The organism is Erysipelatoclostridium sp. MSK.23.31, assembly GCF_019125875.1.
GTDB lineage: Bacteria > Bacillota_I > Bacilli_A > Erysipelotrichales > Coprobacillaceae > Thomasclavelia > Thomasclavelia ramosa.
In genome coordinates, this window is the sequence record NZ_JAHOCB010000006.1 from 57,672 (window position 1) to 105,555 (window position 47,884).

41 protein-coding genes (1 of these 41 running past the window's edge) are annotated in these 47,884 nt (G+C 31.5%); all 41 read left to right on the top strand.

Going from position 1 to position 47,884, the window contains the following annotated elements; all coding sequences use genetic code 11:
* A protein-coding gene (locus tag KSU54_RS04665) for an aminotransferase-like domain-containing protein (protein ID WP_003536105.1) crosses the window boundary here: on the top strand, positions 1-380 show its final stretch. The gene continues 802 nt to the left of window position 1, outside the view; only the last 380 of its 1,182 coding nucleotides appear in the window; its start codon lies off the left edge, out of view; it ends in the stop codon at positions 378-380.
* Entirely contained in the window at positions 373-978 is a 606-nt protein-coding gene (locus KSU54_RS04670) for an HAD family hydrolase (protein ID WP_003536106.1), read from the top strand. The genes KSU54_RS04665 and KSU54_RS04670 overlap by 8 nt, the downstream gene beginning before the upstream one ends.
* Before the next feature lie 105 nt (positions 979-1,083).
* On the top strand, positions 1,084-2,589 hold the full coding sequence (locus KSU54_RS04675) for a L,D-transpeptidase family protein (protein WP_117792104.1): 1,506 nt from the start codon (positions 1,084-1,086) through the stop codon (positions 2,587-2,589).
* A 166-nt stretch (positions 2,590-2,755) separates the two neighbouring features.
* On the top strand, positions 2,756-3,775 hold the full coding sequence (locus KSU54_RS04680) for a M42 family metallopeptidase (RefSeq protein WP_008791300.1): 1,020 nt from the start codon (positions 2,756-2,758) through the stop codon (positions 3,773-3,775).
* An 85-nt stretch (positions 3,776-3,860) separates the two neighbouring features.
* Complete coding sequence (locus tag KSU54_RS04685; RefSeq protein WP_008791301.1) at positions 3,861-4,619, top strand: HAD-IIB family hydrolase; 759 nt, start codon at positions 3,861-3,863, stop codon at positions 4,617-4,619.
* A gap of 34 nt (positions 4,620-4,653) precedes the next feature.
* A complete protein-coding gene (gene treR / locus KSU54_RS04690) occupies positions 4,654-5,367 on the top strand; it encodes a trehalose operon repressor (protein WP_003536110.1) in 714 nt (237 codons plus the stop codon).
* Between the two features lie 23 nt (positions 5,368-5,390).
* Complete coding sequence (locus tag KSU54_RS04695) at positions 5,391-7,175, top strand: MutS-related protein (RefSeq protein ID WP_226814537.1); 1,785 nt, start codon at positions 5,391-5,393, stop codon at positions 7,173-7,175.
* Between the two features lie 101 nt (positions 7,176-7,276).
* Positions 7,277-9,169, top strand: coding sequence for a PTS system trehalose-specific EIIBC component (treP, locus tag KSU54_RS04700; RefSeq protein WP_003536112.1), 1,893 nt, complete (start codon positions 7,277-7,279; stop codon positions 9,167-9,169).
* A gap of 16 nt (positions 9,170-9,185) precedes the next feature.
* Positions 9,186-10,823, top strand: a complete 1,638-nt coding sequence (treC, locus tag KSU54_RS04705; RefSeq protein ID WP_008791305.1) for an alpha,alpha-phosphotrehalase — start codon at positions 9,186-9,188, stop codon at positions 10,821-10,823.
* 182 nt (positions 10,824-11,005) lie between these two features.
* The gene (locus KSU54_RS04710) at positions 11,006-12,466 is read left to right on the top strand and encodes a DUF1846 domain-containing protein (RefSeq protein WP_003536114.1); all 1,461 of its coding nucleotides are present in this window, start codon (positions 11,006-11,008) and stop codon (positions 12,464-12,466) included.
* Between the two features lie 419 nt (positions 12,467-12,885).
* A complete protein-coding gene (locus KSU54_RS04715; RefSeq protein WP_008791306.1) occupies positions 12,886-13,713 on the top strand; it encodes a helix-turn-helix transcriptional regulator in 828 nt (275 codons plus the stop codon).
* A gap of 240 nt (positions 13,714-13,953) precedes the next feature.
* The gene (locus KSU54_RS04720; RefSeq protein ID WP_040434194.1) at positions 13,954-14,388 is read left to right on the top strand and encodes a prepilin-type N-terminal cleavage/methylation domain-containing protein; all 435 of its coding nucleotides are present in this window, start codon (positions 13,954-13,956) and stop codon (positions 14,386-14,388) included.
* Positions 14,389-14,614: 226 nt separating this feature from the next.
* Positions 14,615-15,379, top strand: coding sequence for a prepilin peptidase (locus KSU54_RS04725; protein ID WP_009299990.1), 765 nt, complete (start codon positions 14,615-14,617; stop codon positions 15,377-15,379).
* 13 nt (positions 15,380-15,392) lie between these two features.
* Positions 15,393-16,586 (top strand): type II secretion system F family protein, encoded by a 1,194-nt coding sequence (locus tag KSU54_RS04730; RefSeq protein ID WP_003536118.1) that lies wholly within the window; start codon positions 15,393-15,395, stop codon positions 16,584-16,586.
* A 10-nt stretch (positions 16,587-16,596) separates the two neighbouring features.
* Positions 16,597-17,493: a type IV pilus biogenesis protein PilM gene (gene pilM / locus KSU54_RS04735; RefSeq protein ID WP_008791309.1), complete on the top strand. Its 897-nt coding sequence runs from the start codon at positions 16,597-16,599 to the stop codon at positions 17,491-17,493.
* Positions 17,494-17,501: 8 nt separating this feature from the next.
* Positions 17,502-18,146, top strand: coding sequence for a hypothetical protein (locus KSU54_RS04740; RefSeq protein ID WP_117792422.1), 645 nt, complete (start codon positions 17,502-17,504; stop codon positions 18,144-18,146).
* Entirely contained in the window at positions 18,139-18,771 is a 633-nt protein-coding gene (locus KSU54_RS04745; RefSeq protein ID WP_003536121.1) for a type II secretion system protein M, read from the top strand. Before KSU54_RS04740 ends, KSU54_RS04745 begins: the two co-directional genes overlap by 8 nt.
* Before the next feature lie 17 nt (positions 18,772-18,788).
* Positions 18,789-19,253 carry a hypothetical protein gene (locus KSU54_RS04750; RefSeq protein ID WP_003536122.1) on the top strand — a complete coding sequence of 155 codons (465 nt, stop codon included), beginning with the start codon at positions 18,789-18,791 and terminating at the stop codon, positions 19,251-19,253.
* A complete protein-coding gene (locus KSU54_RS04755; protein WP_003536123.1) occupies positions 19,250-20,182 on the top strand; it encodes a type II secretion system protein in 933 nt (310 codons plus the stop codon). Before KSU54_RS04750 ends, KSU54_RS04755 begins: the two co-directional genes overlap by 4 nt.
* 37 nt (positions 20,183-20,219) lie before the next feature.
* Complete coding sequence (locus KSU54_RS04760) at positions 20,220-21,644, top strand: type II secretion system protein (RefSeq protein WP_003536124.1); 1,425 nt, start codon at positions 20,220-20,222, stop codon at positions 21,642-21,644.
* A gap of 17 nt (positions 21,645-21,661) precedes the next feature.
* The gene (locus KSU54_RS04765; protein ID WP_003536125.1) at positions 21,662-23,332 is read left to right on the top strand and encodes a GspE/PulE family protein; all 1,671 of its coding nucleotides are present in this window, start codon (positions 21,662-21,664) and stop codon (positions 23,330-23,332) included.
* A 9-nt stretch (positions 23,333-23,341) separates the two neighbouring features.
* Positions 23,342-24,385, top strand: coding sequence for a type IV pilus twitching motility protein PilT (locus KSU54_RS04770; RefSeq protein ID WP_008791315.1), 1,044 nt, complete (start codon positions 23,342-23,344; stop codon positions 24,383-24,385).
* 20 nt (positions 24,386-24,405) lie between these two features.
* Positions 24,406-25,263 (top strand): type II secretion system protein, encoded by an 858-nt coding sequence (locus tag KSU54_RS04775; RefSeq protein ID WP_003536127.1) that lies wholly within the window; start codon positions 24,406-24,408, stop codon positions 25,261-25,263.
* A gap of 139 nt (positions 25,264-25,402) precedes the next feature.
* Complete coding sequence (locus KSU54_RS04780) at positions 25,403-26,593, top strand: ATP-grasp domain-containing protein (RefSeq protein ID WP_003536128.1); 1,191 nt, start codon at positions 25,403-25,405, stop codon at positions 26,591-26,593.
* On the top strand, positions 26,593-27,330 hold the full coding sequence (locus KSU54_RS04785) for an esterase family protein (protein WP_003536129.1): 738 nt from the start codon (positions 26,593-26,595) through the stop codon (positions 27,328-27,330). The genes KSU54_RS04780 and KSU54_RS04785 overlap by 1 nt, the downstream gene beginning before the upstream one ends.
* A gap of 12 nt (positions 27,331-27,342) precedes the next feature.
* A complete protein-coding gene (locus KSU54_RS04790; RefSeq protein ID WP_003536130.1) occupies positions 27,343-28,548 on the top strand; it encodes an ATP-grasp domain-containing protein in 1,206 nt (401 codons plus the stop codon).
* 405 nt (positions 28,549-28,953) lie between these two features.
* On the top strand, positions 28,954-30,339 hold the full coding sequence (locus KSU54_RS04795) for a glycoside hydrolase family 1 protein (protein WP_003536131.1): 1,386 nt from the start codon (positions 28,954-28,956) through the stop codon (positions 30,337-30,339).
* Between the two features lie 73 nt (positions 30,340-30,412).
* Positions 30,413-31,075 (top strand): HAD family hydrolase, encoded by a 663-nt coding sequence (locus KSU54_RS04800; protein ID WP_022008080.1) that lies wholly within the window; start codon positions 30,413-30,415, stop codon positions 31,073-31,075.
* Between the two features lie 4 nt (positions 31,076-31,079).
* Positions 31,080-31,763, top strand: a complete 684-nt coding sequence (locus KSU54_RS04805; RefSeq protein WP_003536133.1) for an HAD family hydrolase — start codon at positions 31,080-31,082, stop codon at positions 31,761-31,763.
* Between the two features lie 269 nt (positions 31,764-32,032).
* Positions 32,033-34,546: an FN3 domain-containing metallophosphoesterase family protein gene (locus tag KSU54_RS04810; RefSeq protein ID WP_003536134.1), complete on the top strand. Its 2,514-nt coding sequence runs from the start codon at positions 32,033-32,035 to the stop codon at positions 34,544-34,546.
* A gap of 46 nt (positions 34,547-34,592) precedes the next feature.
* Positions 34,593-35,756 carry a YibE/F family protein gene (locus KSU54_RS04815; RefSeq protein WP_003536135.1) on the top strand — a complete coding sequence of 388 codons (1,164 nt, stop codon included), beginning with the start codon at positions 34,593-34,595 and terminating at the stop codon, positions 35,754-35,756.
* 64 nt (positions 35,757-35,820) lie between these two features.
* Complete coding sequence (locus KSU54_RS04820) at positions 35,821-37,263, top strand: glycoside hydrolase family 1 protein (protein WP_003536136.1); 1,443 nt, start codon at positions 35,821-35,823, stop codon at positions 37,261-37,263.
* 40 nt (positions 37,264-37,303) lie between these two features.
* Positions 37,304-38,173, top strand: a complete 870-nt coding sequence (locus KSU54_RS04825) for a DMT family transporter (RefSeq protein ID WP_003536137.1) — start codon at positions 37,304-37,306, stop codon at positions 38,171-38,173.
* A gap of 169 nt (positions 38,174-38,342) precedes the next feature.
* Positions 38,343-39,782, top strand: a complete 1,440-nt coding sequence (locus KSU54_RS04830) for an NAD(P)/FAD-dependent oxidoreductase (protein WP_003536138.1) — start codon at positions 38,343-38,345, stop codon at positions 39,780-39,782.
* A complete protein-coding gene (locus tag KSU54_RS04835; RefSeq protein ID WP_003536139.1) occupies positions 39,775-41,019 on the top strand; it encodes an NAD(P)/FAD-dependent oxidoreductase in 1,245 nt (414 codons plus the stop codon). The genes KSU54_RS04830 and KSU54_RS04835 overlap by 8 nt, the downstream gene beginning before the upstream one ends.
* 1 nt (position 41,020) lies before the next feature.
* Positions 41,021-41,392 carry a DUF1667 domain-containing protein gene (locus tag KSU54_RS04840; protein ID WP_008791325.1) on the top strand — a complete coding sequence of 124 codons (372 nt, stop codon included), beginning with the start codon at positions 41,021-41,023 and terminating at the stop codon, positions 41,390-41,392.
* On the top strand, positions 41,385-42,878 hold the full coding sequence (gene glpK, locus KSU54_RS04845) for a glycerol kinase GlpK (RefSeq protein ID WP_003536141.1): 1,494 nt from the start codon (positions 41,385-41,387) through the stop codon (positions 42,876-42,878). Before KSU54_RS04840 ends, glpK begins: the two co-directional genes overlap by 8 nt.
* Positions 42,879-43,001: 123 nt before the next feature.
* Positions 43,002-44,330: a H2O-forming NADH oxidase gene (nox, locus tag KSU54_RS04850; RefSeq protein ID WP_003536142.1), complete on the top strand. Its 1,329-nt coding sequence runs from the start codon at positions 43,002-43,004 to the stop codon at positions 44,328-44,330.
* Between the two features lie 245 nt (positions 44,331-44,575).
* Positions 44,576-45,181 (top strand): recombinase family protein, encoded by a 606-nt coding sequence (locus KSU54_RS04855; protein WP_003536161.1) that lies wholly within the window; start codon positions 44,576-44,578, stop codon positions 45,179-45,181.
* 258 nt (positions 45,182-45,439) lie between these two features.
* Entirely contained in the window at positions 45,440-45,835 is a 396-nt protein-coding gene (locus KSU54_RS04860; protein ID WP_008791326.1) for an RrF2 family transcriptional regulator, read from the top strand.
* Positions 45,836-45,851: 16 nt separating this feature from the next.
* Positions 45,852-47,624: an immunoglobulin-like domain-containing protein gene (locus KSU54_RS04865; RefSeq protein WP_003536164.1), complete on the top strand. Its 1,773-nt coding sequence runs from the start codon at positions 45,852-45,854 to the stop codon at positions 47,622-47,624.
* The last annotated feature ends 260 nt before the right edge of the window (positions 47,625-47,884 follow it).

Genomic DNA, 47,884 nt, shown 5'->3' on the forward strand with positions numbered 1-47,884 from the left:
ATACAAATGCTTGGGCGCAAAGTGTAATGGCTCGTTTCTTAAATGAAACGGATATGGAGGTACACCTAAAAAAATTACAGGCAGTATATGAGCAAAAATGTAATTTGATGTTGGAAGAAATGAAAAAACAATTCAGCCCAGATTGTAAATGGACAATTCCTGATGGGGGAATGTTTATTTGGGTGACTCTACCAGAACGAATTGATATGCCGGAGTTTGTTAAAAGAGCTGTTGAACATAAAGTAGCAGTAGTTCCAGGAAATGCTTTCTATGATGATGATAATAAACCATGCCAATCGTTTCGGATGAATTTTTCAACTCCAACTAATGAACAGATTATTAAAGGGGTCGCTATTTTAGGAGCGTTAATGCATGATTAAAAATATTGTTTTTGATATGGGAAATGTTATTTTGCGTTGGGATCCGCACTATATTGCTAGTAAATTATCAAATGATAGTTTAGAACAAGAAGTGATTGAAAGAGAGTTATTTGCTTCAAAACAGTGGCAAAAGCTAGATCAAGGATTACTCACCGTGGAAGAAGCTCTTAAGGAATTAAAAACCGACAATCCGCAGTTGATTAGACATGCATTATTGCATTGGTATGATTATTTTGAGCCTTTTGCTGAAATGGTAGCATTAGTTAAAGAACTAAAAGAGCAAGGTTATCATATTTATCTATTATCTAATTGCAGTCTCCAATTTGATGATTATTACCAAAATATCGAAGCTTTTAAATATTTTGATGATTTTTATATTTCTGCACGCTACCAATTATTAAAACCTGATCTTGAAATCTTCAAACATTTTCTTTCAAAATTTAATTTAAAGGCTGAGGAATGTATTTTTATTGACGATATAAAAGCTAATGTTGAAGGTGCAAAGATTGCTAAAATGCATGGTTATCAGCATAATGGAGATATCAAAAAGTTACGATTATATCTAAAAAAACAACATGATTTACCAATAAATTATTAATAATTCTTAAAAATACCATACTTTTCAACTGTTTTGGTTGACAATTAAGGGGAAAATGCTAGAATGCTAATAGACAAAATAATCGCTTATATTGGGAGAATTTAGATGGATAAACAAGAGGAAAATATGAGTAACACAAACGATACGATTGAATCAAAGCAAAAGTCAGAAATGACTAAAAAAGTAAGATCAGGGAAAAAAACAGGGGTACAAAAAAAGATTATTATTATTGGAATCTTAGTATCATTATTAGTCATTATTTATTTAATTGGAAGTTTTTATTTCAATAAGAAGTTTTTAAGTGGTACATACATTAATGATATCAATGTCAGTGGTTTAACATTAACTGAAGCGAATGAAAAGTTAGCGGAACAAATAGATGCTCGTTCTTTAAAATTGATTTTTAATGATGAAGCAACTGAAACAGTTTCAGGAAGCGAATGTGGAGTTCGCTATAATAGTAATAATAATGTTAAGAATATTTTGAAAAAGCAAAATTCTTTTGGGTGGATTGGAGCTTATTTTAATAAATCGAAAAATGTAGTTAATGATCTAGCTGAAGTTGATGAAACAGTTTTAAGAGCTAAGGTGGCTTCTTTGAGACATCTTCAAGAAGAGGTGCAAGTGGCACCGGTCGATGCTAAAGTGGAATATCTAAATAATGAGTTTACCATCACCAACGAGGTCAATGGTTCAACGATTGATCAAGAAAAACTAATTAGTGAAATAAAGTTAGCCTTTAGTGAAGGTAAAGAAAGTTTAAATTTAACGGAGAAAAAATGTTATGTAGAACCCGCTGTAAAAGCTAATGATGCGAAATTACAAAATTTATTAGATGCAGCTAGAAAGTATGCATCTGCGGCGATAACCTATAAAACACGTTCTGGAGATGTAGTGTTAGATGGTAGTACTTTGGTTACTTGGTTATCAATAGATGAAAGTGGTAATTATTATCGTGATGATGCTGTATTTAAAGAAAAAGTAACTGACTTTGTTGGAAGTTTAGCGAAGAAAATTGACAGTGTTGGTGGAAGCCGAACTTTTGTTGGGGCTAATAATCGGACGATTACAGTTAGCGGTGGTAATTATGGTTTAAGACTCCAAAATAGTAAGGAAATAAGCGGTTTATTAGAAGATATTTATGCCAATAAAGTGGGTGTCAGAACACCTGTTACAACTGGTCGTGAAGCTTCTTCGGATAATGGTGGATTAGGTGATACTTTTGTTGAAATTGATTTATCAGGGCAACATATGTGGTATCATAAAAATGGTCAGATCGTATTAGAGTCAGATATTGTTTCTGGTACATACAATATTGCTGATCGCCGTACACCAGCGGGTGCCTATTATTTATATAATAAGGAAAGAAATCGTGTTCTTCGGGGAACAAAATTACCTGATGGAACATGGCCATATGAAACTCCAGTTTCTTATTGGATGCCTTTTAATAAAGGAATCGGGTTACATGATTCTTCAAGCTGGCGTTCTAAGTGGGGTGGAACTATTTATATGAACAATGGTTCTCATGGTTGTATTAATTTACCTACGGGAATTGCTTCACAATTATATAATAGTATTGAAGTTAATTGTCCTGTAGTTTGTTATTATTAATAATGTAAAACAGTCTTAAAATTGCTGCGATCTCAAAGAAAGTTTAAAAGAGTAGCCCTAATCCTTTTAAATTATTCAAAACGTATCAGTAAATAAGGCTGTTTTTATTGTTTAAATTATTAGTAATTAGTTATATACTTGAAGAAGAGAATAAAGGAGTTAAATGATGGAAAATTATGTAATAGATTTTGCAACTAAAATATTAAATATTGATAGTCCTACAGGTTATTGCAAAGAAGTTATTGAATTTGTTAAAAATGAAGTTGAACAATTAGGTTATCGTACAGGAATGAATAATAAAGGAAATCTTTATATTTATGTTGATGGCAAGAATGATAAAACAATTGGTTTATGTGCTCATGTGGATACTCTAGGCTTAATGGTTAGAAGTATTAGAGATAATGGAGAATTAGCTTTCACTAATGTTGGGGGTCCAATCGTCCCGACTCTAGATGGTGAATACTGTCGAGTAATTACACGTGAAAACAAAATTTATACAGGAACTATTTTAAGCAATTATCCTGCCGCTCATGTATATGAGGAATCAAAAACAGCTATTCGTAAATGTGAAAATATGCATATTCGATTAGACGAAGTTGTAAAAAATAAAGAAGATGTTACAGCTTTAGGGATTGATAATGGTGATTATATTGCTATTGATCCTAAAACAACATACACTAATAGTGGTTTTCTTAAATCAAGATTTCTTGATGATAAATTAAGCGTAGCTTGCCTAGTTACTGTTTTAAAAGAATTGAAAGAAAAGAATATTGTTCCTGCCAACAATGTTATTATGATCATTTCAACTTACGAAGAAGTAGGGCATGGCAGTGCTAGTATTCCCGAAAATATTAGTGAATTGATTGCAGTGGATATGGGATGTATTGGCGATGATTTAGCATGTAGTGAATATGATGTGAGTATATGTGCAAAAGACTCTAGTGGACCATATGATTATGGGATTACTTCAAAGTTTATTGAACTTGCTAAAGCTAAAGGACTTAACTATGCAGTAGATATTTATCCATTCTATGGTAGTGATGTTAGTGCGGCCTTACGAGGTGGTAATGATATTAAGGGTGGTTTGATTGGACCGGGAGTACATGCTTCTCATGGGATGGAACGCTCTCATCAACAGGCTATCAACAATACGATTGAATTGATTTTGGCTTATCTACAGGCGTAGTAATACGCCTTTTCTTGTGTCAATATTTGAAAATCAAGCAATCGAGATAGAAAAAAGTTGTACTAAAAATAATGGAGGGATGAAAATGAAAGCATTAGCAAGTGATTTTGATAGAACACTATTTTTTTACGATGAGAGTGGTTCATATTATCGGTTAGAGGATGTTCAAGCCATCAAACATTTTCAAAGTCTAGGTAATTTATTTGGAGTTTGTACTGGTCGTTCATATAAAGGAATTGAGGATTTTAATCCTCATCAGATAGATTACGATTTTTATATTCTATGTTCAGGAGCAAAAATATTAGATAAGGAAGGAAATTTAATTTATCAAAAATTTATAGATAAAAAAATTGCTCAAAGTATTTATGAACAATACGAGGCTGTCGATACTAGTATTGTTTACCAAGGAGATATGTATGTACTTAATCGTACTTTTGATTTATCTCCACGGGTTAAACTAATTACATCATTTAATCAAGTTGGGGAGCAGTTTGAAGCTTTTTCTTTACATTTTAAAAATAATGACGAAGCTGGTAAAGAATACACTAAAATGATTGATATGTTTGGTGATGTTATTGATGTTTATCAAAATGAGCGGCACCTTGATTTTGCTGCGAAAGGATGCTCTAAAGGGAAGGGGATTAAACGAATAATTGAGTTCTATGGCTTAGCTTATGAAGATATGGCAGCTATTGGAGATTCATGGAACGATATCCCGATGTTAAAGAGTGTTGAAAATTCTTTTACATTTAATCGTTCTCATCAAACAGTCAAGAATGTTGCCAAATATTTAGTTGACGGGATAGATGGATGTATTGAAGAATTAATTAAGTGTCACAAATAAATTTATTTGATATAATGTATCAGAGGTGGTTAAGGTGTTAAGTAAGTATCAAAGAATATCTCAGGATTTAATCGATAAAATAGATAAACAAGAAATCAAAGTACATTCATATTTGCCTAGTGAAAATGAGTTAATGAAGCTATATAATGCATCTCGTGATACCATCCGTAAGGCTTTGGATATTTTATTAAAAAATGGTTATATTCAAAAAAATAAAGGAAAAGGATCACTAGTTTTAGATGTTGATAAAGTCGCATTTCCAGTTTCTGGCGTAATGAGTTTTAAAGAACTAGCTAAGACTATTAATAGCGAGGTTGTTACTAAAGTTATTGAATTATCTTTAAACCCAGTTGATGTTCAAATGAAAAAAGAACTATATATGGATAGTGGTAATTATTATAAAATAAGACGAATTCGTTCATTTGATGGTGAGCGGGTAATATTGGATACCGATTATTTAAATGCTAATATTGTTCCTAATATAACAGAAACAATTGCTGCTGATTCACTATATAATTATATTGAAAATGAATTGGGTTTAAAAATCAGTTTTGCAAGAAAAGAGTTTACAGTTGTTAAGGCGACAGAAGAGGAAAAGAATTTATTAGATATGCATGAATATGATCTATTAGTATGTGTGAAATCTTATACATATTTAGAAGATGCTTCATTGTTTCAATATACGATTTCGAAACATCGTCCTGATAAGTTTAGATTTGTTGATTTTGCAAGAAGGACTCAACTTTAATGAGTTCTTTTTTAGGAGGGGCTATGACACAAAAAGATTATTTATTATTCCAAGACAATATTAGAAAAGAAAAAGCGAATTTAGATAGTAGGTCATTAAAAATTTCAATTGCTCGTTTAATTATTGGATTATTGATTGTTGGATTTTTATTAGGAGGCAATTTTACTAATAATCAGTTATTAGTATATTCATCATTAATTTGGATTGCTATTTTTATTATTTTAATAGTTATTCATAGTAAAATAACGGAACGATTGAGTTATTTAAATGCTCAAGCAATTGTAATTCAACGTTATTTAGATCGCTATAATAATGATTGGAAAGCTTTTGATGAAACGGGACTAGACTATGTTGATAATGTTACTGGGGTGATGAAGGATTTAGATTTAGTGGGAAAGAATTCATTGTTCCAATATTTTAATGTTGCAAGTACGATTCGTGGTAAGAAATGTTTGCTTGATAAATTAACGCGTACAAGTTTTAATGAAAAAGGTATTATTGAAGAGCAAAAAGCTGTTTTAGAATTATCGAATAATAATAATTTTGTTTTATCATTGGAAACCTATGGCAGAATGCTTGAAAAACCTAAAGTTAATGAACGAATTATTGAGGATTTTGTTAATAATTTAGGAAAAAATAAAGTTAAACGGAGCTGGGGGTTTGCTAAATATTTAATTCCGATACTTACGATTATTACCATTGTCATGTTTCTTTTCGAATTTTATTTCAAGTTATCAGTAATTTTAGTGCCAGTGCTAATTTTTGGACAACTGATTATTGCAATTATAAATCTAAACAGTCATGGAATAATTTTTGAGCAAGTTTCTAAATTATCACATTGCTTGAATAATTATCAAAATATTAGTCATCTGATTAAACAATCCACTTTTACATCACCTTTTTTGGTAGAGTTACAAGCAAGATTAGAGGCTTCAAGTATAGCTTTTGATGAACTAAAAAGTATTAGTAGTGCTGTTAAGCAACGGAATAATCTTTTGGCATTCATTTTATTAAATGGACTTTTGTTATGGGATATCAATTGTAAAGAACGATATGATCGTTGGGTTAAGCAATATGCTAGTTCAATTGAGCGGTGGTTAGATGCAATTGGCGAATTTGAAGCTTTAACGAGTTTACAAGTATTACTCCATACTAAAGATGTTACTTGTTTTGCGAATTTTCATGGTGATCAAACTACATATTTAGAATTTGGTGAAGCTTATCATCCATTGATGCCAAATGAACAAGCTGTTGCTAATAGTTTTATGATGAATCACCAAGTATGTGTAATTACAGGCTCAAATATGTCTGGAAAAACGACTTTTTTAAGGACGATTGGGATTAACCTTGTACTAGCGTATGCAGGCGGACCAGTTATGGCAAAATCATTTGATTGCTCATTGATGCAAATTTTTACTTCGATGAGAATAGAAGATGATCTTAATGGGATTTCATCATTTTATGCTGAATTATTAAGAATAAAACAAATCGTTGAAGCTAATCGTCAAGGTAATTTGATGATTGCGTTAATTGATGAAATTTTTAAAGGTACTAATTCAAAAGATCGAATCATTGGAGCACAAGAAACGGTCAAGCAATTGTCAACAAATAATATTTTCACATTTATTACAACTCATGATTTTGAATTATGTGAATTAGAAAATGAGATTTCATGCAGTAATTATCATTTTAATGAATATTATCAAGGAGATAAGATTAAATTCGATTATTTAATTAAATATGGTCGAAGTCAAACAACAAATGCACAATATTTATTGAAGATGGTTGGAATTACAAAGGAAGTTTAGCTTCCTTTTTTATTTTATTAAAAATGTATTGACTTACATGTACGTACAAGTTATTATATAATTACAAAAGATGTACGTACATGTAAAAAAGGAGAAAAAAGATGGGAAAATTCAGTAGTGATGCAAGTAAACTTTTAGAATTTGTTGGCGGTAGAGAAAATATTAGAGCAGTTAGTCATTGTGTTACTAGAATGCGTTTTGTTTTAGGGGATGAGAGTAAAGCTGATATAGACAAGATTGAAACCTTGGGGAGTGCTAAAGGTACATTTACACAAGGCGGTCAATTTCAAGTGATTATTGGTAATGATGTTCAAGAATTTTATAATGAGTTTATTAAGATTGCTGGAATTGAAGGGGTTAGTAAAGAGCAAGTAAAAAGTGATGCTAAATCAAATCAAACCTGGCTTCAAAGATTAATGGGAAATTTAGGGGAAATCTTTGCTCCATTAATTCCTGCATTGATCTGTGGAGGGTTGATTCTAGGATTTAGAAATGTGATTGATTCAATTGCAATGTTTGAAAATGGAACAAAAACATTAGTTCAAATTTCACAATTTTGGAGTGGTGTAGACTCATTTTTATGGTTAATTGGTGAAGCAGTATTCCATTTTTTACCTGTTGGTATTTGCTGGTCAATAACTAAAAAGATGGGAACTAGTCAAATTCTAGGTATTATTTTAGGAATTACATTAGTTTCTCCACAATTATTAAATGCTTATTCAGTAGCTTCAACAGCAGCTAAGGATATACCAGTCTGGGATTTTGGATTCGCCCAAGTACAGATGATTGGGTATCAAGCACAAGTTATTCCTGCAATGATGGCGGGATTTACTCTAGTTTATTTGGAGAAGTTCTTTAGAAAAGTTTCGCCTGAAGCAATTAGTATGATTATTGTACCATTCTTTTCGTTAGTGCCTGCGGTAATAGTTGCGCATACTGTAGTGGGACCAATTGGATGGGTAATCGGTAACTTTATTTCTGATGTGGTTTATGGTGGTCTTACATCTAACTTTGGCTGGTTATTTGCAACATTATTTGGTTTTGTATATGCACCATTGGTAATTACTGGATTGCATCATATGACTAATGCGATTGATATGCAACTAGTAAGTATGTTTAAAGGAACGATCTTATGGCCAATGATTGCATTATCTAATATTGCTCAAGGATCATCTGTTTTAGCGATGATAGTTTTGCAAAAGAAAAATGAAAAAGCTCAACAAGTTAGTATCCCGGCATGTATTTCTTGTTATTTAGGGGTTACTGAGCCTGCCTTGTTTGGAGTCAATTTAAAATATATGTTTCCTTTTGTGTGTGGGATGATTGGTTCTGCAATTGCCGCAACGTTTTCGGTAGCAACAGGAACAATGGCAACTTCAGTTGGAGTTGGTGGAATTCCTGGAATCTTATCAATTATTCCAAAATATATGGGAAACTTTGCTATTGCGATGATTATTGCAATTGTGATTCCATTTGTTTTAACATATATTGTTGGTAAAAAGAAATTAACAGATAAAGACTTAGGAATTGAAACAGATATAATTGATAATGAGAAATTTGTATCACCAATGACTGGAAAACTAATTAAGATTGAGGATGTAGAAGATCAAGTTTTTGCAACCAAAGCAATGGGTGATGGATTTGCAATTGAATTAACAGATAGTGATGTTCTAGCTCCAGTTAGCGGAGAAATCGTAATGACATTTCCTACCAAACATGCTTATGGCCTAAGAGGTAATAATGGTGTAGAAATCTTGATTCATCTTGGAATGGATACAGTACAGTTAGAAGGTAAAGGATTTGAATCATTTGTTAAAGTTGGTGAATATATAAAACAAGGAGATAAATTAGCTAAAGTCGATATTGCTTATATTAAAGAACATGGGAAGTCAATAGTCTCACCGGTTATTTTTACAAGTGGAGAAAAGATTAGTATATTAAAAGAAAATTGTAACATCAAAAAATTAGAAACAGAAATTATTAAAATTGATTAAAGGAACGAGGAAAAATATGTATTACGAAGATAAAGTCATCTATCAAATTTATCCAAAATCATTTAAAGATACTAATGGTGATGGAATCGGAGATATTAAGGGAATTACTGAAAAATTAGATTACCTGCAAACACTTGGAATTGATATGATTTGGATGTGTCCGATTTTTGCTTCACCACAACGGGATAGTGGTTATGACATCAAAGATTATTATAGTATTGATCCAATTTTTGGAACCATGGAAGATCTTGAATTATTAATTGCAGAAGCTAAAAAAAGAAATATTTATTTAATGTTTGATATGGTATTTAACCACACTTCAACAGAACATATTTGGTTTCAAGAAGCTTTAAAAGGAAACTCGAAATATAAAAACTATTATTTTTTTAAAAAAGGTAAAAATGGGAATTTGCCTACTAACTGGGATTCTAAATTTGGTGGAAAAGCCTGGAAATATGTTCCTGAATTTGATGAATATTATTTACATCTTTATGATGAAAAACAAGCTGATTTAAATTGGGAGAATGAAGAAGTTAGAAATGAATTGATTAAAATTGTGAACTTTTGGTTAAAAAAGGGAATTCGGGGATTCCGTTTCGATGTCATAAATAATATTGATAAACGAGTTTTTGCAGATAGTCCTGATGGATTGGGAAAACAATTTTATTGCGATCAGCCTAAAGTTCATAAATATCTTCATGAAGTCAACACCCGTTCATTTGGTCGAGTAGCTGGTTGTATTACGGTTGGAGAAATGTCAGCCACTAGTGTTGAAAATTGTATTGGTTATACTAATCCCCAAAATAAAGAATTAGATATGGTTTTTAGTTTTCACCATTTAAAAGTTGATTATGTTAATAAAGAAAAATGGACATCAATGCCATTTGATTTTCAAGAATTGAAAGAACTTTTGAATACGTGGCAAGTAAGAATGCAAGAAGGACAAGGCTGGAATGCCTTATTTTGGAATTGTCACGATCAGCCACGAAGTGTTTCTAGATTTGGAGATGATAAAAAATTTCGAGTTCATTCTGCAAAGATGTTGGCAACGGCAATTCATTTAATGCGTGGTACACCGTATATTTATCAAGGCGAAGAAATTGGAATGACTAATCATTACTTTACAAATATTAATCAATATCGAGATGTTGAAAGCATTAATGCTTACCACATTTTAAAAAATCAAGGTCTTGAAGAAAAAGAGATTCATCAAATTTTACAAGATAAATCACGGGATAATGCACGTACTCCAATGCAATGGGATGAAAGTGTAAATGGTGGTTTTTCTGATGGAACACCATGGCTTCAAGTCAATACTAATTATCAAACAATAAATGTGAATGCGGCACTTAAAGATACTGATTCGATTTTTTATCACTACCAAAAGCTAATTAAATTGAGAAAGGAATATAAAATAATCAGTACTGGTGAATATATTCCTATTCTTGAAAATCATCCACAAGTATTTGGTTATAAACGTAGTTTAAATAATCAAGAATTAATTGTTTTAAATAATTTTTATGGTCAAGATGTTCTCCTAAATCTTGATGTAATCAATTATCAAGTTTTAATTAATAATTATAATGAAATTGATTTAACAAACCTTTGTTTAAAACCTTATCAAAGTGTTGCTTTGTATAAAAAAGAAGTTTAGTTTCTTAGTGAAATTAAACTTCTTTTTGTAACTGCTGAAATTGATATTGGTAATGTTTGTCTTAGGGTAAATCTTTTTATGCGTGATAATTTTTTATCTTTAAGAAGGATTTAATGCAAAGTCGTGCAATCATTTGTTAAATAAAGTAGAATATTTTAGATAAAATATATTTGGAGGATAGTATGAAGATAGGATTTGATAATAATAAATATTTAACGATGCAATCATCGCATATTAAAGAAAGAATTAATCAATTTGGTGATAAATTGTATCTTGAATTTGGTGGTAAATTGTTTGACGACTATCATGCTTCAAGAGTTTTACCAGGGTTTGCCCCAGATAGTAAGTTGCAGATGCTATTACAATTAAAAGATCAAGCAGAAGTAGTTATTGCAATTTCTGCCAGTGATATTGAACGTAATAAGGTTCGGGGCGATTTAGGTATTACTTATGATAATGATGTTTTACGTCTAATTGAAATATATCGAGCAAAGGGACTATATGTGGGAAGTGTAGTAATCACTCAGTATGATGGTCAAAAAGCAGCGGATATTTTTAAAAGCCGATTGGAAAAAAGAAATATTGCCGTGTACTTACATTATTTGATTGATGGTTATCCAACTAATACTAAAAGAATCATTAGCGAGGAAGGGTTTGGAAAAAATGATTATATTGAAACTACTAAGCCGCTGGTAGTTGTAACAGCTCCGGGCCCAGGAAGTGGTAAAATGGCAACATGTTTATCACAACTATACCATGAACATATTCGCGGTATTAAAGCTGGGTATGCAAAATTTGAAACATTCCCAATTTGGAATTTAGCATTAAATCATCCAGTTAACTTAGCCTATGAAGCTGCTACTGCTGATTTAAATGATGTAAATATGATCGATCCTTTTCATCTTGAAGCATACAATAAAGTAACTGTTAATTATAATCGTGATATTGAAATCTTCCCAGTATTAAAGAATATGTTTGAAGAAATATATGGAACTAGTCCATATAACTCACCAACTGACATGGGTGTTAATATGGTAGGTTTTTGTATGAGTGATGACGAAGCTTGTAAGGAAGCTAGTCGCCAAGAAATAATTCGTCGTTACTATAATACAATGAATCGCTATGTTCGTGAAGAGTGTTCATTAGACGAAGTTAATAAGCAAGAACTTGTTATGAATCAGGCAAAGGTTGTAGTTGAAGATCGTAAGTGTGTTGCGGCTGCAAACCAAAAGTCGAAAGAAGCTAATTGTTATGCAGGAGCAATCGAATTAGATGATGGAACAATCATTACAGGTCGTACATCTGATTTCATGGGATCATGTTCTGCAATTTTAATCAATGCTATTAAATATTTAGCTAATATCAGTGATGATGAACATTTAATTTCACCAACAGCCTTTGGTCCAATTCAAAATTTAAAGACTGAATATTTAGGAAGTGTTAATCCACGTTTACATAGTGATGAAATATTGATTGCATTATCATTAAGTGCTGTTAATAATGACAAAGCTAAGTTAGCGCTACAACAATTACCTAAACTACAGGGGACCCAAGCGCACATTACTTCTTCTATCGGACCAATGGATGCTAAAGTTTTTAGTAACCTTGGAATTCAAGTAACGTATGATGCTAAAAAATTGTAATGTAAAAATATCAAAAATGATATGATAACCTCCTAATAGACAGTGTAAATAATTAAACACTGACTAGGAGGTTTTTATATTTTGATAAGACAAAAGGATTTTTAGAAATCATACTATTAATAATACTTGTATAGTTTAAAAAATGGTTTTTTTAGTAAAAGAAAATGGACTGCGCAAGCACGGAACAGTCCATTAACCAGAAAGGAGGTGTTTTACACCATACAAATGTATCACCTAACTTTATGATAATCATTATTTGAAAATATTTCAACAAATATTATAATTTATGTGTATTCATCGAACAAATTATAATATAATGGTCATATTGCAACCATTGGTTGCGAAATTGAAAACTAGAATATCTAGAGCAACCAAGCATTATTTTGCATAATGTAGGTGATTTAGGGAGGAATAAATTTATGAATATAGAAATTGCAAATCGATTAGTAAGATTGCGAAAGGAAAAAAATCTTTCACAAGAGGCTTTAGCAAATGAATTAGGAATCAGTCGCCAAGCAGTTAGTAAGTGGGAAAGAGCAGAAGCATCTCCAGATACAGATAATTTAATCTTACTTGCCAAGTTATATGGAATGTCATTGGATGATTTACTAAAAACAGATCAAAAAGAATTTGAAAGTGGTAATAATCAACAAGCATCAAAAGAAAAAACAGAAGAAGATAAGAAACAAAAGAAAAAAGAAAGTGTTCATATTAGTTTAAAACATGGGATTCATGTGACTGGTGAAGATGGTGAAGAGGTTCATGTTGGCTGGAATGGAATTCATGTTGAGGATCCAAAAGAAGATTCAAGAATTCATATCGATGGTTCTGGTGTGTTTGTGGATGATAAAAAATATGATCAAGAAGAATGGCGTAAAATTCGTAAAGAAAAAGGCTGGGATTACTACTATGAAGATTATACAAAGTTTCCTTTTGCATTACTTGCAATTATTGCTTATATCGGGATAGCCTTATACACGGAGTTATGGCATCCATTATGGATATTTTTATTAATTGTTCCAATTATTGAAGGGGCAATTTCTGCAGTTAAACACCGCAACCTTAACAGATTCCCGTATCCTGTATTAGTGATTTTATATTTTTTGTATGAGGGATTCTATGAAAATATTTGGTCACCAACCTGGTTAATTTTTTTAACGATACCTGTTTATTATTCACTTGTTAATTATTTTAGACAACGAAAGCAACATAAAAATAATAATTGTACAGACAATCAAGAAGATTAATAATGATATTTATCACGGGTTCATCACAAATTATCGAAAAACATTAAAATAGTTGAATTATGTGTGATTAGTCTAAGATATTAATTGTTATTTTTTACCTTCGGGTATATAATGAGACTGTAGTAAAAAGTTATGTTAAGAAAGAAAAGAATCGGTATTGCATGGGACCAGGAGGTAATACCGGTTTTACTTTGTTAAGAACTTTTTAGACATTCATTGATGATAAACGGAGGAGAAAAAATGAAAGAATTATTATTAAAAAGATTGAAAAAAGCTAAAAATAAGAAAGGTTTTACGCTTATTGAAATCATCGTAGTATTAGTAATTTTGGGGATTTTAGCTGCGATTGCTGTTCCAGCGGTAATGGGATATATTGATGATGCTAAAGAATCAAAATATGTTGCAGAAGCACATTCAATTTATATTGTTATACAAACAGAAGAAGCACGAGCTAAAGCAACTGCTGCTGATGATATAACTTATGAAAGTATAGAGAAAGAAGCAATTAAGAAAACAAGTTTAGAAGATGTAACAATTGCGCCGACACCTACTAATGTAACACCAAAAGAAGAAAAAGCTACGTCTTACAAAGTTACATGGACTAGTGATGATGATAAGAAAATAGAAGCAACAGTTAAGAAAAATAAAGATGTTAAAATTGATGAAGTAAATTAAACATTAGAATAAATTATAGAATAAAAAACTGGTTGTCGTTAAAGATGGCCGGTTTTTCTTTCATTAACTTATTTAAAGGGATATTTATTATAAATTTAAGAAAGTATTATAGATGTATCAGAAAAAAGTTAAATTACTGGTATAGAAGTGTGTTCAAGATGATGTTATGTTAGGTTGGAAGATTAATTTATGATATAATTTTAGTAGTTTGATAAGGGGTGAAAATGTGGATTTTTTGATAATAGCTTATATCTATATGTTTATTTTGGGAAGCTGTATTGCCAGTTTTATCAATGTATTAATTTATCGAATTCCTCGAGATTTGGATTTTGTTAATGGACGAAGTTTTTGCCCTAGTTGTCACAATACATTAAAACCATATGATATGATACCTGTTTTTAGTTGGCTGTTTCTAAAAGGTAAATGTCGCTTTTGCAAAGAGCCAATTAGCCCACGGTATCCATTAATTGAATTATGTGGTGGTTTGTTAGCAATGTTATGCTTTTATCGTTATGGTTTTACTTGGATGACATTAGTTAGTTTTGTTTTAGCAATGATTTTATTGACGATTACAATGATTGATTTTGATACTATGACTATCCCTAATGGATTAGTTATTGCTTTGGTTGCTCCAGTTATTGTCTGTGCAGTTTTAGAGCCTCAAATTAGTATTAGTAGTCGTGTTATTGGAATGGCATCAGTTAGTGGGTTTATGTTATTAATGACATTAGCCATACCAGACTGTTTTGGCGGTGGTGATATGAAACTGATGTTTGTTTGTGGATTTATGCTTGGCTGGATAAATACTTTATTAGCTGGTTTTATTGGACTATTAGCTGGGGGGATTTATGCTAGTTATTTGATGGTAACAAAAAAGTCAAAAGAGCAGTCACACATGGCTTTTGGACCATATTTGTGTTTAGGGATATTTATAGCACTATTATATGGAAATGAAATAATTAGGGTGTATCTATCATTTTTTAATTTATAAGTGAGGAAGAGAAATGGCAATTTATAAATATGTAGCACGTGATATAAACGCAAAGAAAATAACAGGAAAAACGGAGGCTAGGGATGAGCATGAACTTAGTCAGCTTTTACGTGTTAAAGATATGTATTTGATTTCTCATAAAGATATAACTAAAGAAGAAACTAAAAATTATAAGATGAAATTGAAGGAATTAGCTAATTTTTGTCGTGAGATTGGAACAATGATGAATTCTGGATTACCGCTGATTCGAACGGTTTCAATTTTAGCAAGCCGTGAAGATAATAAGAAACTAAAAGCGATTTATAATGATATATATGTAAAATTGCAGCAGGGACAAACATTATCAGATGCATTAAAAGAACAGGGGAAAGCCTTTCCTGATATATTAATTCAAATGGTAAGATCTGGTGAAGCGAGCGGGAACATGCAAGATACAATGATGGTCTTAAATAATCAATTTACAAATGATAATAAGATTAAAAATAAAGTTAAATCAGCAATGACTTATCCAGTCATATTAGGAATAGTTACAATTGTTGTTTTATTGATTGTTTATACAGCTGTGTTACCATCGTTCTTTAGTATGTTTGAGGGAATGGAATTACCATTAATAACAGAAATCAATATTATAATTAGTAAATTTATTATGAGTTACTGGTACGCACTGTTGATTGGCATCCTAGTATTAATATTAATAATTGTGTCATTGTTGCAATTACCAAAAGTTAAATATCAGTTTGATCGCTTTAAATTAAAAATGCCGATAATTGGGAAACTAATGAAAATAATTTATACCTCAAGATTTGCAAGAACTTTATGCTCTTTATATTCTAGTGGGATTTCAATTGTTAATGCAATGGTGATCGTAAAATCTACGATTGGTAATAAATATATTGAAACGCAGTTTGATAACTCTATTAAAGCGGTTAGAAATGGTGAGGCATTGTCAGTTGCAATTGGAATGATTGATGGATTTGATATTAAATTAACTTCAAGTGTATATATTGGTGAAGAAAGTGGAAACCTTGAAGACTTACTGAGTTCACTAGCTGATGATTTTGATTATGAAGCTATGTTAGCGTCAGAAAAAATGGTTGCTATTTTGGAACCAGCTATGATTATTGTTTTAGCAGTAGTAATTTGTGTAATTATTATTTCTGTGTTAGTACCAATTTATTCAATGTATCAAAATGTTGGAAGTATGTAGGGGGGACTTTATGAAAAATATAATATATTTATCGAATACGAGTGCACAATTGGTCAGTGGTGTATGTAATGGCAGTAATCAAATTGATATTAGTGATTTTCAAGATTATCAATTACCTGAGGGGACTATGCTTGATGGTGCAATCATGGATGAAGATGCTTTAAAAGATGTATTGCGCATAATTAATAAAAAAGGAATTGGTGATTGTAAGCTGGTTATTGATAGTGGACAAATCGTGCATAAGAATTTAATTGTTCCTAAGATCAAGGATAAAGAAATACATGCAATCGTTAAAGAAGAAATTGATAGCTTAGAAAATGGTGAACATGATTTGATCTATGATTATACAATTTTAAAAGATAAATTAGTAGATAAACCAGGGATTGAGATTCTTTGTTGTGCAATGAAAAAGCAGATGATAGAAGATTATTTAAATATTTTTGATGATGTGGGGATTGAAATAACTGCAATTGATATTTCTCTTAATGCAATCGATAAGTTAATAGAAGATATTATCAGACTTTCTCAAAGAAACTTTGTTATTGCGGTGATTAATGGTAATGATATAGCTTTATATTTATTTGAGGAAGGTAAGTATGTTTTCTCGAACCGTTCAAGATTGTTTTCTGAGCGAGGAAGCAGTTCCTTTACTATGGAAGTAAGCAATATTTTAATTAAGTTTAAGCAGTTTATTAAAACGGCTGATTATAATCAAAATATTGAAAGAGTATATTTTTGTGGATTGGATGATTATGAAGAAAAAATGCTATTTGAAGTAGTAAGTGATAGTGTCGATATAAGGGCAATGCGCTTAGCTAATAGTAATACGATTTATTACAGTGGTAACTCTAAGGAATTCTTACTCCATAAGTATGTTTATGCTATTGGAAGTTTATGTGAAAGGTAGGGATAATAATGTTCAAGCGAAATAAAAGCAAAGATATTGATCTACTGGAACAATATTATCTAGCTACCAAGAAAAAAAATATTTTCCAAGAATACCTTAAATATCTTATCTTGCCTTTGGTTTTAGTATTCATTATAGGTGGTGCTTTTGGCTATTTAAAAGTTAAACAAGGTAATTATAAAAATGATATTGCTGAAATTAAACAAAAAATAAGTGATTTAGAAAAAAGTTATAAAGATAGTGATTATGAAGAAAAATATGCTTCATTGCAAGAAATTCAAAAAACAATTGATAATCTAAAAAAAGTTAATGCTAATATTGCTTCTTATCCTAACTTAAGTGAAGATATTTATAATGCTTGTTATAAAGCGGCTTTACAAGGCAAAATTACTTCAAGTAATTATGAACAAACAACCGAGGAACTAACCTTGGTTATTGAAACAAGTCAAGTTCCATACACAAAACAAATTGTTAAAAACCTGATGGATCTAAATATTTTTACAAAAGTAAGATATAGTGGTTATAAAGAAGTGGAAAAAGAAGATGAATCTAGTAATTCTGGTTCTATCTATATGCCTAGTACAACCCCAGAAAAGGTAGTTGTTTATCAAATGACAGTTATCTGTAGTTTAGGAGGAGGGATCAATGAATAAATTAAGTAGACGTGAACAAATCTTGATTTATATCTTAGTATTACTAATGGTAGTTGTTGTGGGCTGGTATTTTATGATTTCTCCTGCTATGGCAAAAAATACAACATTAAAACAACAGCGGGATAATCTTGAATTTGAGTTGGAAAGTAAAAAGGCGGTATATGAAACTAATATAGATGTTAATGCTGCAATTAAAAAAGCGAAAGATGAGTTAGTCGATTATCATAATAAATTTATGTCGATTATGAATGATTATGAAATAGATGTTTATTTTTCAGAATTGGCAGCTGAGTATAACCTAACACCAGTTGATTTAACAATCAATGAGGCTAGTGAAACAGAAATTAAATCTTTTAGCGTGGCCTTACAAGAAGCAAAAGCTGAAAGTAACAGTAAAAGCGAAACAACTTCAAATAAGAGCGAAGAAAAAGAAGAAAACCCTAAAACGTTAGTTGCAAATGTGCAGCAAAAGGTTGCAGGAAGCCCTACAAACATTGCTCGTTATATAGGTAAGATATCTGAAAATACAGGAGTTGCATTAACTCAATTACAGTACACTTATAATAGGGATAGTACTAAAGAATATACAATTTTAACATATAATTTATATATGATTGAAAAATGATATGAAGGAGGCTAAATATGATTAAGAATAATAAAGGCTCAGGGCTTACATGGGCGGTAATGATCGTAATGATATTATTATTGATTATAGGGGCCTCTTTAACATTTGCTTATTCAAGTTATAATCGTTCGATCGATAATCGAAATCAATTACAATGTGATCTATATGCAAAGAGTGCTTTAGATTCACTTATAAAAGCAATTGGTGATAACGAAACGGATTTAATTCCTAAAAGTAGTGCTTTTGAAGATAACATTTATCCTGAAATCAGCTTACCAAATGCTAAAGGAGAAGTATCCCAAGCGGTTATCCATATTGTAGATAAAGAGCAAGAAAAGGATAATGATAAAAAGATAATCCCGTTAATATATATTGAGATTACTTATGAATATAATGATCGTACCAGTAATGTTCAAGCAGTAATGCAAAAAATAGGCGGTATATGGAAAGTTATTAATTATGACGGAGGTGAAGCCGCATGATAAATAATAAAGGAATGACGTTAGTAGAAGAAATAGTAGCTTTGGCAATAATTTCAATTGCCTCATTAATAATGCTGGTTGGTTTTTCTACTGCTGCAAATGTTTTTGCTGATAGTACTCGGTATAAAGATATAACTAATAAACAGTATGCTGCCTTATTAGGAAATGAGAATACTGATAAAGATATTAATGTTTCTAATGAAGACGCTAAGGTTATTATTAAAGTTGCTGATAAAGTTATTACTGTTAAGACAAATCAGAGTAATGCTACAAGTAAAAAAGATAGTCAAACTATGTTATCAAAATTGAATTTTAATAACATAAATCTTTCAAATACGCCACAAACAGTAGCTAATTGTAATGATTTTTTAGATAGTGTACTTTCGTTTACAACTATTAAACAATTTGATGAATGGATAGCAGAGCAAGGAATTGATGTGGCATCGTATAATGGCTGGTATAAAAACAACGACTGTTATCGCTATTATTACTATAATAGATATGGGGCTGCGCACTTAACATTAGAACAGGATATTATTAATGAATGTAATCGGATTTTTGATGAGGTTCATCAAACCGCAACTAATCAAAATGAGAAAAAGGCCCGTATCGGTGATAAAACACTATATATTAAACCATATTTTTGTGGCGGTATCTGGCAAGTTGGAATTGATAGCGAGGATGGCTATTTTTTAATGGCATCAGAGTTACCAGGAATTAGTGGTGGAACACAATGGCGAACTAATTTGATTTATGCTCGTGGCAGCTGGTATTATAAAGTATTTGCATTTGGTACAAGTGATCAAAACAGCTATGTGGATGTGGCAGGGTTCAGTAATGCTAAGGCAACTGTAGATAGTTTATTTGATGGTAGTATTAGCGAAAAAATAAATTTATCTGATCAAAGTCAGTGGGTAAAAATAAAGTAATCATAGTTTAGAAATAAAGAGGGAAGGGGAGATTAAGATGAAACAATTTAAGAATAATAATGGTATGACATTAATTGAAGTCACAGTTGTTTTATTGATCTCTACGGTCCTCTTGACGATCGTTGGCTCGATTCTTGTTACATCACTTAATTTTTTTCGAGATCAAAAATTAAGCGATCAAAATAAACAAAAATTAGATGGAATTGCTGAGTATGTTGATAATGAAATTAATTATGTTACAGATTTAGCAATCGATAACGAGGCACCGTATGAAAGAGAAGGATGGCACTATTTATCAATAATTGATGGTAAATTATATCGTGATGGAATAAAGGTGTTTGATGATAAATACTATGATAATTATACCGTGTCAATTAAGGTTAAGGGGTATGACGGGTATCGTCTAGATGTAAAGTATGATTTTAATAAAAAAAGTGAGCTAGTCTATGGTACTGCTAAAAGTTATTCTTTTGATAATTTGAAATTAAAAGTTGAGGCTGGAGGAGAAGATTATTTAGTTAGTGCATCAAATCAGGTCGAAGTAAATGATACGTATAGGATTTATTATATCAAGGGGATAAATATAATAGATACTAATGATAAGCCTGATGTAGAAGAACCTGATGAAAGTAATGATAATATTACAGTAGCTGATCAAGTACATTGTATAAATACTTATAATAATAGAGGTGTATTTGATGGAGTTCAAAGACATTATATGATTGGTGATTTTGTTTATTATAAAGGTTATTGGTGGCAATTAATCACTCAAGAAAATAATTATGGTTTCGGTGCAGAACCGGATAGAGAACAAAAATGGAAAAAAATTGATAAAAATTACGATAGATTTAGTGCATATACAGTTAATGATGTAATTTATTATCCGGAAAATGGACATTACTATAAGTGTTTAAAACAATTAGACAATAAAGGTGGCGATTCTGGATATGGACCTACTGGATGGAATGGGATTCATGAAAATTATTGGGAAGATTTAGGAACAACGAATCCTACTACAGATAGTGGACATGACTGCTTAGAGTTAAGCACAAAAAATAGAATAAAAACGGTAATGAACAAATTAGATAGTTTGACTAAAGAACAAATTAACAAAATACCAGCATATTTAAATACAGTTGTGTATCCTGTAGGCAGTTGGGTATATGAGGATGTTGATGGAAGAAAACAATATTATTTAAAAGTATTTGATGGTGATGGCAGTGCTCCAGGCCTTTCAGCATCATCTGGCTGGCAAATAATTTCAAGAGATTGGTATTTGGAAAGTGCGTATATTAAAGATGATGTAGTTTATGTTACAAATGGTGGTAGATCAATATTTATTACATTTAATAAAACTATTGATCTGACAATAGACCTAGTCAATGGTACAAATATTAATGGAAATAGAATTGATATTGATAATCCATATAGTTATTTTAATAAAAAGAATTCTATGTATTGATAGGAAGGACGAAATATATGAGGAATATACCAATTGGTGAAGTATTAAAGGAATATGGATATATAAATGATGAGCAATTAAATGTGGCATTAGAAGCGCAAAAGTCTAATCGAAGTAAACGCTTAGGTCAACATTTAATTGATCTGGGATTTGTAAGTGAATATCAAATGTTAGAAGCTTTGTCCGATAAGTTGGCAGAACCGTTAATTGAATTAAGCGAAATAAAGGTTGATATAGATGCAGTACAAAAGATACCGCGTGCAATGGCTGATAAATATAATATTATTGCGATTGATTTAACTGATCAACAATTAACTATTGTAACAAGTGATCCATTGAACTTCTATGGAATTGAAGATGTACGTCTTGTTACTGGAATGCATTTAAATGTTTGTTTAGCAACTAAAGCAGAGGTATCTAAAGCGATAGATCGTTATTATAATGATGTTGCAGCATTAGATATTGCAGATGATATTAAGTTAAATACTATTGTTGTTGAAGATACACTTGATCTCTTCAATGAATCTGAAGATGATACACCTGTTGTAAAACTAGTTAATACGTTATTATCTCGAGGATATGTCAATAATGCTAGTGATATTCACATTGAACCGTTTGAAGATAAAGTAATTATAAGAATGCGGGTCGATGGGATGTTGGTGGATTATTTGACACTACAAAAAAATATTCAAAATTCACTTATTGTAAGAATCAAAATTCTATCTAATCTTGATATTGCTGAAAAAAGATTACCCCAAGATGGTCATTTTGTAGGAAGAGTAGAGGGATTGGAATTAAATATGCGTGTATCTGTAATTCCTACCGTATTTGGCGAAAAAATCGTTATGCGGTACTTAAATTCAAATACTCCAATTACACGAAGTGATACTTACGGAATGACGCTTGATAATTATAATAAGATTGAAAGTATGATCAATATGCCACATGGAATCATATATGTAACAGGACCAACTGGGAGTGGGAAAACAACTACTCTCTATATGTTGTTAGAATCAATTTCTAAAAGGCAAATCAATATTTCAACGATTGAAGATCCAGTTGAAAAAAACTTACCGCGAATTAATCAAACACAGGTTAATAATATGGCGGGATTAACTTTTGAAGTCGGGTTAAGATCATTAATGCGTCAAGATCCAGATATTATTATGGTTGGAGAAACCCGAGATGCAGAAACTGCTGAAATTTCAGTTAGAGCTGCTATCACAGGACATTTAGTATTGTCAACATTGCATACGAATGATGCAGTCAGTGCAATCGTTCGTTTGGAAGATATGGGAGTTGAGCCGTACTTAGTCGCTAATTCACTAGTAGGGGTTGTAGCACAACGATTAGTACGTACAATTTGTCCGAAATGCAAAGAAGAAGTACCAGCGAAGGCTAGTGATAAGATTGCTGTTGGTGAAGATATTAAAAAAGTTTCAATTGGTAAAGGTTGTCCATATTGCAATAATACGGGTTATAAGGGACGAATTGCTGTTCATGAGATTATTTTAATTGATGGGACAGTAAGAAGGATGATTTCTAGAAAGGCTGAAATCGACGAGATCAAAGAGTATTTAAATTTAGAACAAGGATTAGAAACATTGCAAGATCAAGCGGTACAATTAGTTAAAGATGGAATTACGACAGTCGCAGAATTAAATAAAATTAAGGTATATAGTGATTAGGTGAAAATAATGATAAATGAAATTTTAAAAGCTTCTCGAAATAATAAATGTTCAGATATTCATATTAGTGCTAATACAGGAATAAAGGTTCGTCAGGATGGTTTATTGGCAGATTATCCAATTGAGTTTCCTCAAAATGAATTAATCAAAATGATTATGGAGTTAATTCCAAAACGATTGATTGATAATGTTGATCGTCATGAAGATGCAGATTTTGTCTATCATGTTGGGGAGGAACGTTATCGGGTCAATATTTATTATGAACAAACTAATATTTGTGCTGCAATTAGGGTTATTAATGATGAAATTTTAACATTAGAGCAATTAGAAATGCCCACCGTGTTAAATCAGATTGCAATGGAACCAAGAGGCTTAGTTTTAGTAACAGGACCGACAGGAAGTGGTAAATCAACTACTCTAGCAGCAATGATTGATTTAGTGAATAAACAGAGAAATTGTCATATTTTAACAATTGAAGATCCAATTGAATATGTTTATAAACAGAAACAAGCATTAATTCATCAACGTGAAATTGGTGAAGATGTAAAAGATTTTGATATGGCATTACGCTCTGCTATGCGTGAAGACCCGGATGTTATTTTAGTTGGTGAAATGCGTGATTACGAAACAATCAGTGCCGTTATTACATTAGCCGAAACTGGTCATTTAGTTTTCTCAACGTTGCACACGATTGGGGCAGCTAAGACAATTGATCGAATAATTGATATTTTTCCTCAGCATAAACAGGCTCAAGTTAGAACTCAATTATCAGGTGTTTTAAATGCGGTAATTACACAAACTTTATTACCTCATGCAAGCGGAATAGGACGAGTTGCTGCGGTAGAAATAATGCGTGCTAATGATGCAGTTAGAAATTTAATTCGTGATAATAAAGGCCACCAGATCAATTCTGTTATTCAAACGGGTAAAAAAGAAGGGATGATATCTTTAAATCATGCTCTTGCAAATCTAGTGCGTGAAGGAAAAATAACTTTAGATACAGCTAAAAAGTGTGCTAGTGATATTTCAGAGTTTAAACAGTATTTACAATAAATTATAAAGGGGGCTAGAGAATGAAAGGCAAGAGAGGTTTTTCATTAATTGAAATAGTTGTTGTTTTGATGATTTTTGCGATATTAGCGGCTCTAGCCTGGCCTGCTTTAACAAATTATTATCGTGATAGTAACGAGGAAATATATTTAGCTGAGGGTGATAAAGTATTGACTGCAGCACAAGTTGAAGCCAAAAAATTATGTAGTGAAGTCAATGGAGCGACAAAATTAGATGATATTGCCTTAAAAGATAGCGATGGTAAAATTTTAAAAAGAACGGCCTTGAAAGGGGAGCTGGTCAGTATCTATCCTAATGATACACGTGATGATGTCGGTTTCTTTTGTTATAAGGTAGAGGATGGTTCATGTTATGTTATATATGAAAATGGTAAATTGTATATATCTAAAGACGAAGTCTATTATATGGATAATATCGCTGATCGTGTCCGACGGGGTTTTTTAATATTGTTTGGTGATATGTGGGAAGAATATTTCAGCAAGAGTGGAAAAGTTGTAATGGATTCTAATGGACCGAATTTTGGTATTAAATATGAAGCCAAACTAAAAGAAATGGGAATTGATATTAGTTTATGTTCATTTAGAATTTATGTGAATGATCATGGTAAAAATGGTGATGGATCTGACGCAACATTTACTTTAACGGTTTCAAGCAAACGGATTACAAATGAAATGGCTGAAACTAAAGAAGAATTTCAAATAACTCGTTATATTTTTACTGGAGGTATTAAAGAGGGAAATTATTCAAAATATACCGGAACAGCCAAAGCTGTTTTAAAAAGTGAGAACGACACGAGTGGTATAAGACATACTTATGCAGTTATTGAAGCTAATGCGAATTCTTTAAAACCAGTTAAATAAATTAATCATCGATTATAATAATTGATGATTTTTTTGTTTATAAAGATTGATTTAATATATTTTAAACATGTTTTTAACTTGTATGTTATAATTATGTTAAGCAATGAAAAGTCATTGTATACAATAAAGGAGGGGTTTGATGAATTTTTTATTTATATCACCAATGTTTCCCAAGAATTATTGGAACTTTTGTGATCGAATGAAAAACCATGGTGTTAATGTTTTGGCAATTGGGGACATGCCAAACGAAAGTATTAGTGAAGAACTTAAAAATTCAGTTACTGAATACTGTTATGTTAATAACATGGAAAATTACGATAATGTATATCGTTGTGTAGCATATTTAGCAAGTAAATATGGAAAAATTGACTGGCTTGAGTCAAATAATGAATATTGGTTAGAACTCGACGCCAAATTAAGAACAGATTTTAATGTCAATACGGGGATGAAAGAAGATATTACCAAGATTTTTAAAACTAAGTCAGGAATGAAAGCTTATTATCAAAAAGCTGGGGTAAAAACAGCTCGCTATCATCTTGTCAATACTTTAGAAAATGGTAGGAAGTTTATAAGTGAAGTGGGTTATCCCGTTGTTGTTAAACCTGACAATGGTGTTGGAGCAGCTGCGACATATAAAATTAATAATGATCAAGAGTTAGAGGAGTTCTATAATATTGATCATATTACCCAATATATTATGGAAGAATTTGTTAATGGTTTGATTCTTTCATATGATGGAATTGCTAATAATGAGCATCAGGTATTATTTGAAACATCACATGTTTTTCCTAATTCAATTATGGATGTAGTTAATAATCATAGTAATATTCACTATTATTCTTTGCGAAAAATTCCTGAGGAATTACAAAAATTAGGGCGTAGTGTAGTAAAGGAGTTTCCAGTGAACGCTAGATTCTTTCACTGTGAGTTCTTTCAATTATTAGAAGATCGACCTGGCTTAGGAAATAAAGGTGATTTTATTGGTTTAGAAGTTAATATGCGACCACCTGGTGGTTATACGCCAGATATGATGAACTGGGCTAATGATATTGATGTTTATAATATCTATGCAGATATGGTCACATACAATCATAGTGAATATTATACTAATCGTTCCTATCATTGTATCTATTGTGGACGCCGTGATGGCAAGAAATATTATTATAACGATGATGCTTTGATGGCAATGTATGGTAATCATATTGTAATGAACGAAAGAATGCCGGATATTTTATCAGGAGCGATGGGAAATTATACATATACTGCTCGCTTTGAAACAATGGATGAAGTAAATGATTTTATTGATAAGGTATTAAAGGAGGTCTGTTAATGAAAGTTGAATATTTTAAAGAATATAGTAATTGTTTAAATAGAGAAATGGAATTTAAAATCTATGGGCATACCGGCATTCCGCTATTAGTTTTTCCTGCTCAAGATGGTCGGTTTTATGATTTTGAGAATTTTGGTATGGTAAGTGTGATTGCAGACAAGATCGAAGCGGGATCAATACAAGTATTTTGTTTAGATAGTATTGATGGGGAATGTTGGTCTGATGAAGGCGGAAATGGACCGCATCGTACTTATATGATGGAGCAGTGGTACTATTATGTTATGAATGAACTAATTCCAAGAATTTTTGATATTAATGGTACTGGTCAAAAAATATATACTACAGGATGTTCAATGGGAGCGACTCATGCAGCTAATTTTATGTTTAGGCGACCTGATATATTTCAAGGATGCATTTGTTTGAGTGGATATTATGATAGTGATTTATTTTTTGGTAATTATCATGATGAGAGACTTTATAATAATAGTCCTATTCAATATTTAGAAGGAATGTCATATGATCATCCATATGTAGAAATGTACCGCCATTGTGATATTATTCTATGCTGTGGTCAAGGTGCCTGGGAAGATGAAATGATCTATTCAACTCATCGTATGCAAGAATTATTGGAGAATAAGGATATTCCAGCTTGGATTGATTATTGGGGATATGATGTTAATCATGATTGGGACTGGTGGCAAATTCAATTGCCGTATTTTATAAATCATATTTTATAGGGGGAATTACATATGAATGTAGTATTTATTTCACCGCATTTTCCTTTATATTTTCATAACTTTTGTTCTCGATTAAAAAACCGTGGAGTAAATGTTTTAGGAATTGGAGATGCTCAATATAGTGAGATTAGCAATGAAACAAAAGAAAGTTTAAGTGAGTATTATCGTGTTAATAGTTTGGAAAATTATGATGAAGTATATAAAGCGGTAGCTTATTATATTAGTAAGTATGGTCGAATTGATTTTGTTGAAAGTCAAAATGAATATTGGTTGGAGACTGATGCACGAATTCGCAGTGATTTTAATATATGCAGTGGTACTAAATTTGAAGATTTGGCAGTGATGAAATACAAATCAAAGATGAAAGCCGTTTATGAAAGTGTTGGTTTGAATGTGGCACGATATTGTCTAATTGATACTTTTGAAAATGCTTTGAATTTTATTGATGCGGTCGGGTATCCAGTTGTGGTAAAGCCGGATAATGGGGTTGGAGCTACATCTACTTATAAACTGAATAATCAAGCAGAATTAGAATATTTTTTTGCTACTAAAGATGAGCGTGTTTATATTATGGAAGAATATGTCAACGGACATGTTGAAACTTTTGACGGAATTACCGACAGTAATAAAAATGTTTTAATCGCCAATAGCACGATTATGTTAAATTCAATTATGGATAATGTAAATGAGCATTGTGACACTGCTTTTTGTAATCGTTTTGTTGCTGGTAGTGATATAGAAGAAATTGGAACGAAAGTAGTTAAAGCTTTTGATACAAGAAGTCGTTTTTTCCATTTCGAATTTTTCAGACTTGATTCAGATAAAGAAGGTTTAGGGAAAAAAGGTGATTTAGTTGGTTTAGAAGTCAATATGCGAGCTCCGGGGGCTTATATGCCAGATATGATAAATTTCAGTTATGAAAGTGACGTTTATACAATTTGGGCTGATATGGTAATTTATGATAAATGTTTTATAGAACTAAAGCAGAAATATTTAGTTGCATATATTGGTCGTCGTAATGATATTGGTTATATGTTTGATCATGACCAGTTAATTAGTCAGTTCGGTGGAAATATTATGCTTGATGTTGATGTCCCTGAAGTTTTAAGTGCAGCGATGGGTAATCATGTTTACATGGTTAGAACAGAAAATCAAGAGCATTTAGACTATTTAATTAATGAATTTTTGAAGCGATGTGATGGTAGTAATTGGCGATAATTTAAATACATTTTTAAGGTGTTCAAGTTAAAAATATTACCATATTATCAATATTTGTTAAATTTGTGTTAAAATAAATTTCCTTTTTGAAATTTATATGCTATTATAAGGGCGGTTCAGTAATGAACCACTTTATCCCAAATGTGCATAAGCACAAAATGAAGGAAGAATTTATTCTTCCCTCCCCACAAAGTTAGGACATCCCAGTCCTAACTCCTTTTTATTGAAATAGTCTAGACAACTTTTTTTAAGACTGATATAATATCATGTATAGTGTCACGGCCCCTCTCCCATATAAACCGTGACACTTTTTTCATATTTTGAAAAGCCTTTTATAAATATGAAAAAGAATAATTTTTAAAATTGATAATGCTAAGATAGTAATATCAAGGAGGAATTTATACAATGAACTTTCCAAAGAATTTTTTATGGGGTGGTGCAATTGCTGCCAATCAAGCTGAAGGGGCTTATGATGAAGATGGGAAAGGGCTTAATGTTACTGACGTTAGTACAGGATTAATCAATGTACCTGACTATCGTGTTATTCCTGGTAAATATTATCCTAGTCATGAGGCCATTGATTTTTATCATCGGTATAAAGAAGATTTGCAATTGATGAGTGAGATGGGATTTAATTGTTTTAGAACAAGTATTTCATGGGGGCGTATTTTTCCTAATGGTGATGATGAAGAGCCAAATGAAGCAGGGTTAAATTACTATGAGGAAATGTTTAATTATATGCTGGAGCTGGGAATGGAACCAGTTATAACGATTTCACATTATGAAACACCAATACATTTAGTAGAACAATATGGTGGCTGGAAATCTAGAGAACTGATTTGTTTTTTTGAAAAATATTGTCGAACACTTTTTAATCGTTATAAAGATTTAGTAAAATATTGGATGACTTTTAATGAAATAAATAATGTTCATACGATTCCTTTTGCTGCTGGAGCAATCCGTCATGATAGTAATCTACAAGATAAATTTCAAGCGGCTCATAATATGTTTGTTGCAAGTAGTCGAGCAAATAAGCTGTGTCATGAAATTATTCCAGATGCAAAGATTGGTTGTATGCTGTCATTAAGTGGTGTTTATCCAGCTACTTGTAAACCTGAAGATGTAATGGGTGCTTATAATTTACGTCGTCGTTCATTATTTTTCAGTGATGTGATGATTAGAGGTAAATATCCAAGTTATATTAAACGAATTTTTGAGGAAAATAATATTCAGTTGGACACACGTCCTGAAGATTTTGAATTAATTAAAGATTACCCTTCACAATATTTAGGATTTAGTTATTATCGAACAACAACATATGAAGATGGAATGCCAATTTTAGGTAATACTGGCGGTGTCATTGGAAAAGCTAATCCATATTTAAAAGAAACACCATGGGGCTGGCAAATTGATCCTTTAGGATTACGTTATGTATGCAATGAGCTTTATGATCGCTATCAAGTACCTTTGTTTATTGTAGAAAATGGAATGGGAAATATTGATCAGATTGAAGTGGATGGCTCAATCAATGATGATTATCGAATTGCCTATATTCGAGATCATCTCGAAGCTTTAAAGGAAGCAATTAAAGATGGTGTTGATTTGATTGGATATACTTACTGGGGTCCTATTGATATTGTTTCAGCAGGTACTGGCGAAATGAAGAAACGTTATGGTTTTATCTATGTTGATAAAGATAATCAAGGTCATGGAACTTTAAAACGTTCTAAAAAGAAATCATTTGAATGGTTCAAAAAAGTTATTGCCTCTAATGGTGATGATTTAAGTTAATTGTATTATTAAAGAAAATATAGTAAGATAAGGGAGCGAAAAAACGCTCTTTTATTATATTGGGGGAAGAATGATGAATTTAAAATTAGTGATTTTTGATATGGATGGTTTAATGTATGATACTGAACAAATTGGAATGGATTGTTTAATCAATGCAGCTCAAAAATTTGGTTATGTTATTGATCAAGAATTTGGATTAAGTTCAATTGGCATGAATGCTAATGATTACCAAAAATTAGTTAAAGAAAAATTTGGTGCTGATTATCCTTATGATCTAATTAGTAAAGAATCACGTAAAACACGAATGGCTTATTTAAGAAAAAATGGAATGATAATCAAACCTGGTTTATGTGAATTAATAAATTATTTACAAAAAAAAGAAATTAAGCTTGCTTTAGCATCATCGTCAAGTAAAGAGACAATCGATGAGTATAATCATCTTGCTGGATTTGATAATGTCTTTGATTACATTATTGCTGGAAATATGGTTGAACATAGTAAGCCGGATCCGGAGATCTTTTTAAAAGTGCTTGAACACTTTGAGTTGAAAAAAAATGAAGCTTTGATTTTAGAAGATTCTCGTAATGGAATCATGGCCGCTCATAATGCAAATATTCCCGTGATCTGTGTACCTGACTTAGTTAAACATGGTCAAGATATTACTAAATTAACATATGCCACATTACCTTCATTGAATGAAGTTAAATTAGAAATTGAAAAGATAATCACTAAATAAAACAATGATATTGGAATTGGTGATTTTTGATATGGATGGTTTAATGTTTGATACAGAACCATTGGGAGCAGTCTGTTTTGCAAGTGCGGCTAAACAATTTGGATACATAATTGAAGAAGAATTTCGCTATAAGCTGATTGGAATCAATGCCAATGATCATTATGCTTTGATGAAATCAAAATTTGGTCAAGATTGTCCAGCAAAAGAGATTCATGAATTATCAAAAAAACTTAGAAGCGATTATTTATATAAGCATGGGATCGTAATTAAACCTGGCTTATTTGAATTAATCACATATTTAAAGAATAAAGGAATAAAAATAGCAGTTGCATCTTCTTCTGCCTATAGTAAGATTAATGAATATTTAGCTTTAGCTGGTTTAAAGAATATTTTTGATTTGATTGTTGGCGGTGATGATCTTGAACATGGTAAACCAGATCCGGAAATTTTTTTAAAAGTTTTAAAATATTTTAAAATAGCGGCTGATCATGCTCTTGTTTTAGAAGATTCAACAAATGGAATATTGGCAGCAAATGCCGCTAATATTCCAGTGGTTTGTATTCCAGATTATCTTCCTGATTGTAAAGAAGTATTAGCTCGTACATCTGCTGTATTACCATCATTAGTCGAGGTGAAAAATGAGATTATGAAAATTTTTGAGGAAAATCGGGTATGCAGTTTTTTGTAAATGAAATGAATTTGTGCGGTATTAAAAAATAAGGATAATAATTATATATTATAATGATATATCACTAATTATATTATGTTCATTTAGGTAAAGCAGATGTAAAAAAATAGAGGATATTTTAAGGAAATGTTACTTTTTGGGTAACGTTTTTTTAGTTTTTGTATCTAAAATAGATATTGTGTTAATTTAATTAAGTCTTTGTAAACCGTATTGTTGTTATATTTTATGAATGATAAGATGTTGGTGTTAAAAATAAAGGGGAATAGACAATGAAAAAAAACAAAGTTTTAAAAGTTTCAATGGCGACATTAGCATTGTTGATGTCGGCTGGATATGTAGCGCAAGATTATCAAGTTACACCAACTTATGCTGAAACAACAAAAATTGGAGATTCAGCGCAATTGATTAGTACGGCAACAACATGGAAATATTTAGACAATAATGTTGATCCGGGAACTGAAACTGACCGTTATGCCTGGACAAAAGCAGATTATAACGATTCAGAGTGGAAAAGTGAAGCTGGAAAATTTGGTGCAAAAAAAGGAAAATTAGAAGATTTAGGCGATGGTTTTGTACCAACAGTTTTATTAAATCAATATATTAATGGAGTTAATGGAGATGATATTCCAGCATTCTTCTTTAGAACTACAGTTAATATTAGTAATTTAGATGATTTCAGTAGTCTAAGTGGGAAACTCTATTATGATGATGCAGCAATTGTTTATATCAACGGTGTTAAGGTAGCATCGTTTGATGAACCAGAGGGTGGCTTTGAATCAAACATGTCTTATGGCGGTTCAAATGCTAGTAATCCTAAAGAAGGAGTTATTTCACTAACAAAAGAACAGTTAAAAGATGTTATTAAGACTGGTCAAAATACGATTGCTGTAGAATTACATCAGGGTCGTGCGAGCAGTTCAGATATCTATTTTGAGTTTAATAATCTTCAAGTTGATTACGGCCAAGAAGAAACAACAGTTGAACAAAAGGCGCTTAATTTAACTATCGGTGAAGATGAAACAAGAATGAATCTTACCTGGTACGCTAATACTAATACTTCGGGAACTGTTCAGCTGGCTAAAGCAGGAGCTATGATCAATGGTGAATTCCCAAGTCAATTTACAACGGTTGAAGCTACGAATAATCAGGCAAACGATAAGGGATTTTACTATAACCAAGCAACATTGGCTAACTTAGAAGAAAATACTAAATATGTATATCGCGTTGTTAATGGTGATCAAGTGAGCAAAATTTATGATTTCACAACTAAAGATTTTGATGGAAGTTATAACTTCATCTTTGCAGGTGATCCACAAATTGGAGCAAGTGGTAGTGCTTCAAAAGATACAGAAGGATGGGATAAAACATTAAGTGATTCAATTAATAAGTTTAATCCAAACTTCATTCTTTCAGCTGGTGACCAAGTTAATACTGCAAGTGACGAGAATCAATACAGTGGCTACTTAGATCATGAAGAATTAACAAGTGTACCTCAGGCAACAACAATCGGAAATCATGATAGTAGTTCAAATGCTTATACACAACATTTCAATTTGCCAAATGAAACTGCTAAAGGGGAAACTGCAGCAGGAACTGATTATTGGTATGTTTATAATAATACTTTATTTATGAATATCAATACAAATAATACAAGTACCGCAGAACACAAAGCATTTATGAAAGAAGCAATTAAGGAAAATCAAGATGTTCGTTGGAAAGTAGTTGTTTTCCATCACTCAGTTTATTCAGTTGCTTCTCATTCAGTAGAGAGTTCTATTTTAAAACGTCGTGAAGAATTAACACCTGTATTTGATGATTTAGGTATTGATGTTGTTTTAATGGGACATGACCATGTTTATGTACGTAGTAATATGATGAAAGGAATGAAAGTTAGTCAAGAAACAGAGGATTTAACTAGTGTAACAGATCCTGAAGGAATCTTATATTTAACTGCCAATTCAGCAAGTGGCAGCAAGTATTATGATATCAAGACTAATATTAGTACTGACTTTGTTGCTAAAATGGATCAATCAAAACAACGTTCAATTTCAAATATTGAAGTTAGTGAAAATAGTTTTAAAGTAACAACTTATTTATACAACAGTAATGATAATCAATGGTCAACTTTAGATGAATTCACTATTAATAAATCAGTTGAAACAAACAATCAAGAAATTACATTAGTACCAGAAGAAACAGCAAATGATATTAGAGTAGTTGCTCCAGTAGGAACAGTTGAAAAAAACAGTACTTTATCAGCAGTTGAAGTGAATGAGGGTGACTTATATCAAGGAATTAAAAATACCTTAAATACTATTTTAGGTAGTGATAAGGATTTTAAAGTATTTGATCTATCACTAATCAAAAATGGAAATATTATAAATCCATTAGGAAAGGTTCAATTATCATTAGCACTACCAGAGGGATATGATGCTAGTAAGTTATTGATCTATCAAGTACAAGATAGTCAAAACAATGATATAACACTAAATTCGATTACATATACAATTAAAGATGGACGGATTATTATTGAAACAGCTTCATTAGGACAATTTGTTTTAGTTAACAATGTAGAAAATAAAAAGCCAGATACAGGTAATGGTTCAAATACTAATCTTCCAACAGTTAAGCCATCAAATACAAATAATTCTACTACAACGACAAATAATAAGGTTGTAACCGGTGATAATAGTAATCTTATTGCTTGGGGAACATTATTGTTTACAGCTTTGGGATGTTCATTAGTTGCTTATAAATCAAAAAAAGAAGAAAAGTTAAAATAACTAGTGGTAATCATTGATTACCACTAACTTTTATTAGAGGTCATTTATGAAGATATTTAATGAATTAAAAGAGAATCGTGTTGTTATTATCATTATGCTCATTACGATAATTGCAGCTGGTTTTTTTAATCAATATTTAGCTAAGGATTATTCTCGGGTTAATAACGATTCAACTGATTTTGTTAGCGGGAAGATAGTAGAAATAACGAGCAGTAATCTTGAATATGATCAAGATTTAAAAATAAATCTTGGAAAACAAGTAGTTGTGGTTGAGATTCTTGAAGGAAAAAGTGCAGGAAAAAGAGTAGAGATCGATAATTATCTAACAGCTGCTCATAATGTTGAAGTTGCGATTGGCTCGAAAGTGATTATCTCAGCTGATGAACCAGATGGAATAGACTCGTATTATACGGTTTATAATTTTGATCGTGGCTTAGGAATGATTATTTTTACTTGTGTATTATTGCTTGTTATCATTGCAATTGGGCGCGGAAAAGGGGTTAAAGCAATCTTAGGATTAGCTTATACATTATATTTAGTAATTTTTCTATTACTGCCAACTGTATTTTCAGGTTACTCACCAGTATTAATGAGTATTATCTGTGTTGCTTTATCAACGATTGTTACATTAATGTTGTTAAATGGTGCTTCTAAAAAGACTTACAGTGCAATTGTGGCAACAGTTTTAGGGGTAGTTTTATCGGCAGGGGGATTTTATTTAATGTCATTAGTACTAAAAGTTAATGGTTTTAGTGTTGATGAGGCAGAAAGTCTTGTGTTAATTAATCAAGCTACGGGATTATCGATTAAAGATATTTTATTTGCAGGGATTTTAATTTCATCATTAGGGGCAATTATGGATGTTGGAATGTCAATTGTTTCTGCCTTATCAGAATTATTTCATCATCAGCCAAACTTGACTCAAAAACAAATTTTTGATTCAGGAATAGAAATTGGTAAAGATATGATTGGTACGATGACAAATACCTTGATTTTAGCATTTACTGGTAGTGCATTTGTTTCATTATTAGTCTTATTTTCATACAATGTCGACATTAAACAACTATTAAGTTCTAATTATATTGCAATAGAATTTGCTCAAGGAATTGCTGGTACTTTAGGAATCGTATTAACTGTTCCAATTGCTTCGTTTATTAGTGCCTGGGCATTAACTAATAAAAAGAGTAATAACAATTTTTTCAAGAGTTGAAAAAAATTTTGTAATATCTGAATAATCAGTTAAAATGTACATGACATAAACAAGGAGGTATTATATGAGTTTTCCAAAAGGATTTTTATGGGGTGGTGCAACTGCTGCTAACCAATTAGAAGGTGGTTGGAACGAAGGTGGAAAAGGAATTTCATGCCCTGACATTTGTACTGGTGGAAGCCATACTCAAAGTAAAAGAATTACACCAACATTAGAAGAAGGGACTTTCTATCCATCACATATGGCAATTGATCATTATCATCGTTTCAAAGAAGATATTGCTTTATTTGCTAAAATGGGATTTAAAGTATATCGTTTTTCAATTGCTTGGACAAGAATTTTTCCTAATGGTGACGAAACAACACCAAATGAAGAAGGATTAAAATTTTATGAAGATTTAATTGATGAATGCTTAAAATATAATATTGAACCATTGATCACAATCTCACATTATGAAGTACCGTTTGGTTTAACAAAGAAATGCAATGCTTGGGCATCACGAGAAATGATTGACTATTACATGAATTATTGTAAAACTATTTTTGAACGCTATAAAGGTAAAGTAAAATATTGGTTAACTTTTAATGAAATTAATAGCGCAACGATGCCAATGGGAGCTTTTTTATCACAAGGAATTTTAAATGAACAAGAAAAAAGCACTGATTTTACAAATCAGGTTGATGATCCCCAATTACGTTTTCAAGGATTGCATCATCAATTTATTGCTAGTGCTAAAGCAGTTCAATTAGCCCATGAAATTGATCCTGATTATAAAGTTGGTAATATGATGATTTATGCAACATCATATCCATTAACTTGTGATCCTGATGATATCATTAAAAATCAACAACAAAATCATATCATGAACTATTTCTGTAGTGATGTTCAATGCCGTGGATATTATCCAACATACATGAAGCGTTATTTTAAAGAAAATAATATTGAAGTAACGATGGAGCCTGGGGATGAAGAAATATTAAAAGCTGGACCAGTTGATTTCTATACATTCTCATACTATATGTCAGTATGTCAAACAGCCGATCCAACTAAAGGGGCTGGTGAAGGTAATATTTTAGGCGGTGTAGCAAATCCATATTTAAAAGCATCTGATTGGGGATGGCAAATTGATCCTAAAGGATTACGTTATTCACTAAATGAAATCTATGATCGTTATCAAATTCCAGTAATGGTAGTTGAAAATGGTCTAGGAGCATATGATGAAATCGAAGCAGATGGTTCAATTAATGATGATTACCGGATTGATTATTTGAGAAGTCACATTGAACAAATGCATGAAGCAATTCTAGATGGTGTGGATTTAATTGGTTATACACCATGGGGATGTATTGATTTGGTATCTGCATCAACAGGAGAATATGCTAAGCGTTATGGTTTCATTTATGTTGAAAGATATGATGATGGAACAGGTGATTTTTCAAGAAGAGAGAAAAAATCATTTAATTGGTATAAAAAAGTTATTGAAACTAATGGTGAAGATTTGGGATAATAGATGTGCATAGCACATCTATTATTTTTATGGAGGAAAAATGAAAACTAAAGGATATTTTTTAACAATTTTATCAGCAGTTATTTTTGGCTTTACCCCGATTCTTGCTAAAATAACTTATTCAATGGGGAGCAATGGAATTACAATGGCCTTTTTTCGACATTTATTTGTAATACCAATCTTATTTTTAATTATGAAATGCCAAAGATTGCCTTATAAAATAACTTTACATCAGTTAAAGAATATTTGTTTAGTAGGAATTATTGGTAATGCTTTGACTGTAGCGGCACTATATACTTCATACAGTTTTATTCAAGTTGGGAGTGCTACGGTACTTCATTTTCTTTACCCGATGTTTGTTTCATTAATATGTTTCTTTTATTATAAAGAGAGATTATCTAAAGCTGTTAAAATATGTTTAGGAACAGCTAGTTTTGGAATTTTATTTTTTATCGAATTGGGTGGTTCATCTTTTTTAGGACTATTTTTGGCTCTGTTTTCAGGTATAACATTTGCTTATTATATGGTAGGTATTGAAAAGTTAGGATTACAGTCTTTGAATCCTTATGTATTAAATTTCTATTTTGCAATCGTTATTTCAATCTCATTATTAATGATTGGACTGATCAGTGGTCAGCTTGAACTGATTTTACCAGTTGAAGCATATGGCTATTCTTTCTTGATTGCAGTTTTAACATCAATCGTTGGAATTATCTGTTTACAACAGGGGGTTAGATATTTAGGTGCAGCTACAGCGTCAATCTTAAGTATGTTTGAACCGGTAACAAGTGTTATTTTTGGGATTATTATTCTCCATGAACAGTTAACAATCGTTAAATTAATTGGATGTTTCATTATTTTAAGTGCAATTACTGGTCTGATTGTTTTTAACGGGAAGCAAACTGAATAATTTTTAAGTAGGAGGAAAACTTCTGCTTTTTTATTTATGTTTAAAAAAACAAGTAATAATAATTATATATGGTGTTTAAACGAGTTGTTTGTGATAAAATTATAAATAGGAAAAGTTACGCAGGGGGATTTTTTAATCGTCCCTATTTTTGTTTAGAAAGGAGCACTTTATGGAAGACATAATTATTATTGGAGCGGGAGTAACGGGCTGTGCGATTGCTCGTGAATTGTCTCGAGATCAACGCAAAATTCTTGTTCTTGAAAAAGGTAGTGATGTTTGTGTAGGTACATCTAAAGCCAATTCTGGAATTGTTCATGCTGGTCACGATGCTAAACCCGGAACCTTGAAAGCAAAATTAAATTTAGAAGGGAATTTAATGATGCCGCAGTTAGCTAAAGATTTAGATATTCCCTTTGTCCAAAATGGTTCATTAGTATTATGTTTTGATGAAAGTCAATTTGAAGCTTTGGAAGAATTATACCAGCAAGGCTTAATAAACAGGGTAAAAGGATTGAAAGTTTTAGATACTAAAGAATTACTTGAGATGGAACCAAATTTAAATCCTAATGTTTTAAAAGGTCTTTATGCTCCAACTGGTGGCATTATTTGCCCTTTTGATCTTGTTTTGGCATTAGCCGAAAATGCTTATGCTAATGGTGTGAAATTTAAATTTACTCAAGAAGTTGTGGGAATTGAAAAAAATATTGATCATTATATTGTTAAAACTATGGATAAGTGTTATCAAAGTAAGATCGTTATTAATGCTGCGGGAGTTAATTGTGATTTGATTCATAACCTAATTTGCAATGAGAAAATGAAAATAGTTCCGCGTAAAGGGCAATATGTTTTATTTGATAAAACCGTTGGCTCAATGGTAAGCAAAACGATTTTTCAATTACCGACTAAGTTAGGAAAAGGGGTATTGGTTACTCCAACTGTACATGGTAATTTAATGATTGGTCCTGATGCAATTGATTGTAATCGTGAAGAGATCAATACAACGATAGAAGGACAAAAGGATATTGTTGATCGCGCATCTTTAAGCATTAAGCAGGTTCCTTATGCAAATCAAATAACTTCTTTTGCTGGATTAAGGGCTCATAATACAACAGGAGATTTTATAATTAAAGAGGATCTAGATAATCCAGGATATTTTGATGTGGCGGGAATTGAATCACCGGGATTAACAAGTGCTCCAGCGATTGGCAAATATGTTTATGATTTAGTTGGCGAAAAGTATCCTGCAAAAGCTAAAGAAAATTTTATTAAATATCGCAAAGGAATTACTAAGGTGATGGAATTGCCACTTGAAAAACGTAACCAATTGATTGCAAAGAATCCATTGTATGGCCAAATAGTATGTTTTTGTGAAAATGTTAGTGCTGGAGAAATAATTGAAGCAATAAATCGTCCACTATCCCCAACTACGATCGATGGATTAAAAAGACGAATTCGTGTCGGGATGGGAAAATGTCAATCCGGTTTTTGTTTAAATAAATCAATGAAATTATTAAGTCAGGAATTAAATAAGGATATTTTTACTATTACTAAAAATGGTAAACATTCAACCTATTTGGTGGGATTAAATAAGGAGGTCAATCATGAATAAAGATTTAGTGATTATTGGTGGTGGACCGGCGGGAATGGCCGCTGCTTTAGGGGCATATGAAGCAGGTGTAAAAGATTTAATTATTATTGAGCGTGATGAGTGTTTAGGGGGAATCTTAAATCAATGTATTCATAATGGTTTTGGTTTACATACATTTAATGAGGAATTAACTGGTCCGGAATATGCTGAACGTTATCGACGTCAAATAGATGAATTAAAAATACCCTATCTATTAAATACAGTAGTAATTGACTTGAATGACAAGGTTATAACTGCGATGAATGGAACAAGTGGGACATTTATGATTCATGCTAAGGCAATAATTTTAGCTATGGGATGTCGTGAACGGAGTCGTGGGGCATTAAATATTCCTGGTTACCGTCCAAGTGGTATTTATAGTGCTGGGACAGCGCAATATTTTGTTAATATTGATGGCTATATGCCGGGGAAAGAAGTAGTAATTCTTGGTTCAGGAGATATTGGCTTAATAATGGCACGAAGAATGACACTTGAAGGTGCAAATGTAAAGATGGTTATCGAACTAATGCCGTATTCTAGTGGGTTGAAACGTAATATTGTTCAATGTTTAGATGATTATAATATTCCTTTAAAGTTGTCACATACAATTATTGATATTGAAGGAAAGGAACGACTTGAGGCTGTTATTGTTGCAAAGGTGGATGAAAATCTTAACGTAATAGAAGGCAGTCAGGAACGCGTTTGTTGTGATACATTATTACTCTCGGTAGGGTTGATTCCTGCTAATGAAATTAGTACTAAAGCTAATGTTATGCTTTCAAGTTTAACTAAGGGAGCGATTGTTGATGATTATTTGCAGACAAATCAACCGGGGATATTTGCCTGTGGTAATGTTCTGCATGTTCATGATTTAGTTGATTATGTATCTAATGAGGCAAAGCTGGCGGGAATAAATGCGGCTAAATATTTGCGAGACCATCTTGTTTTGTGTCAAACTATTACGATTTCATATGAATGTGGTATTCGCTATGTAGTTCCTTCAGTAATTCATCCTAATAATGACGATAATGTTATTGTTCGTTTTAGAGTTGATAAGGTTTATCAAAATAAATATCTATCATTGTATCTAGATGGTGATAGGAAGATTCATCAACGTAAATTAGTACTTGCACCTGGTGAAATGGAACAAATTGTAATAAAAAAAGACTGGTTAAACGAACATATTAAAAAAATCTTAATTACATTGGAGGATGAATGATATGGAAGTGATTAAACTGACTTGTATAAATTGTCCGTTAGGGTGTGCTTTAGAAGTTCGGTATATTGATGAGGAATATGTGGTTACAGGTAATCGTTGTATCCGTGGTAAAAAATATGCATTAGCAGAAATTTCTAATCCTACTAGAATTCTAACAACGACAATTAGAGTGAAAAATAGTCCTTATATGTTAAGTGTTAAGAGTAATGGGGGAATTGCCAAAGATAAAATTTTTGAATGTATACAGATACTAAAGGAAATCGAAGTACAAGCCCCAATTAGTATGAATGAAATAATTGTTGCTAATATTTTAGATAGTGGGATAGATATTGTTGCAACAAAATCGATTGGAGGAGATGAGCTTTATGGCTAAATATGTAATGGCTTTAGACCAAGGAACGACTAGTTCACGTTGTATTTTATTTGATCAAAAAGGAAATATAAGTGCGATGGCTCAACGTGAGTTTAAACAAATTTTTCCTCAACCAGGCTGGGTAGAACATAATCCTATGGAAATTTGGTCTTCACAATTAGCAGTAGCCAGTGAAGCAATGGCATTGAATAATACTAAAGCTGACGAAATTGCAGGAATAGGAATAACTAATCAGCGAGAAACTACAATTGTTTGGAATAAAGATACTGGGGAGCCTATTTATAATGCGATTGTTTGGCAATGTCGAAGAACTGCAGCAATGATTGAGCAGTTAAAAAAAGATGGTTTAGAAGAAATGGTTATTGCTAAGACTGGTTTAATTCCTGACGCATATTTTTCGGCTTCGAAAATTGCTTGGATCCTAGAAAATGTCGATGGCGCTCGAGAATTAGCCAATCAAAATAAATTACTATTTGGTACTGTTGATACTTGGCTGATTTATAATTTAACAGGTGGTAAAATTCATGTCACTGATTATACAAATGCTTCAAGAACTATGTTGTTTGATATCCACCAGCTGTGCTGGGATGATGAATTATTAGCATATTTCAAAATACCTAAGAGTATGTTGCCTGAAGTTAAACCATCAAGTTGCGTTTATGGATATACAAAAGAAGGAATTTTGGGTGGACATATTCCTGTTTCGGGTGCTGCTGGAGATCAGCAGGCAGCTTTATTTGGACAATGTTGTTATGAACCGGGCGAAGCTAAAAATACTTATGGAACAGGGTGTTTTTTGCTAATGAACACTGGTAATGAAATATATCATTCTAAAAACGGATTGATTACAACGATTGCAGCAAGTGATAACAATGAAGTTAGTTATGCTTTAGAGGGCAGTGTTTTTGTTGGCGGAGCAGTAATGCAATGGTTGCGTGATGGCCTTAGAATGTTAAAAAGTACACCTCAGTCAAGCGATTATGCTAATCGAGTTGAAGATACTAATGGTGTCTATTTAGTGCCGGCCTTTACAGGAATGGGTGCTCCATATTGGGATCCTTATGCTCAAGGAACTATTGTTGGACTGACAAGAGGTTGCAGTAAAGAACATTTTATTAGAGCAGCTTTAGAATCTATTGCATATCAAACTAATGATGTTTTAAAAGCAATGCAAGAAGATACTGGGATTGAGTTGAGATGTTTAAAAGTAGATGGTGGGGCAAGTCAAAATGATTTTCTAATGCAATTTCAAAGTGATATATCAAATTGTAAAGTTCATCGTCCACAGGTTGTAGAAACGACAGCATTAGGAGCAGCATATTTGGCAGGTTTAGCAACAGGTTTTTGGGCTAGTAAAGAGGAGATAAAGAATAATTGGAAATTAAATTATGAATTTGTTCCAAGGATCAACAAATCTAGACGTGAAAAAAGTCTGGAAGGATGGGCTAAGGCTGTACGTTTTGCGTTAATGTGGAAAGATGCTTAGGAGAGCAAGGCTCTCTTTTTTATTTTAGTAGTTATAGTTTCCTAATTTTTTGGTGCATATCAGTTGTAAATAAATACAAATGATGGGTATGATAATAATATAAAAAATAAGGAGACTGAAAAAATGAGTAAAATTATTGTTATTGGGGCAAATCATGCAGGAACAGCTGCGATTAATACGATTCTAGATAACTATGAAGATGACGTAGTTGTTTTTGATGGAAACAGCAATATTAGTTTTTTAGGGTGTGGAATGGCATTATGGATCGGAAAACAAATTGATGGACCAGAAGGACTATTTTATTCAAGTAAAGAATTATTGGAAGAAAAAGGTGCAATTATATACATGGAAACGATAGTGGAACATGTTGACTATGAAAAAAAGATTGTCTATGCAAAAGGTAAGGACGGTAAAGAGTATCAAGAAAGTTATGATAAATTAATTTTAGCATGTGGATCTTTACCAATGCGTCCAACGATTCCTGGTAGTGATTTAGAAAATGTTCAAATGGTAAAATTATATCAAAATGCTCAAGATGTAATTGAAAAATTAAATAATCCTGAGTTAAAAAACATTGTAGTAGTTGGTGGTGGCTATATTGGTGTAGAACTGGCTGAGGCATTTAGACGTTGTGATAAAGAGGTTACTTTAATTGATTGTGCTGATACTTGCCTTGGAGCGTATTATGACCATTCATTTACTGATTTAATGAATCAAAATTTAACAGAACATGGAATTAAATTGGCATTCAATCAATCTGTTTTAGAAATTAAGGGTAATCAAAAAGTTGAATCAGTTGTAACAGATAAAGGTGAATATGCTGCAGATATGGTTATTTTAGCGGTTGGCTTTAAACCTAATAATGAGTTAGGAAAAGATGTACTTAAACTATATTCTAACGGGGCATATTTAGTAAACAAAAAACAAGAAACATCATTAAAAGATGTGTATGCAATTGGCGATTGTGCGACTGTTTATGATAATACGATTGATGATGTTAACTATATCGCATTGGCAACAAATGCAGTTCGTTCGGGAATTGTTGCTGCTCATAATGTTTGTGGTCAACCACTAGAAAGTATTGGAGTTCAAGGCTCAAATGGAATTTGTATCTATGATTTAAAGATGGTATCAACGGGGTTAACTTTATCAAAAGCAAAAAAATTAGGTTTTAAGGCTACTTCAGTATCATATCGTGATCTTCAAAAACCGGCATTTATAAAAGAAAATCAAGAAGTAATGATAGAAATTGTTTATGATGAAGAAACAAGGCGGATTTTAGGGTGTCAAATGGCATCAAAATATGATATTTCGATGGGAATTCATATGTTCTCATTAGCGATTCAAGAGCATTTGACAATTGATAAATTGGCATTGCTTGATATCTTCTTCTTGCCACATTTTAATCAACCTTATAATTATATAACAATGGCTGGATTAACTGCTAAATAGAAATAACAAAAATACATTTCAATGATTTGCATCAAAAGCAATTTTTGGATGTATTTTTATTGTGCTGAAGTATCTATGTTAATCAATATTATGAGGTATAGAAAATGAATAATATTGTTGATAAATAGAGAATACTTGTTTGTAATTATAAAATTTCATTTATATTTGATTAAATGTATATTTCTAAATAGATATATACATTTTTTTATTCTCTAAGTATTATTTTCTTATAAGGAGGAATGTGAATGAATAAATACGCTTATATCCGTGTATCAACCAAAGATCAAAATATTGATAGACAAAAATTTGCGATGAAAGAAATTGGATTAGGTACTAGACAAATGTTCATCGATAAACAATCTGGCAAGGATTTTAATCGAAAAGGTTATAAGAAATTGGTGAAAAAACTAAAAAAAGGTGATGAACTTTATATTAAATCTATTGATCGATTAGGACGTGATTATGATGAAATTATTGAACAATGGCGATATTTGGTAAAGAAGAAAGAAGTGGAGATAATTGTGTTAGATTTTCCACTTTTAGATACTAGAAATCAAGTTAATGGTATTACAGGAAAATTCATTGCTGATTTAGTATTGCAGGTATTGTCGTATGTCGCACAAATAGAAAGAGAAAATACAAAACAAAGACAAGCAGAAGGGATTAAGGCTGCAAAAGAAAAAGGGGTCAGATTTGGACGCCCTCAATTACCTTATCCAGAAAATTTTGAAGAGATTTATTTGTGTTATAAGGAAAAACAGATAAGCAAAAGAGAGTGTGCAAGACGGTTAAGTACCAATCATACGACATTTTCTAATTGGGTAAATCGGTATGAATTAAAAAAAGAATAGAAAAATAGAAGTATTTGTAAAATAAGGTAGATTTTTTTATCCACGATTGACAAACATGGTAGACTTTTATTTCCGTGTATTATTTCCAATAATTATGCTAGAAACACATAAAAATATAACTGTATTTTTCTATTAATTATTATATATAAAGTGGAAAATAATGTCTACTTTATTTTCCATCGGAAAGATAGCTGTACTTTTCTGGATTTTGAAACTAACCTAACATCGGTTAAGTTAGAAAGGAAGGAGGAAAACGAGGTGCAGTTGAAGGTTTCTACTGATTATGCAATACGAATAGTTCTATATATCGCTATAAAAAAGGATATTGTCCAGTCGAAAGAATTATCAGAAACACTTGGGATTCCCCAAAGTACAGTATTTAAAATCGGGAAGAAACTAAGTGATAATGAAATAATTAGCATTGCTACAGGGATACAGGGAGGATTTAAATTAAAAAAACACCCAAAGGATATAAGTATTTTTAGCATTATAGATATATTTGAGCCAACGATAAGAATTAACAGTTGTCTTGAGGAAGATAAATATTGTAGCAGATTTGCTACAGAAACTTGCCCTGTTCGAAAAGTTTATTGTACAATGCAAAAACATTTTGAAGAATATTTAAAGAAAATAAAAATTTTAGATTTGATTTAAAATAAGGAGAAACTGAATGTTGTATTTAAAAAGAATATTAATAGTTGGATTATCTTTTGTAGTAGGACTTATAAATATTATTGGAAATAATTATACAGTATTTGCTTTAGAAAAGAATACGCTGGTTCATCAGAATGTTATGTCAATGATACAGTCTCAACGTGGGGGACTATTTGACCCGATTTATACAGAGAGTTTAGAGGATAATTGGCAAGGTGATTATATCTACTATGGAGAAGATACGGATGGTTCAGCATTGAAATGGCAACTCCTAGATTCAGATAATAAGGATTTTAGTAAGAATGCAAATAGTACTATGTTTTTGTTCTCTGATAAGACTATTGGAACTAGTTTTTGGTATCGTGAAAATGATTATGGTTTTGATTATAGTAATGTAAAGCCAGGGGAAACTCCTATATATTGGCAAAAAGGCTATGAATGGGACAAAAGTGATTTAAAGACTAATATGGAAGATGAAATGAAAAATAAGTTTTCGTCAATTGAAAATGAGGGCATTATTTTTTCTTCAAAAAGTAGTGAAGATGCACAAAATGTAGCGGTTGGTTTGGAAAAATTAGGTACTACAGAAATGACTGCTAGTAAATGGTTTCCTTTAAGTATACAAGAGCTTACCAATAAGTGTTATGGTTTTAGCAGTGTTCCATTTAATAGAAATCAAGCACCTCTTGGATTACATACTGGAGATAAAAGTCGTGTTAGTTCTGATGATAAAAATTATTTAATACGTTCATATGAGGAACATTGGACAAAGCCAATGGAAAATGGAATGCGGTATCATCCTGTATTTGTGTTAAATAGTAACAGTGTATATGGTGCAAATTGTGCTGGAGGATTAAATTATGGAAATATGTACACAGTACAAAGTATGCGTCCAGCAATGAACATAGACACTTCTAAAGTTATGCTGGTTAAAAGTCATAATCAAAAAGAGATTATTGGTATTAAAGCAGTCAACGATAGTAAGACAAATGAGTTTAAATTAACATTACTTGATGATAAACAAAAATTAAATATAGAAAATATTAAGACCGAACGTGATAAGATAACTTTTGATTTTGAAGCAATAGGAAACGGAAAATACTTGAGTGTTGTAGTTCAAGATGAAAATAATAATGTTATGTATTATGGGAATATAAAAGATAATCTAGACAAAGTAAATGTAGGAACAATGACGATTGATTTAAATCAAATTGGATTGAATTCTAAATCATTTAGTTCAGGAGAATATAAATTATCGATTTTTACAGAACAGTTGAATTTCGATAAAAAGACGGATTATTCAAGCAAATTTGTAGACGTAGAAGTTGTACAGAATAACGTACCACCCGCTGTTATTAATAAAGTACCAACAATTGTGGCAGAAGATAAAGTACTGACAGTGGGAGATACATTTGATCCACTGAAAGATGTGACAGCATATGATAATGAAGATGGAATAATCAAGTTAACGGAAGCAAATATTGCAGCAAATGATGTAAATACAAATAAGGAAGGAACATATAATGTAACTTATAAAGTAACAGATAAACAAGGTGCTTCATCAACTAAGACAATTACAATTGATGTAATAGAACGAATAGTTATACCAGAAAATAAACCAGTAGATAAGACAAATAATGATACAAATTCTTCTAATTCTAGTAAGGTGCCACAAACAGGTGATATTAATAATATAGGTGTCTTAGCGGTCACACTTATGATGTCAGGAAGTATCGTAATAGGATGTAACAGAAAGAAAAGTAAGGCTAATAGTCTAAGCGAAAAATAAAATATTAAAAAAATTAATATTTTTTAAATTAGCCATCTAGTATTAGCAAGATTTAAAAATACGCTAAATTGATAAATATTTATATTTATTAGATTAAAATTGATTTATCTCTATTATGATGTTCTAAAACTTATAAGGGTAGATATAGATTATTGATAATATAAAGACAGCCCCATTAAATGTAGTGAACCCTTCTAGTTGGTTGTGATGTGTACCCAGTTTTCTGGACACGTTTAAATTTAGTTTTAAAAAAATTATGC

Excerpts from the sequence above, each read along its gene's own strand:
- KSU54_RS04670 (WP_003536106.1), top strand. The coding sequence starts at position 373 with ATGATTAAAAATATTGTTTTTGATATGGGAAATGTTATTTTGCGTTGG.
- KSU54_RS04675 (WP_117792104.1), top strand. The coding sequence starts at position 1,084 with ATGGATAAACAAGAGGAAAATATGAGTAACACAAACGATACGATTGAA.
- KSU54_RS04680 (WP_008791300.1), top strand. The coding sequence starts at position 2,756 with ATGGAAAATTATGTAATAGATTTTGCAACTAAAATATTAAATATTGAT.
- KSU54_RS04685 (WP_008791301.1), top strand. The coding sequence starts at position 3,861 with ATGAAAGCATTAGCAAGTGATTTTGATAGAACACTATTTTTTTACGAT.
- KSU54_RS04695 (WP_226814537.1), top strand. The coding sequence starts at position 5,391 with ATGACACAAAAAGATTATTTATTATTCCAAGACAATATTAGAAAAGAA.
- treP (WP_003536112.1), top strand. The coding sequence starts at position 7,277 with ATGGGAAAATTCAGTAGTGATGCAAGTAAACTTTTAGAATTTGTTGGC.
- treC (WP_008791305.1), top strand. The coding sequence starts at position 9,186 with ATGTATTACGAAGATAAAGTCATCTATCAAATTTATCCAAAATCATTT.
- KSU54_RS04710 (WP_003536114.1), top strand. The coding sequence starts at position 11,006 with ATGAAGATAGGATTTGATAATAATAAATATTTAACGATGCAATCATCG.
- KSU54_RS04715 (WP_008791306.1), top strand. The coding sequence starts at position 12,886 with ATGAATATAGAAATTGCAAATCGATTAGTAAGATTGCGAAAGGAAAAA.
- KSU54_RS04720 (WP_040434194.1), top strand. The coding sequence starts at position 13,954 with ATGAAAGAATTATTATTAAAAAGATTGAAAAAAGCTAAAAATAAGAAA.
- KSU54_RS04730 (WP_003536118.1), top strand. The coding sequence starts at position 15,393 with ATGGCAATTTATAAATATGTAGCACGTGATATAAACGCAAAGAAAATA.
- pilM (WP_008791309.1), top strand. The coding sequence starts at position 16,597 with ATGAAAAATATAATATATTTATCGAATACGAGTGCACAATTGGTCAGT.
- KSU54_RS04740 (WP_117792422.1), top strand. The coding sequence starts at position 17,502 with ATGTTCAAGCGAAATAAAAGCAAAGATATTGATCTACTGGAACAATAT.
- KSU54_RS04745 (WP_003536121.1), top strand. The coding sequence starts at position 18,139 with ATGAATAAATTAAGTAGACGTGAACAAATCTTGATTTATATCTTAGTA.
- KSU54_RS04750 (WP_003536122.1), top strand. The coding sequence starts at position 18,789 with ATGATTAAGAATAATAAAGGCTCAGGGCTTACATGGGCGGTAATGATC.
- KSU54_RS04755 (WP_003536123.1), top strand. The coding sequence starts at position 19,250 with ATGATAAATAATAAAGGAATGACGTTAGTAGAAGAAATAGTAGCTTTG.
- KSU54_RS04760 (WP_003536124.1), top strand. The coding sequence starts at position 20,220 with ATGAAACAATTTAAGAATAATAATGGTATGACATTAATTGAAGTCACA.
- KSU54_RS04765 (WP_003536125.1), top strand. The coding sequence starts at position 21,662 with ATGAGGAATATACCAATTGGTGAAGTATTAAAGGAATATGGATATATA.
- KSU54_RS04770 (WP_008791315.1), top strand. The coding sequence starts at position 23,342 with ATGATAAATGAAATTTTAAAAGCTTCTCGAAATAATAAATGTTCAGAT.
- KSU54_RS04775 (WP_003536127.1), top strand. The coding sequence starts at position 24,406 with ATGAAAGGCAAGAGAGGTTTTTCATTAATTGAAATAGTTGTTGTTTTG.
- KSU54_RS04780 (WP_003536128.1), top strand. The coding sequence starts at position 25,403 with ATGAATTTTTTATTTATATCACCAATGTTTCCCAAGAATTATTGGAAC.
- KSU54_RS04785 (WP_003536129.1), top strand. The coding sequence starts at position 26,593 with ATGAAAGTTGAATATTTTAAAGAATATAGTAATTGTTTAAATAGAGAA.
- KSU54_RS04790 (WP_003536130.1), top strand. The coding sequence starts at position 27,343 with ATGAATGTAGTATTTATTTCACCGCATTTTCCTTTATATTTTCATAAC.
- KSU54_RS04795 (WP_003536131.1), top strand. The coding sequence starts at position 28,954 with ATGAACTTTCCAAAGAATTTTTTATGGGGTGGTGCAATTGCTGCCAAT.
- KSU54_RS04800 (WP_022008080.1), top strand. The coding sequence starts at position 30,413 with ATGAATTTAAAATTAGTGATTTTTGATATGGATGGTTTAATGTATGAT.
- KSU54_RS04805 (WP_003536133.1), top strand. The coding sequence starts at position 31,080 with ATGATATTGGAATTGGTGATTTTTGATATGGATGGTTTAATGTTTGAT.
- KSU54_RS04810 (WP_003536134.1), top strand. The coding sequence starts at position 32,033 with ATGAAAAAAAACAAAGTTTTAAAAGTTTCAATGGCGACATTAGCATTG.
- KSU54_RS04815 (WP_003536135.1), top strand. The coding sequence starts at position 34,593 with ATGAAGATATTTAATGAATTAAAAGAGAATCGTGTTGTTATTATCATT.
- KSU54_RS04820 (WP_003536136.1), top strand. The coding sequence starts at position 35,821 with ATGAGTTTTCCAAAAGGATTTTTATGGGGTGGTGCAACTGCTGCTAAC.
- KSU54_RS04825 (WP_003536137.1), top strand. The coding sequence starts at position 37,304 with ATGAAAACTAAAGGATATTTTTTAACAATTTTATCAGCAGTTATTTTT.
- KSU54_RS04830 (WP_003536138.1), top strand. The coding sequence starts at position 38,343 with ATGGAAGACATAATTATTATTGGAGCGGGAGTAACGGGCTGTGCGATT.
- KSU54_RS04835 (WP_003536139.1), top strand. The coding sequence starts at position 39,775 with ATGAATAAAGATTTAGTGATTATTGGTGGTGGACCGGCGGGAATGGCC.
- KSU54_RS04840 (WP_008791325.1), top strand. The coding sequence starts at position 41,021 with ATGGAAGTGATTAAACTGACTTGTATAAATTGTCCGTTAGGGTGTGCT.
- glpK (WP_003536141.1), top strand. The coding sequence starts at position 41,385 with ATGGCTAAATATGTAATGGCTTTAGACCAAGGAACGACTAGTTCACGT.
- nox (WP_003536142.1), top strand. The coding sequence starts at position 43,002 with ATGAGTAAAATTATTGTTATTGGGGCAAATCATGCAGGAACAGCTGCG.
- KSU54_RS04855 (WP_003536161.1), top strand. The coding sequence starts at position 44,576 with ATGAATAAATACGCTTATATCCGTGTATCAACCAAAGATCAAAATATT.
- KSU54_RS04865 (WP_003536164.1), top strand. The coding sequence starts at position 45,852 with ATGTTGTATTTAAAAAGAATATTAATAGTTGGATTATCTTTTGTAGTA.